This is a genomic window from Ensifer soli, assembly GCF_041928815.1.
Classification (GTDB): domain Bacteria; phylum Pseudomonadota; class Alphaproteobacteria; order Rhizobiales; family Rhizobiaceae; genus JBHFEI01.
In genome coordinates this window covers 1-57,416 of record NZ_JBHFEI010000005.1, presented here as the reverse complement: position 1 = coordinate 57,416, position 57,416 = coordinate 1, and the positions used below count along the sequence as shown (strand labels likewise).

The 57,416-nt window shown below is 66.9% G+C and carries 48 protein-coding genes (1 of these 48 running past the window's edge); 35 read left to right on the top strand and 13 right to left on the bottom strand.

The annotated features are described in order from the left end of the window. The 7 genes from ACEVQ6_RS09140 to ACEVQ6_RS09110 all read left to right on the top strand — a co-directional run. Positions 1-1,267, top strand: the end of a protein-coding gene (locus tag ACEVQ6_RS09140) for a 2-oxoglutarate dehydrogenase E1 component (protein WP_374888640.1). It extends 1,727 nt beyond the left edge of the window; the window shows 1,267 of its 2,994 coding nt (coding positions 1,728-2,994); the start codon falls outside the window, past its left edge; it ends in the stop codon at positions 1,265-1,267. Between the two features lie 48 nt (positions 1,268-1,315). Then, on the top strand, positions 1,316-2,542 hold the full coding sequence (gene odhB / locus ACEVQ6_RS09135) for a 2-oxoglutarate dehydrogenase complex dihydrolipoyllysine-residue succinyltransferase (RefSeq protein ID WP_374888639.1): 1,227 nt from the start codon (positions 1,316-1,318) through the stop codon (positions 2,540-2,542). 14 nt (positions 2,543-2,556) lie between these two features. Next, positions 2,557-2,967: an MAPEG family protein gene (locus ACEVQ6_RS09130; protein ID WP_374888638.1), complete on the top strand. Its 411-nt coding sequence runs from the start codon at positions 2,557-2,559 to the stop codon at positions 2,965-2,967. Positions 2,968-3,224: 257 nt separating this feature from the next. Beyond that, the gene (locus tag ACEVQ6_RS09125; RefSeq protein ID WP_374888637.1) at positions 3,225-3,863 is read left to right on the top strand and encodes a LysE family translocator; all 639 of its coding nucleotides are present in this window, start codon (positions 3,225-3,227) and stop codon (positions 3,861-3,863) included. Further along, complete coding sequence (locus tag ACEVQ6_RS09120) at positions 3,863-4,357, top strand: hypothetical protein (RefSeq protein WP_374888636.1); 495 nt, start codon at positions 3,863-3,865, stop codon at positions 4,355-4,357. The genes ACEVQ6_RS09125 and ACEVQ6_RS09120 overlap by 1 nt, the downstream gene beginning before the upstream one ends. 93 nt (positions 4,358-4,450) lie before the next feature. Continuing rightward, the gene (gene lpdA / locus ACEVQ6_RS09115) at positions 4,451-5,857 is read left to right on the top strand and encodes a dihydrolipoyl dehydrogenase (RefSeq protein WP_374888635.1); all 1,407 of its coding nucleotides are present in this window, start codon (positions 4,451-4,453) and stop codon (positions 5,855-5,857) included. A gap of 204 nt (positions 5,858-6,061) precedes the next feature. After that, positions 6,062-6,565, top strand: a complete 504-nt coding sequence (locus ACEVQ6_RS09110; RefSeq protein WP_374888634.1) for a cytochrome b — start codon at positions 6,062-6,064, stop codon at positions 6,563-6,565. A gap of 16 nt (positions 6,566-6,581) precedes the next feature. Here the strand turns inward: ACEVQ6_RS09110 and ACEVQ6_RS09105 are convergent, their stop codons facing one another. Beyond that, positions 6,582-7,667 carry a TraB/GumN family protein gene (locus ACEVQ6_RS09105; protein WP_374888633.1) on the bottom strand — a complete coding sequence of 362 codons (1,086 nt, stop codon included), beginning with the start codon at positions 7,665-7,667 and terminating at the stop codon, positions 6,582-6,584. 124 nt (positions 7,668-7,791) lie between these two features. After that, positions 7,792-8,727 (bottom strand): tyrosine recombinase XerC, encoded by a 936-nt coding sequence (locus tag ACEVQ6_RS09100; RefSeq protein WP_374888632.1) that lies wholly within the window; start codon positions 8,725-8,727, stop codon positions 7,792-7,794. A gap of 123 nt (positions 8,728-8,850) precedes the next feature. Here ACEVQ6_RS09100 and ACEVQ6_RS09095 point away from each other — a divergent pair, with 123 nt between their 5' ends. The 10 genes from ACEVQ6_RS09095 (at position 8,851) to ACEVQ6_RS09050 (ending at position 20,534) form a co-directional block, all read left to right on the top strand. Continuing rightward, positions 8,851-9,747 carry a GNAT family N-acetyltransferase gene (locus ACEVQ6_RS09095; RefSeq protein WP_374888631.1) on the top strand — a complete coding sequence of 299 codons (897 nt, stop codon included), beginning with the start codon at positions 8,851-8,853 and terminating at the stop codon, positions 9,745-9,747. A 29-nt stretch (positions 9,748-9,776) separates the two neighbouring features. After that, the gene (locus tag ACEVQ6_RS09090; protein WP_374888630.1) at positions 9,777-10,913 is read left to right on the top strand and encodes an AAA family ATPase; all 1,137 of its coding nucleotides are present in this window, start codon (positions 9,777-9,779) and stop codon (positions 10,911-10,913) included. A gap of 99 nt (positions 10,914-11,012) precedes the next feature. Further along, positions 11,013-13,232, top strand: a complete 2,220-nt coding sequence (locus tag ACEVQ6_RS09085) for a primosomal protein N' (protein WP_374888629.1) — start codon at positions 11,013-11,015, stop codon at positions 13,230-13,232. Positions 13,233-13,315: 83 nt separating this feature from the next. Next, a complete protein-coding gene (locus ACEVQ6_RS09080) occupies positions 13,316-13,702 on the top strand; it encodes an AGROH133_08824 family phage infection protein (protein ID WP_374888628.1) in 387 nt (128 codons plus the stop codon). Between the two features lie 252 nt (positions 13,703-13,954). Next, positions 13,955-14,521: a F0F1 ATP synthase subunit delta gene (locus ACEVQ6_RS09075; protein ID WP_374888627.1), complete on the top strand. Its 567-nt coding sequence runs from the start codon at positions 13,955-13,957 to the stop codon at positions 14,519-14,521. Next, positions 14,521-16,050, top strand: a complete 1,530-nt coding sequence (gene atpA, locus ACEVQ6_RS09070; protein ID WP_374888626.1) for a F0F1 ATP synthase subunit alpha — start codon at positions 14,521-14,523, stop codon at positions 16,048-16,050. Before ACEVQ6_RS09075 ends, atpA begins: the two co-directional genes overlap by 1 nt. Positions 16,051-16,078: 28 nt before the next feature. Then, entirely contained in the window at positions 16,079-16,960 is an 882-nt protein-coding gene (locus ACEVQ6_RS09065) for a F0F1 ATP synthase subunit gamma (RefSeq protein WP_374888625.1), read from the top strand. A 23-nt stretch (positions 16,961-16,983) separates the two neighbouring features. Further along, positions 16,984-18,420 carry a F0F1 ATP synthase subunit beta gene (gene atpD / locus ACEVQ6_RS09060; protein WP_374888624.1) on the top strand — a complete coding sequence of 479 codons (1,437 nt, stop codon included), beginning with the start codon at positions 16,984-16,986 and terminating at the stop codon, positions 18,418-18,420. A 136-nt stretch (positions 18,421-18,556) separates the two neighbouring features. Further along, positions 18,557-18,964: a F0F1 ATP synthase subunit epsilon gene (locus tag ACEVQ6_RS09055; RefSeq protein WP_374888623.1), complete on the top strand. Its 408-nt coding sequence runs from the start codon at positions 18,557-18,559 to the stop codon at positions 18,962-18,964. A gap of 142 nt (positions 18,965-19,106) precedes the next feature. Continuing rightward, the gene (locus ACEVQ6_RS09050; protein ID WP_374888622.1) at positions 19,107-20,534 is read left to right on the top strand and encodes a mannose-1-phosphate guanylyltransferase/mannose-6-phosphate isomerase; all 1,428 of its coding nucleotides are present in this window, start codon (positions 19,107-19,109) and stop codon (positions 20,532-20,534) included. Between the two features lie 24 nt (positions 20,535-20,558). Here ACEVQ6_RS09050 and ACEVQ6_RS09045 read toward each other — a convergent pair whose 3' ends face one another. Further along, positions 20,559-21,662 carry a saccharopine dehydrogenase family protein gene (locus ACEVQ6_RS09045; protein WP_374888621.1) on the bottom strand — a complete coding sequence of 368 codons (1,104 nt, stop codon included), beginning with the start codon at positions 21,660-21,662 and terminating at the stop codon, positions 20,559-20,561. Positions 21,663-21,801: 139 nt separating this feature from the next. Here ACEVQ6_RS09045 and ACEVQ6_RS09040 point away from each other — a divergent pair, with 139 nt between their 5' ends. Further along, complete coding sequence (locus tag ACEVQ6_RS09040) at positions 21,802-22,233, top strand: Lrp/AsnC family transcriptional regulator (protein WP_374888620.1); 432 nt, start codon at positions 21,802-21,804, stop codon at positions 22,231-22,233. Here ACEVQ6_RS09040 and ACEVQ6_RS09035 read toward each other — a convergent pair. From ACEVQ6_RS09035 to ACEVQ6_RS09010, 6 genes are all read right to left on the bottom strand, one after another. After that, positions 22,223-22,939, bottom strand: a complete 717-nt coding sequence (locus tag ACEVQ6_RS09035) for a sugar transferase (RefSeq protein WP_374888619.1) — start codon at positions 22,937-22,939, stop codon at positions 22,223-22,225. The genes ACEVQ6_RS09040 and ACEVQ6_RS09035 overlap by 11 nt on opposite strands. A gap of 167 nt (positions 22,940-23,106) precedes the next feature. Beyond that, positions 23,107-24,063, bottom strand: a complete 957-nt coding sequence (locus ACEVQ6_RS09030; RefSeq protein WP_374888618.1) for a DUF6030 family protein — start codon at positions 24,061-24,063, stop codon at positions 23,107-23,109. Positions 24,064-24,625: 562 nt separating this feature from the next. Beyond that, complete coding sequence (locus tag ACEVQ6_RS09025; RefSeq protein ID WP_374888617.1) at positions 24,626-24,835, bottom strand: hypothetical protein; 210 nt, start codon at positions 24,833-24,835, stop codon at positions 24,626-24,628. Between the two features lie 302 nt (positions 24,836-25,137). Then, positions 25,138-26,295 (bottom strand): polysaccharide biosynthesis/export family protein, encoded by a 1,158-nt coding sequence (locus tag ACEVQ6_RS09020; protein WP_374888616.1) that lies wholly within the window; start codon positions 26,293-26,295, stop codon positions 25,138-25,140. A 313-nt stretch (positions 26,296-26,608) separates the two neighbouring features. After that, positions 26,609-27,652 (bottom strand): polysaccharide pyruvyl transferase family protein, encoded by a 1,044-nt coding sequence (locus ACEVQ6_RS09015; RefSeq protein WP_374888615.1) that lies wholly within the window; start codon positions 27,650-27,652, stop codon positions 26,609-26,611. Positions 27,653-27,743: 91 nt separating this feature from the next. Then, complete coding sequence (locus ACEVQ6_RS09010; RefSeq protein WP_374888614.1) at positions 27,744-28,823, bottom strand: polysaccharide pyruvyl transferase family protein; 1,080 nt, start codon at positions 28,821-28,823, stop codon at positions 27,744-27,746. Positions 28,824-29,141: 318 nt separating this feature from the next. On the opposite strand from ACEVQ6_RS09010, the gene ACEVQ6_RS09005 reads away from it, so the two are divergent. From ACEVQ6_RS09005 to ACEVQ6_RS08995, 3 genes are all read left to right on the top strand, one after another. Further along, positions 29,142-30,284 (top strand): glycosyltransferase family 4 protein, encoded by a 1,143-nt coding sequence (locus tag ACEVQ6_RS09005; protein ID WP_374888897.1) that lies wholly within the window; start codon positions 29,142-29,144, stop codon positions 30,282-30,284. 46 nt (positions 30,285-30,330) lie between these two features. Next, positions 30,331-31,056 carry a hypothetical protein gene (locus ACEVQ6_RS09000; RefSeq protein ID WP_374888613.1) on the top strand — a complete coding sequence of 242 codons (726 nt, stop codon included), beginning with the start codon at positions 30,331-30,333 and terminating at the stop codon, positions 31,054-31,056. Between the two features lie 103 nt (positions 31,057-31,159). Further along, positions 31,160-31,831 (top strand): hypothetical protein, encoded by a 672-nt coding sequence (locus ACEVQ6_RS08995; protein WP_374888612.1) that lies wholly within the window; start codon positions 31,160-31,162, stop codon positions 31,829-31,831. A 131-nt stretch (positions 31,832-31,962) separates the two neighbouring features. Here the strand turns inward: ACEVQ6_RS08995 and ACEVQ6_RS08990 are convergent, their stop codons facing one another. Further along, complete coding sequence (locus tag ACEVQ6_RS08990; protein WP_374888611.1) at positions 31,963-33,312, bottom strand: glycosyltransferase family 4 protein; 1,350 nt, start codon at positions 33,310-33,312, stop codon at positions 31,963-31,965. On the opposite strand from ACEVQ6_RS08990, the gene ACEVQ6_RS08985 reads away from it, so the two are divergent. The 9 genes from ACEVQ6_RS08985 (at position 33,311) to ACEVQ6_RS08945 (ending at position 45,522) form a co-directional block, all read left to right on the top strand. Next, entirely contained in the window at positions 33,311-33,523 is a 213-nt protein-coding gene (locus ACEVQ6_RS08985; protein WP_374888610.1) for a hypothetical protein, read from the top strand. The two genes, ACEVQ6_RS08990 and ACEVQ6_RS08985, sit on opposite strands and share 2 nt — an antisense overlap. A 141-nt stretch (positions 33,524-33,664) precedes the next feature. After that, positions 33,665-34,228 carry a dTDP-4-dehydrorhamnose 3,5-epimerase gene (rfbC, locus tag ACEVQ6_RS08980; RefSeq protein ID WP_374888609.1) on the top strand — a complete coding sequence of 188 codons (564 nt, stop codon included), beginning with the start codon at positions 33,665-33,667 and terminating at the stop codon, positions 34,226-34,228. Positions 34,229-34,344: 116 nt separating this feature from the next. Next, a complete protein-coding gene (gene rfbB, locus ACEVQ6_RS08975; protein WP_374888608.1) occupies positions 34,345-35,418 on the top strand; it encodes a dTDP-glucose 4,6-dehydratase in 1,074 nt (357 codons plus the stop codon). An 11-nt stretch (positions 35,419-35,429) separates the two neighbouring features. After that, entirely contained in the window at positions 35,430-36,323 is an 894-nt protein-coding gene (rfbD, locus tag ACEVQ6_RS08970; RefSeq protein ID WP_374888896.1) for a dTDP-4-dehydrorhamnose reductase, read from the top strand. Between the two features lie 44 nt (positions 36,324-36,367). After that, on the top strand, positions 36,368-37,240 hold the full coding sequence (gene rfbA / locus ACEVQ6_RS08965; RefSeq protein ID WP_374888607.1) for a glucose-1-phosphate thymidylyltransferase RfbA: 873 nt from the start codon (positions 36,368-36,370) through the stop codon (positions 37,238-37,240). 62 nt (positions 37,241-37,302) lie between these two features. After that, entirely contained in the window at positions 37,303-38,385 is a 1,083-nt protein-coding gene (locus ACEVQ6_RS08960) for a tetratricopeptide repeat protein (RefSeq protein WP_374888606.1), read from the top strand. Between the two features lie 73 nt (positions 38,386-38,458). After that, positions 38,459-41,782, top strand: a complete 3,324-nt coding sequence (locus ACEVQ6_RS08955) for a rhamnosyltransferase WsaF family glycosyltransferase (RefSeq protein ID WP_374888605.1) — start codon at positions 38,459-38,461, stop codon at positions 41,780-41,782. A gap of 103 nt (positions 41,783-41,885) precedes the next feature. After that, the gene (locus tag ACEVQ6_RS08950; RefSeq protein ID WP_374888604.1) at positions 41,886-42,728 is read left to right on the top strand and encodes a hypothetical protein; all 843 of its coding nucleotides are present in this window, start codon (positions 41,886-41,888) and stop codon (positions 42,726-42,728) included. A 145-nt stretch (positions 42,729-42,873) separates the two neighbouring features. Then, positions 42,874-45,522: a glycosyltransferase gene (locus ACEVQ6_RS08945; protein ID WP_374888603.1), complete on the top strand. Its 2,649-nt coding sequence runs from the start codon at positions 42,874-42,876 to the stop codon at positions 45,520-45,522. Between the two features lie 26 nt (positions 45,523-45,548). Here ACEVQ6_RS08945 and ACEVQ6_RS08940 read toward each other — a convergent pair whose 3' ends face one another. The 3 genes from ACEVQ6_RS08940 to ACEVQ6_RS08930 all read right to left on the bottom strand — a co-directional run bounded on the left by ACEVQ6_RS08940 (position 45,549) and on the right by ACEVQ6_RS08930 (position 48,859). Beyond that, complete coding sequence (locus ACEVQ6_RS08940) at positions 45,549-46,340, bottom strand: ABC transporter permease (protein ID WP_374888602.1); 792 nt, start codon at positions 46,338-46,340, stop codon at positions 45,549-45,551. A 114-nt stretch (positions 46,341-46,454) separates the two neighbouring features. Further along, complete coding sequence (locus ACEVQ6_RS08935; protein WP_374888601.1) at positions 46,455-47,819, bottom strand: hypothetical protein; 1,365 nt, start codon at positions 47,817-47,819, stop codon at positions 46,455-46,457. A gap of 131 nt (positions 47,820-47,950) precedes the next feature. Continuing rightward, positions 47,951-48,859 (bottom strand): LysR substrate-binding domain-containing protein, encoded by a 909-nt coding sequence (locus tag ACEVQ6_RS08930; protein ID WP_374888600.1) that lies wholly within the window; start codon positions 48,857-48,859, stop codon positions 47,951-47,953. 110 nt (positions 48,860-48,969) lie between these two features. On the opposite strand from ACEVQ6_RS08930, the gene ACEVQ6_RS08925 reads away from it, so the two are divergent. From ACEVQ6_RS08925 to ACEVQ6_RS08905, 5 genes are all read left to right on the top strand, one after another. After that, on the top strand, positions 48,970-50,115 hold the full coding sequence (locus ACEVQ6_RS08925) for an iron-containing alcohol dehydrogenase (RefSeq protein ID WP_374888599.1): 1,146 nt from the start codon (positions 48,970-48,972) through the stop codon (positions 50,113-50,115). A 2-nt stretch (positions 50,116-50,117) separates the two neighbouring features. Next, positions 50,118-51,617 carry an aldehyde dehydrogenase gene (locus tag ACEVQ6_RS08920; protein ID WP_374888598.1) on the top strand — a complete coding sequence of 500 codons (1,500 nt, stop codon included), beginning with the start codon at positions 50,118-50,120 and terminating at the stop codon, positions 51,615-51,617. Positions 51,618-51,629: 12 nt separating this feature from the next. Next, the gene (locus ACEVQ6_RS08915) at positions 51,630-52,751 is read left to right on the top strand and encodes a mandelate racemase/muconate lactonizing enzyme family protein (protein ID WP_374888597.1); all 1,122 of its coding nucleotides are present in this window, start codon (positions 51,630-51,632) and stop codon (positions 52,749-52,751) included. Positions 52,752-53,145: 394 nt separating this feature from the next. Beyond that, positions 53,146-55,752 carry a bifunctional lysylphosphatidylglycerol flippase/synthetase MprF gene (gene mprF / locus ACEVQ6_RS08910; RefSeq protein WP_374888596.1) on the top strand — a complete coding sequence of 869 codons (2,607 nt, stop codon included), beginning with the start codon at positions 53,146-53,148 and terminating at the stop codon, positions 55,750-55,752. Next, entirely contained in the window at positions 55,749-57,119 is a 1,371-nt protein-coding gene (locus ACEVQ6_RS08905; RefSeq protein WP_374888595.1) for a virulence factor family protein, read from the top strand. The genes mprF and ACEVQ6_RS08905 overlap by 4 nt, the downstream gene beginning before the upstream one ends. The last annotated feature ends 297 nt before the right edge of the window (positions 57,120-57,416 follow it).

Sequence of the window (57,416 nt, the reverse complement as noted above, 5' to 3'; positions counted from 1 at the left end):
CTGGCTGGACGGCGCCTGGTCGGGCCTGCGCGTCGCCGACAATCAGGACGAACAGCGTCGCGGCAAGACCTCGATGCCGATGAAGTCGCTGAAGGAGATCGGCCGCAAGATCGCGACGATCCCCGACGGGTTCAAGGCGCACCGCACCATCCAGCGCTTCATGGAAAACCGCATGCAGATGGTCGAGACCGGCGAGGGCATCGACTGGGCGATGGCCGAGGCGCTCGCCTTCGGTTCGCTCTGCGTCGAGGGCCACAAGATCCGGCTTTCCGGCCAGGACTGCGAGCGCGGCACCTTCTCGCAGCGCCATTCCGTCCTCTACGACCAGGAGACCGAGGAGCGCTACATCCCGCTCGCCAACCTCTCGCCGACCCAGGCGCGCTACGAGGTCATCAACTCGATGCTCTCGGAGGAGGCCGTGCTCGGCTTCGAATACGGCTATTCGCTCGCACGGCCGAACGCGCTGACGCTCTGGGAAGCCCAGTTCGGCGATTTCGCCAATGGCGCGCAGGTCGTCTTCGACCAGTTCATCTCGTCGGGCGAGCGCAAGTGGCTGCGCATGTCCGGTCTCGTCTGCCTGCTGCCGCACGGCTATGAGGGGCAGGGGCCGGAGCATTCCTCCGCCCGCCTCGAACGCTTCCTGCAGCTCTGCGCGGAAGACAACATGCAGGTGGCGAACGTCACCACGCCGGCGAACTATTTCCATATCCTGCGCCGGCAGGTGAAGCGCGACTTCCGCAAGCCGCTGATCCTGATGACGCCGAAGTCGCTGTTGCGCCACAAGCGCGCCGTCTCGTCGCTGTCGGAAATGGCCGGCGAAAGCTCGTTCCACCGCCTGCTGTGGGACGATGCGGAAATGGTCAAGGACGGGCCGATCAAGCTGCAGAAGGATGCGAAGATCCGCCGCGTCGTGCTCTGCTCCGGCAAGGTCTATTACGACCTGCTCGAGGAGCGCGAGAAGCGCGGCATCGACGACATCTACCTGCTGCGCGTCGAGCAGCTCTATCCGTTCCCGGCCAAGGCGCTGATCAACGAGCTGTCGCGCTTCCGCCATGCCGAGATGGTCTGGTGCCAGGAGGAGCCGAAGAACATGGGCGCCTGGTCTTTCATCGACCCCTATCTCGAATGGGTGCTCGCCCATATCGACGCCAAGTACCAGCGGGTCCGCTACACCGGCCGTCCGGCCTCCGCCTCGACGGCGACCGGCCTGATGTCGAAGCATATCGCCCAGCTCAACGCCTTCCTCGAGGATGCCCTCGGCGGCTGATCCGCCGCAGGCATCGCGCTCGCCCCAGATCAACGGACCTGAAACGACATGACCACAGACATCCGCGTTCCCACCCTCGGCGAATCCGTCAGCGAAGCCACCATCGGCAAGTGGTTCAAGAAGGCCGGCGACACGGTCAAGGCCGATGAGCCGATCGTCGAGCTCGAGACCGACAAGGTGACGATCGAAGTTCCCTCGCCCGCCTCGGGCGTGCTCTCCGAGATCGTCGCCAATGCCGGCGATACGGTCGGCCTCGGCGCTCTGCTCGGCCAGATCGCCGAGGGCGGCGCCGGTGCGGCGGCCGCTCCGGCCGAAGCGCCGGCAAAGGCTGCGGAGCCGGCTCCGGCCGCCGCTCCCGCTCCCGCCGCCTCCTCCATGCCGCCGGCGCCGGCCGCCGCCAAGCTGATGGCGGAGAACAACGTCGCCGCCGGCGACGTCGACGGCTCCGGCAAGCGTGGCCAGGTGCTGAAGGGCGACGTGCTCGCCGCCGTCACCCGCAGTGCCGCCGCGCCGGCGCAGGCCGTCGCCGAGCCCGCCAAGGTCCAGGCGCGCGCGCCCTCGACCACGGAGGATTCGGGTCGCGAGGAGCGGGTGAAGATGACCCGCCTGCGCCAGACGATCGCCAAGCGCCTGAAGGACGCGCAGAACACCGCCGCGATGCTCACGACCTACAACGAGGTCGACATGTCGGCGGTGATGGACCTGCGCGGCCGCTACAAGGATATCTTCGAGAAGAAGCACGGCGTGAAGCTCGGCTTCATGGGCTTCTTCACCAAGGCCGTTACCCATGCGCTGAAGGAACTGCCGGCGGTCAACGCCGAGATCGACGGCACCGACATCATCTACAAGAACTATTGTCACATCGGCGTCGCCGTCGGCACCGACAAGGGCCTCGTCGTGCCGATCGTGCGCGATGCCGACCAGATGTCGATCGCCGCGATCGAGAAGGAGATCGGCCGCCTCGGCAAGGCCGCGCGCGACGGCCAGCTCTCGATGGCCGACATGCAGGGCGGCACCTTCACCATCTCGAACGGCGGCGTCTACGGCTCGCTGATGTCCTCGCCGATCCTCAACGCGCCGCAGTCCGGCATTCTCGGCATGCACAAGATCCAGGAGCGCCCGGTCGTCGTCGGCGGCCAGATCGTCATCCGTCCGATGATGTACCTCGCGCTCTCCTACGACCACCGCATCGTCGACGGCAAGGAAGCGGTCACCTTCCTCGTCCGGGTCAAGGAGAGCCTCGAGGATCCGGAACGCCTCGTTCTCGACCTCTAAGCGGAGCGCATCACATGGACGCCGCCATTCGCGTATCGCCCTTCCTGCCGCTCGTCGGCTGGAGCGTCGTGCTCCTGATGGCGCATGTCATGCTGCAGGGCATGCTGGCGACGCGCGAGCTGGGCTCGGCCTGGAACGCCGGCCCGCGCGACGGGGACAAGGCGCCGAGCGGCGCGCTCGCAGGGCGCGCGGCCCGCGCCTCGGCGAATTTCCGCGAGACCTATCCGGCCTTTGTCGGGCTGGCGCTCGCGCTCGCCATTGCCGGCGAGCCCGGCGGATGGGCGCTTGCCGGAGCCTGGCTCTGGTTTGCCGCGCGGATCGTCTACGTGCCGCTCTATCTCGCCGGCATTCCCTATATCCGTTCGCTGGTCTGGCTCGCCTCGCTGGCGGGGCTGTTGGCGATGTTTCTGGCGCTTCTGTTCTAGAGGACGTTCGGTGGACGCCAGCTCACCGAAGGTCTCTGTCCTTTTGTGTCTGCCGCATCGTCCGACGCCGAAGCGATCCCGCTTCGGCTGGACATGCTCCAGAGCGTTCGCGGCCGGTAAGGCCAGACTAAAAAGGGGACATGCCCGGTGATCGCGTCTTCGCCGGACATGTCCCGGAGCCTGCCGGCGGATGCCGGTTTCGCCCGAGAGTGTTCGCCGTTCGCCCGGCGCATCCCGCGGGCCGGGGAGGGATCTCGATGCATGCCTATCTGATCGAACTCGCATCGCTGATGGCGATCTTCTCCTTCGCCATCGTCGCGCCGGGTGCCGATTTCGCCATGGTGCTGCGCCAATCGATCGTCAACGGCCGGCGCGCGGCGATCGTGACGTCGATCGGCGTCGGCTCGGCGCTGATGCTGCACGTCACCTACACGATCCTCGGCCTCGGGCTGATCATCTCGCAGTCGATCTACCTCTTCAACATCGTCAAGTGGTGCGGCGTCGCCTATCTCGTCTATCTCGGCATCGCCTCGATCAGGGCCGGCAGGGCGGACCTGTCGGTGGACGACGCGCCCGACGGCGTCCACACCGGGCAATCGGCGGCGAAAGCCTTCGGGCTCGGTTTTGCCGCCAATGCGCTGAACCCGAAGGCCGTGTTCTTCTTCCTGTCGATCTTTTCCACCGTGGTCTCGGCCGGGACGCCGATCGCGGTCAAGTTCGGCTATGGCCTGGTGATGGCGCTGTCGCTGATCCTCTGGTTCGTCGGCGTCAGCCTGTTCATGACCACGCCGCGGATGCGCGCCGTCTTCTCCCGCGCCAGCCGCTGGATCAACCGCGTAAGCGGGATGGTGTTCATCCTGCTCGGCCTCAAGCTCGCGGCGCAGAGGGCCGGCTGATGCGGATCGTGCTTGCCGTCGCGTTGGCGTGTTTTGCCGGACCGGCTGTCGCCGCCGGTCCCGGCGGCTGCCCGCAGGCGCGCGCGCTCTATGCCGATGCGGCCGGCCGCTACGGAATCGCCTTCCGGCCGGTCGGGTCGGCGTCAGCCGTCACCAGCCATCTCTTCCGCCTCGGTGATTCCGCCGGCACGGTGGTGCTGGATGGCCATGTCATCGCGGGCGGGATGCCGGAGCGCCCCGAGGGCGCCCTGCTTTTCGATTGTCCCGAAGGCGATGCGACCGGGGCGGAGCTCGACGCGTGCCGCGTCTGGGAGGGCGTGGTCTATGCCGTCGGCAGCGACGGCGCGGTCGGTTTTCTCGGAACGGGCGAAGCGGCGGCGCAGGTGCTGCTGCCGGATCTCTCCCGCGCGCTGATGGCGTCGCATGTTTTTGCGCCGGGCAGGGCGACGGCCGAGCCCGGCGACGTGTTCATATTGAAGGGCTGTGCCGCGTGAACCGCGCGGCGGCCTTTCGTTTTTGCCGCATTGTCCGACGCCGAAGCTACCCGCTCCGGCTCGACATGCTCTCGGTCAAGGGAAGGACAGGAAATGGCATATGATGTGATCGTCATCGGCAGCGGCCCCGGCGGCTATGTCTGCGCCTTGAAGGCGGCGCAACTCGGGCTGAAGACGGCGGTGGTCGAGAAGCGCGCGACGCTCGGCGGCACCTGCCTCAACATCGGCTGCATTCCCTCGAAGGCACTGCTGCATGCTTCCGAACAGTTCGCCCATGTGGCGCACGGGCTCTCCGGCCTCGGCATCGAGGTTCAGCCTCCGACGCTGAACCTGCCGGCCATGCTCGCCCACAAGGACGCGGTGGTGAAGTCGAATGTCGACGGCGTCGCCTATCTGTTCAAGAAGAACAAGATCGACATCTTCACCGGCACCGGCAAGGTTCTCGGCGAGGGCCGCGTCTCCGTCACCGATGATAAGGGCGCAGAGCAGGTCGTCGAGGCGAAGAGCATCGTCGTCGCCACCGGCTCCGACGTTGCCGGCATTCCGGGTGTTCCCGTTGAGATCGACGAGAAGGTGATCGTCTCGTCCACCGGCGGTATCGCGCTGGAGAAGGTGCCGGGCACGCTGATCGTCGTCGGCGGCGGCGTCATCGGGCTGGAACTCGGCTCGGTCTGGTCGCGCCTCGGCGCCAACGTCACCGTCGTCGAATATCTCGATGCGATCCTCGGCGGCATGGACGGCGAGGTGTCGAAACAGTTCCAGCGCATCCTCGGCAAGCAGGGTTTCGATTTCCGCCTCGGCGCCAAGGTAACGGCGGTCGAGAAGACGGAAAGCGGCGCGAAGGTGACCTACGAGCCGGTCAAGGGCGGCGATGCCGTGACGATCGAGGCCGACACGGTGCTGATCGCCACCGGCCGCCGGCCCTACACCGACGGCGCGGGGCTCAAGGAGGCGGGCGTCGCGCTGGACGCACGCGGGCGGGTCGAAATCGATGGCCATTTCCGTACCAGCATCCCGGGCGTCTATGCGATCGGCGACGTCGTGCGCGGGCCGATGCTCGCCCACAAGGCCGAGGACGAGGGCGTGGCGCTGGCCGAGATCCTCGCCGGCCAGGCCGGCCATGTGAATTACGATGTCATTCCGGGCGTCGTCTATACCCAGCCCGAGGTCGCCTCGGTCGGAAAGACCGAGGAGGAGCTGAAGGCGGCGGGCGTCGCCTACAAGGTCGGCAAGTTTCCCTTCTCGGCCAATGGCCGTGCCCGCGCCATGCTGGCGACCGACGGCTTCGTCAAAATCCTTGCCGACAGGGACACGGACCGGGTGCTCGGCGGCCATATCGTCGGCTTCGGCGCCGGCGAGATGATCCACGAGATCGCCGTCCTGATGGAGTTCGGCGGCGCGTCCGAGGATCTCGGCCGCACCTGCCACGCCCATCCGACCATGTCGGAAGCGGTCAAGGAGGCCGCACTCGCGACCTTCTTCAAGCCGATCCATATGTGACGAGGATGTTTTAGAGCCTCTCCGGCGGACACTGGTTCACCGGAGACACTCTGTCTCTCCGTTTTCACGCATTGTCCGCGCGTCACATCCGAGCCGGACCTGACCGGAAATGCTCTGGCAATAGGGAAATCTGCGGCTTGTCCTTCAGGCCGCAGCACCGCATGATCCGCCATGCCCCATCCCGAACCACCGGAGGCATGACCGATGACGACGCTTTCCGCCACCGCCTATTCGATCCCGCAGCGCGCGCTTCACTGGGCGATGGCGCTGCTCATCCTGTTCAACCTGATCTTCTCCGACGGCATCGAGGTCTGGGACCGCATGACCGATCGTGGCGAGCCGCTGACGCCGGACCAGGCCTCGGCCGCCAACCTGCATGCCTATGTGGGGATCGCCGTTCTGGTCCTTGCCCTCGTCCGTCTCTGTCTGCGGCTGGTGCAGGGCGTGCCGCCGGCGCCGGCGGAAGAGCCGCCGGTTCTTCGCCTCGCCTCGACGGTGGCGCACTGGACCTTCTACGCCCTGTTCGTGCTGATGCCGCTCGCCGGGATCGGCAAGTACTACTTCGACAACGACACCGCCGGTTTCCTGCATGCCGGGCCGCTGAAGTCGCTGATGTGGGTGCTGATCGTCGTGCATGTCGCCGCAGCGCTCGTGCACCATTTCTACTGGAAGACCGACGTGCTCCGGCGAATGACCAGCGGCCGGTAGCGACGGGGCTGGCTCCTCAGTCGACCGCCGTCACCGTGTAGCCGTCGGCGCGTAGCAGCTCGATCACGCCTTCCCTGCCGGGCAGGTGCAGCGCGCCGATGGCGATGAACGCATTTCCGGCGTCGAGGATCGGCGCCGCGCGCGTCGCCATCGTGTGGTTGCGTTCGGTGATGATCTTCTGCTCGAAGGCCGTCGAGGCCGCCGCCGTGTCGCCTGTCTTCTCCTGTGACACGGCTTTCATCATCGGCATGATCATGCCGGTCTCGCCGGACAGATAGAGGAGCGAGGTCGTCTCCATCACGTCGGCGATCGTGTCGCCGAGCGCCAGCGTCTCGATCAAGGCGCTGAGGTGAAATTCCGGCGCCAGCGCGTTCATCGCCTCCAGCTGCTCGGCGAGCGTTTCGAGACCCTTCAGCTGCTTGCCCTGTTTCAGTGCATCCTCGGCGAGCCGCTTGTCGAGGAAAGAGGCGCCGGCCGCCTTGCGGCTCGTCTCGCAGGCCGGCATCGCGACGAAGCTCGCAATGATCCACGGCTTCATCTTGGCAACGAGCGCCAGCGGGATGCCGCGCTGCTTCAGACCCGCTTCCAATGCATCCTTTTCCCCGGGCTTGAGGAAATCCTCGATCGTGCGGCCATCGGTGAACATTGTCAGGTCGGGGCGCGTCAGCATCGCCGCCGCCGCCTTCCTGTCGTCGACGATCTCGTCGGATTCGACGACGACCGTGCCGGCCGCGTCAAAGGCGGCCGGCGCGCCCTTTGGCATGGCGAGCACGCGCGGATCCGTCACATGCATGGTGCCGAGCAGGTAGGAGGGCGCAACGCCGGGTTTCTCGATCTTCCAGAACACGCCCTTGCCGTTCGGGATCGCCGCGGCTTCCCTGCGCATCGATTCGATCGTCTGCGGTGCCGTCCTGGCGAATTCCGCCATCAGGTCGCGGCCGCCGCAGGCGGGCGTCTCCGCATGGGCGGGACGGGTGAGCACGAGCGTGACGAAGAGCAGCGTCAAGGCGGCGACATGCAGCCCGGCGAGCAGCCAGAGAAGGCCTTCCGCCGCCCGCTCGCCGACCTGCCGCGCCAGCTCGGCTCCGGTTTTCACCATCATCTCGTTGCTCCCCGCTGCGTCTTCTTCCGACCCGAGGGTCTGTCAGGTTGATTGTATCCCTGACACACTCTAGCGCCGCCGCCTCTCGGCTTGGTTAAGTGCCATGGTTAACGCGCATCGCCGATCAGGCGCGCGGATGGGCGCGGTCATAGATGTCGAGGAGGCGGGCTGAATCGACGCCGGTATAGATCTGCGTCGTCGACAGGCTCGCATGGCCGAGCAGTTCCTGGATCGTGCGCAGGTCGCCGCCGCCGGCCAGAAGATGGGTGGCGAAGGAATGGCGCAAGGCATGCGGCGTCGCCGTCTCCGGCAGGCCGAGCGCGCCGCGCAGCCGCTGCATCGCCCGCTGGACGATCGCCGGCTGCAGCGGACCGCCGCGCGCGCCGCGAAAAAGGGGGGTCTCCGGATCGGGGCGGAACGGCGCGAGCCGGCGATACGCTTCGACGGCGGCGATCACCGGGGCGATCAGCGGAACGAGGCGTGTCTTGCCGCCCTTGCCGGTGACGTGGAGCGCGGTCGGGTCCCCGGAAAAATCCTTCGGCGTCAGGCCGAGCGCCTCGGAGATCCGCAGGCCGCAGCCATAGAGCAGCGTCAGCACGGCGGCGTCGCGGGCGCGGATCCAGGGTTCCTCGGCAAGCTGGGCGTCCGCGGTGACGACGCCGAGCGCCTCGCGGTCGGTCAGGGGCTTCGGCAGCGATTTCGGCTGGCGCGGCGCGCGCACGGCCGCAGCGCCGGTCGCGTTCGCCAGCCCCTTGCGCTCCAGGTGCCGGAGGAAGGAGCGCAGACCCGCCAGGCCGCGCCCGAGCGTGCGGGCGCCGGCACCGTCCTTCCTTCGGCTGGCGAGGAAGCCGCGCAGGTCGGCCGGTCGCAGCGTCGCGATATCGGCAAGCGTCGCCGGCGCGCCGAGATGGCCGGTGAGGAAGGCGAGGAACTGCCGCGTGTCGCGCTCATAGGCATCGAGCGTCAGGGCGGCGAGCCGCCGCTCGCCGGCGAGGCTGTCCAGCCACTGGCGGCGCCGCTCCATCAGTTCCGCATCGCCGATGATCAGGATATCGTTCACGCGTGTTCTCCAGAGTGACGGGGAACTATGACGCGGCAGGGCTTTTCGCCCGGTTAAGACGCCTGTCATTGTCCGATCATGTTCGCCTGCGACTGTCCCGGCCAAACAGGCGGATGCATTTCCATGACTCGACATTTCACCGCGACCGGATGGTCCCATCGCCTCGCGCGGGTCAGCCAGGGCCGCCCCGGACACATCGTCGACACGCTGATCGCCGAGCGCGGCAGGAAGATCGTCCACCACCCGCTCTGGCCGCTGCTGCGCCCGTTCCTCCATGCGATGCTCCACTACGACCGCGCGGTCGAATTCGCCGACGCCGTCGCCAACATGCCGGGCTTCCAGGCCTTCGAGCATGTAAGCCGCATCCTCTCGCTCGACATCCGCGTCGATCGCCCGGAGCACATTCCGGAGCGCGGCGGCTTCCTTCTCGTCGCCAACCATCCGACCGGCATCGCCGACGGCATCGCGCTCTTCGATCTCCTGAAGACGCGCCGCCCGGACATGATGTTCTTCGCCAACCGCGACGCGGTCCGGGTCAATCCGCGCCTCGTCGAGATGGTGATCCCGGTCGAATGGCGCGAGGAGCACAAGACCAAGCTGAAGGCCCGCGAGACGCTTGCGGTGACCAACCGGGCGATCGGCGAGGGCAAGGCGACGGTGCTCTTTCCCTCCGGCCGCATCGCCTATTGGGCGGACGGTCGGCTGAACGAGCGGCCGTGGAAGGGCTCCGCCGTCGGCTTCGCCCGCAAATACGGCCTGCCGGTGCTGCCGGTGCACATGCGCGCGCGCAATTCCGGGCTTTTCTACTGGCTTGCCCGCTGGAACACGGAACTGCGCGACATGACGGTGTTCCACGAACTTCTCAACAAGACGGGTGACCGCTTCGACATCACGATCGGGCGGATGATCGCGCCCGAGGCGCTCGACGGCGACGTCGCCCAAGTGACGCGGGCGCTGGAGCATCACACCGTGGCGGCGCTCGCGACGAACGCCGATGCCGCCTTCTCCCGCGGTTCCTGACCGGCGCGGAATGCTGTAGGAAGGAGCGGATGAGGCTCCGCTCCCTGTACGCCGCCAATTACCGTTCGCTCCGCGCGATCCGCATGGATCTTGGCGGCATCACCCTCTTCGTCGGCGAGAACGGCGTCGGCAAGTCCAATCTCTACCGGGCGCTCCAGCTCGTCCAGGCGGCGGCCGGCGGCATGCTCGCGCGCGAGATCGCGGCGGAGGGCGGCATGGCGTCGGTGCTGTGGACCGGCCCGCGCCGCGACGACGGAAAGCCTGTGCGCATCCGGCTCGAGGTCGAGTTGCTCGACGAGGAACAGGCGGTCGCCTATCGCTACCGGGTCGAGGCGGGGCTGCGCCCGCCGCTCGGCGCCGGTTTCGCCTTCGAGCCGCAGATCAAGGCGGAGACCTTCTCCATCGTCTCCGGTGCCAGGCCCGTGGTGATGATGAAGCGGGCCGGACCGGCGATCGAGGCGCGCGACGAGCGCGGCCGCATGGCGCTCTATCCCGGGCAGGCGATGCTCTCGGAGACGGCGATGGCGCTGCTCGGCGATGCCGGCCGCTTTCCGGAGATCGGCGCCTTTCGCCGGCTGGTCGGCGGCTGGCGCTTCTATCACGGCTTCCGCAGCGATCCGGCCTCGCCGCTCCGGCGTCCCTGCCTCGCGGTGACGGCGCCGCTTCTCGATGCGGATGGCGGCAATCTCGCCGCCGTCTTCGCCACGCTGGTGCACATCCGCGAGGATACGGTCGAGCTCGACCGGGCGATCGCCGCGGCGCTCGGCGGCGCGCGGCTCCATGTGCCCGATCCCGACGAGCAGGCCCGCTTCGGCCTGGTCCTGCCGGAGTTTCCCCGGCGGATCTTCGATCCGCGCGAGCTTTCCGACGGCCAGATCCGCTTTCTCGGCCTCGCCGGCGCACTGCTCTCCTATCGCCAGCCGCCGCTGATCGCGCTCAACGAGCCGGAGGCGAGCCTGCATCCGGACATGCTCGAGCCGCTCGCCGACATGATCGCGACCGCCGGCCGGTCGAGCCAGATCTGGATCGTCACCCATTCGGAGCGGCTGGCGGCGGCGGTCGCGCGCCGCACCGGCCTGCGCCCGCGCCGGGTGATCCGCGAGGACGGGGCGACCTCGATCGAGGGCCTCCGGCTGACCGGAGCGCTCGACGGCGAGGAGGAGTGATCCTGCCTCTGGAGCGGTGCGGCAAGCCTCCCCATATGGGTCCTGCCGAACGCTCGGCGGGGTTCCCTTTTTGACCGATGCGGGGCATGGTCGCGGCCGATGGGCATGGATTCGATCGATCTTTTCGGCGCGGAGGCCGCAGCACGGGCGGCATCCGCCGTGGTGCCCGTCCTGGTGCCGCTGCCGGTCGCCGGTCCCTACAGCTATGTCGTGCCCGAGGGCATGCATGTCGAGCCCGGCTCGGTGGTGCAGGTCCCGGTCGGCCCGCGCCAGGTGATCGGTGTCGTCTGGGACCAAGACGGGGAAAGCGCCGTCGATCCGAAGAAGCTCCGGCCGGTCACGCTCGCCTTCGACTGCCCGCCGCTCACGGCGGAGATGCGGCGTTTCGTCGACTGGGTGGCGAGCTACACCCTGTCTCCGCCCGGCCTCGTCGCCCGCATGGCGGTGCGCGCGCCGGCCGCGCTCGATCCGGAGCCGATGGTCGAGGCGCTGCGGTTCCTCGGCGGCGCGCCGGCGCGAATGACGCCCGCCCGCGCCCGCGTCCTCGATCTGGCGGGAGAGGCGGATGTCGCCTGGACGCGCAGCGGGCTCGCCCATGCGGCCGGCGTGTCGTCGAGCGTCGTCGACGGGCTTTCGGCGCAGGGGCTGTTCGAGCGGGTCTTCCTGCCGCCGCCGCCGGTGGTGGCGCCGCCCGACCCCGCCTATGCGGCGCCGCGCCTCGCGCCGCTGCAGCAGGAGGCCGCCGACGCCCTCGTCTCCGCCGTCCGGGAGGACGGTTTCTCCGCGTCGCTGATCGACGGCGTCACAGGCTCGGGCAAGACGGAGGTCTATTTCGAGGCGATCGCCGAGACGCTGCGGCGGGGCCGGCAGGTGCTGATCCTGCTGCCGGAGATCGCCCTGACCGCGAGCTTCCTCGAGCGCTTCCACGACCGGTTCGGCGCCAGGCCCGGCGAGTGGCACTCGGACCTTCCTCCGCGCATGCGGGAGAAGGTCTGGCGCGGCGTGGTAACGGGCGAGGTGCGGGTGGTCGCCGGCGCCCGCTCCGCCCTCTTCCTCCCCTTCGACCGGCTCGGCCTGATCGTCGTCGACGAGGAGCACGATCCCGCCTACAAGCAGGAGGACCGCGTCTTCTACAATGCGCGCGACATGGCGGTGGTGCGTGGGCGCATCGCCAAAATCCCGGTCGTGCTCGTCTCCGCGACGCCGTCGGTCGAAAGCCGGGTGAACGGCGAGCAGGGGCGCTACCGGCCGATCCACCTGCCGACGCGCTTCGCCGATGCGGCGCTGCCCGAACTCGGCCTCGTCGACATGCGCCGCCACCCGCCGGCGCGCGGCGGCTTTCTCTCGCCCGTCCTGATCCGGCAGATCGGCGCCGCGGTCGGGCGCGGCGAGCAGGCGCTGCTCTTCCTCAACCGGCGCGGCTATGCGCCGCTGACGCTCTGCCGCGTCTGCGGCCACCGTTTCCAGTGCCCCGACTGTTCGAGCTGGCTGGTCGAACACCGCTTTCGCGGCCAGATCCAGTGCCATCATTGCGGCCATGCGGAAAAGACGCCGGACCATTGCCCGGAATGCGGCACCTTCGATCACCTCGCTGCCTGCGGTCCCGGTGTCGAAAGGATCGCCGAGGAGGTGGAGAGCCATTTTCCCGACGCCCGCACCATCGTGCTGTCCTCCGACCTGATGGGGGTGAAGCGACTGCGGCTGGAACTGGAGGCGATCGCGAAGGGCGAGGCGGACATCGTCATCGGCACGCAGCTCGTGGCCAAGGGCCACAACTTTCCCAACATGACGCTGGTCGGCATCGTCGATGCCGATCTCGGCCTTGCGAGCGGCGATCCGCGCGCCGCCGAGCGCACCTTCCAGCTCCTGAGCCAGGTCACCGGCCGGGCGGGCCGCACCGGGCTCAAGAGTCTCGGCCTGTTGCAGACCTACCAGCCGCAGCATCCGGTGATGCAGGCGATCGTCTCCGGCGACCGGGAGACCTTCTACGAGCGCGAGATCGCCGAGCGGGAACGGGCGCTGCTGCCGCCCTTCGGCCGCCTCGCCTCGGTGATCGTCTCCGCCGACAGCCGTGGCGAGGCGGAAGGGCACGGGCGCGGCCTCAGGCAGGCGGCGCCGGCGGTCGCGGGGATCTCCGTGCTCGGACCGGCGGAGGCGCCGCTCGCGCTGATCCGCGGCCGGCACCGCTTCCGCCTGCTGGTGCACGGCCGGCGCGGCAGCGACATGCAGGGATTTCTCCGTACGATGATTGGCAAGGGGCCGAAGCCGCGCGGCTCGGTGCAGGTGCAGGTCGACATCGACCCGCAGAGCTTTTTATGAGCCGGGCCGCGGATAAGATACAAACACGAAGCGCAATGGGCTAAGACGCCGGGGCGCGGCCCGCAGCCCGCAGGGAGACGCCGATGGATTTCTATATTCCGACCGATCAGGGAGAATTCCTCGCCTTTTCGGCTGCGCTCGCCACCGCGCTTTTCGGCCTCGGGATGATGCTGTTTCCCGGCACGACGCTGCGCCTGCTCGGCCTCGACCTTCGCGGCGAAACAAGGCGCGGGCTCGCCGAGGCGCGCTCGCTCGTCGGCGGCACCCATGCCGGGTTTGCGCTCGCCGCCGTCTTCCTCGCCCAGCCGATGGTCTATCTGGCACTCGGCGCCGCGCTCGCCCTCGGCGTCTTCTCGCGCATCCTGTCCATGATGTCCGACCGCTCCGCCGGCCTTGCAACCGGAGCGATTCTCCTCGTGCAGACGGTGCTCGCCGCGCTGCCGCTCGCCTATGTCTTCGGGCTGATCTAGCCCCGCTGCAGGCCGGCAAAAAACGCAGCAGATTCCCAATTCAAGGCAAAATTCTGTCAAACAGGCGCCATCTGCGGCATTCGCCCGCCTTCGCGTGTTGCGAGTCCCAACATCCTATGCTAGACGAACCGCGACTTCGTCAGGAACGGGGTGGCCAAGCCCTGTGTCCGTGTTTAATACAGCAACAAATTCAAAATCTTAGGTTGCCAGATCCCCGCAAGCTGACATTTTGAATAAAGATGAGAGAAGCGTGTGCCCGTGGCAGACACATCCCAGCTTATTTCCGGTGTTGCAGAGCGCTATGCCTCTTCGCTTTTCGATCTCGCCCGCGATGCAGGCACGGTGGACGCGGTCTCGGCCGAGCTCACGCAGTTCCAGAGCCTCATCGATGGCAGCGCCGATCTGAAGCGGCTGATCGTCAGCCCGATCTTCTCGGCCGATGACCAGTTCAAGGCGATTTCCGCGATCGTCGAAAAGGCCGGCATTGGCGGCCTCACCGGAAATTTCCTGAAGGTCGTCGCGCGCAATCGCCGCCTCTTCGCCGTCCCCGGTATCATCTCGGCCTTCAAGGCCATCGCGGCGCGTCATCGCGGCGAAATCTCCGCCGACGTCACGTCGGCCCATGCGCTGACGGAGGCGCAGGAAACCGAATTGAAGGCGGCGCTGAAAGGCGTCACCGGAAAGGACGTGGCGATCAACGTCGTCATCGATCCGTCGATCCTCGGAGGGTTGATCGTCAAGGTCGGCTCGCGCCAGATCGACACGTCTCTTCGCACGAAACTCTCGAGCCTTAAGCTTGCACTGAAAGAGGTTGGCTGATGGATATCCGCGCAGCGGAAATTTCCGCGATTCTCAAAGATCAAATCAAGAACTTCGGCCAGGAGGCGGAAGTCTCTGAGGTCGGCCAGGTTCTGTCCGTAGGCGACGGTATCGCCCGCGTCTACGGTCTGGACAATGTTCAGGCCGGTGAGATGGTCGAGTTTCCCGGCGGCATCCGCGGCATGGCGCTCAACCTCGAAGCCGACAATGTCGGCGTCGTCATCTTCGGTTCCGACCGCGACATTAAGGAAGGCGACACCGTCAAGCGCACTGGCGCCATCGTCGACGTTCCGGTCGGTCCGGAACTGCTCGGCCGCGTCGTCGACGCGCTCGGCAACCCGATCGACGGCAAGGGCCCGATCAACGCCACTCGCCGCGCCCGCGTCGATGTGAAGGCGCCGGGCATCATCCCGCGCAAGTCGGTGCACGAGCCGATGTCGACCGGCCTCAAGGCCATCGACGCCCTGATCCCGGTCGGCCGTGGCCAGCGCGAGCTCGTCATCGGCGACCGCCAGACCGGCAAGACCGCGATCATCCTCGACACGATCCTTAACCAGAAGGCCATCCACGACAACGGCCCGGACAACGACAAGCTCTATTGCGTCTACGTCGCCATCGGCCAGAAGCGTTCGACCGTTGCCCAGTTCGTCAAGGTGCTGGAAGAGCGCGGCGCGCTGCAGTATTCGATCATCGTTGCCGCGACGGCCTCCGACCCGGCGCCGATGCAGTATCTCGCGCCGTTCGCCGGCTGCGCCATGGGCGAATATTTCCGCGACAACGGCCAGCACGCTCTGATCGGCTATGACGACCTCTCCAAGCAGGCCGTCTCCTACCGCCAGATGTCGCTGCTGCTGCGCCGCCCGCCGGGCCGCGAAGCCTATCCGGGCGACGTCTTCTACCTGCATTCTCGCCTGCTCGAGCGCGCCGCCAAGCTCTCCGACGCCAATGGCGCCGGCTCGCTGACCGCGCTTCCTGTCATCGAGACGCAGGGCAACGACGTGTCGGCCTTCATCCCGACCAACGTGATCTCGATCACCGACGGCCAGATCTTCCTCGAGACCGACCTGTTCTACCAGGGCATCCGCCCGGCGGTGAATGTCGGCCTCTCGGTGTCGCGCGTCGGTTCGTCGGCCCAGATCAAGGCGATGAAGCAGGTCGCCGGCTCGATCAAGGGCGAGCTCGCCCAGTATCGCGAAATGGCCGCCTTCGCCCAGTTCGGCTCCGACCTCGACGCCGCGACGCAGCGCCTGCTCAACCGCGGCGCCCGCCTGACGGAACTCCTGAAGCAGCCGCAGTTCTCGCCGCTGAAGACGGAAGAGCAGGTGGCGGTGATCTTCGCCGGCGTCAACGGCTATCTCGACAAGCTGCCGGTCGCCCAGGTCGGCAAGTTCGAGCAGGGCCTGCTCGCCTACCTCCGTTCGGAAGGCAAGGAGATCCTCGAGACGATCCGCAAGGAAAAGGCGCTGAGCGACGACACGCGCTCCAAGCTCAAGTCCGCGCTCGACAGCTTCTCCAAGAGCTTCGCGTAATCGGGGCCCGATTTAGGACGGATAACGGATGCCTTCTCTTAAGGACCTGAAAAACAGGATCGCCTCGGTCAAGGCGACGCAGAAGATCACCAAGGCGATGAAGATGGTCGCCGCGGCGAAGCTTCGGCGTGCGCAGGAAGCCGCCGAAGCGGCCCGGCCCTATTCCCAGCGGATGAGCGCCGTTCTCGCCAACATCGCCCAGGCCGTCGGCGCCGACGACAGCGCGCCGCGCCTGATGACCGGCACCGGCAAGGACAACGTGCATCTGCTCGTCGTCTGCACCGCCGAGCGCGGCCTCTGCGGCGGTTTCAACAGCCAGATCGCGCGTTTCGCGCGCGATCACATCCGCCGGCTGCTTGCCGCCGGCAAGACCGTGAAGATCGTCTGCGTCGGCAAGAAGGGTTTTGATATCCTGCGCCGCGAATATGCCTCGTTGATCATCGAGCGCATCGACCTGCGTGACGTGAAGAAGATCGGCTTCGTCAATGCCGACCAGATCGCGCGCAACGTGATTGCCCGTTTCGACAAGGGCGAGTTCGACGTCTGCACGCTGTTCTATTCCGAGTTCAAGTCGGTGATCTCGCAGGTGCCGACGGCACTGCAGCTGATCCCCGCCTCGGCGCCCGCCGATGCGACGGCCGCCGGCAGCGCCGGCGCCATCTACGAATACGAGCCCGACGCGGGCGCCATCCTCAGCGACCTCATTCCGCGCAACATCTCCGTCCAGGTCTTCCGGGCCCTGCTCGAGAACGTCGCGGGTGAGATGGGCGCCAAGATGAGCGCCATGGACAATGCGACGCGCAACGCCGGTGATATGATCAACAAGCTGACGCTCAACTACAACCGCCAGCGTCAGGCGCAGATCACCAAGGAACTGATTGAAATTATCTCGGGCGCGGAAGCGCTCTAGGATTAGGGAAAGAGGATAGAAACATGGCTCTTGAAGCTGCCGCCTCTGTGGGCAAGGTCACTCAGGTCATCGGCGCTGTCGTGGACGTGACCTTCGAGGAAGGTCACCTGCCGCTGATCCTGAACGCGCTTGAGACCGACAACAACGGCAACCGCCTCGTACTCGAAGTCGCCCAGCATCTCGGCGAGAACGCCGTCCGCACCATCGCGATGGATTCGACCGAGGGTCTGGTGCGCGGCCAGGCCGTCACCGATACGGGTGCGCCGATCTCCGTTCCGGTCGGCGACCACACGCTCGGCCGCATCATGAACGTCATCGGCGAGCCGGTCGATGAAGCCGGTCCGCTCGATCGTACCCATCTGCGCGCGATCCACCAGGACGCGCCTGCCTATGTCGAGCAGTCCACCGAAGGCCAGATCCTCGTCACCGGCATCAAGGTCGTCGACCTGCTGGCACCTTATGCAAAGGGCGGCAAGATCGGCCTGTTCGGCGGCGCCGGCGTCGGCAAGACCGTTCTGATCATGGAACTGATCAACAACGTCGCCAAGGCCCATGGTGGTTACTCGGTGTTCGCTGGCGTCGGCGAGCGCACCCGCGAAGGCAACGACCTCTATCACGAAATGATCGAGTCGGGCGTCAACAAGCATGGCGGCGGCGAAGGCTCGAAGGCCGCACTCGTCTATGGCCAGATGAACGAGCCGCCGGGCGCGCGCGCCCGCGTCGCGCTGACCGGCCTGACGATCGCCGAGGATTTCCGCGACAAGGGCCAGGACGTTCTGTTCTTCGTCGACAACATCTTCCGCTTCACCCAGGCAGGTTCGGAAGTGTCGGCTCTGCTCGGCCGTATTCCGTCGGCCGTGGGTTATCAGCCGACGCTTGCGACCGACATGGGCCAGATGCAGGAACGCATCACCACGACGACCAAGGGCTCGATCACCTCGGTTCAGGCGATCTACGTTCCCGCCGACGACCTGACCGACCCGGCGCCGGCAACCTCGTTCGCCCATCTGGATGCCACGACCGTTCTGTCGCGTTCGATCGCGGAAAAGGGCATCTACCCGGCCGTCGACCCGCTCGACTCGACCTCGCGCATGCTCGACCCGATGATCGTCGGCGAAGAGCATTACGAAGTGTCGCGCAAGGTGCAGGGCACGCTGCAGCGCTATAAGTCGCTCCAGGACATCATCGCCATCCTGGGCATGGACGAACTGTCCGAAGAGGACAAGCTCGCCGTCGCCCGCGCCCGCAAGATCGAGCGCTTCCTGTCGCAGCCCTTCTTTGTCGCCGAAGTCTTCACCGGTTCGCCGGGCAAGCTCGTCGCGCTCGAGGACACGATCAAGGGCTTCAAGGGTCTCGTCAACGGCGACTACGACCACCTGCCGGAAGCCGCGTTCTACATGGTCGGTTCGATCGACGAAGCGATCGAGAAGGCGAAGCGTCTGGCCGCCGAAGCGGCCTGATTGACACATCCGCGATGCCGGTTCGCCCGGCATCGCCGCCCGCCGCGGCGACGCCATGCCCGAAGCGGTGTTTTGCCGTCGACGTCATCCTGTCCGCCTGACATGTGTGCGGACATTTGAGGTAAAGTGAAGTCCCATGGCCGACAGTTTCAACTTTGAACTCGTTTCTCCCGAGCGGCTCCTGATTTCGGAGAAGGTTTCCGAAGTCGTCCTGCCGGCGACGGAAGGCGAAATGACGGTCATGGCCCATCACTCGCCGGTGATGACGACGATCCGTCCGGGCGTCGTCACGGTGAAGACCGCTGCGGGGGCAACCGAGCGTTACGTGGTCTTCGGCGGTTTCGCCGACATCGTGCCGGCCGGCTGCACGCTGCTCGCCGAATCCGCCCTGCACGTCAAGGATGTGGACCGCGCCTCGATCGAGGCGCGCATCGAGGCGGCGAAAGCCGACCTGACCAACGCGTCGGGCGACGAGCACCGCACCGGTCTCGAACAGTTCCTGTCCGACCTGACGACATTGCGGCAGACGGTCTTCGCCGGCTAATCCGAAACCCCGCTCCGGCGGGGTTTTTTGTTCGTGACGGCGCTTGCCCCATCGGCTGTTCTGGTCCGATGCTGCAAGGCGCCGATCGCGACCGGGTCGGCGTGCAGGCACCGTGCATGACATTTCAGATGAGGCGGAAGAGATGGGCAGTACGATCGTTCCGGTGATCATGGCGGGCGGCAAGGGCACGCGGCTCTGGCCGCTGTCGCGCGCGGCGGCGCCGAAGCAGTTCCTGGAATTCCTCGGCGAGGGCTCGCTGTTTCAGAGCACGCTGGCGCGGGTGGCGGATCGGGCCGCCTATCAGCCGCCGGTTATCGTCACCAACAGCGAGTTCCGCTTCCTCGTCGCAGAACAGGCGCGGGCGGCAGGCGTCGCGCTTGGCAGCATCCTCCTGGAACCGGTTGCGCGCAACACTGCACCGGCGCTGGCGGCGGCCGCCGCCTTCGTGCTGAAAACGCATGGGCCCGATGCGATCCTGCAGGTGCTCGCCTCGGATCACGAGATCGATGCGGGTCCGGTCTATCGCGCCTGCATCGCCTCGGCGCGGCAGGCCGCCGAGGCCGGGCGCCTCGTCACCTTCGGCATCCAGCCGACCGAGCCGGCGACCGGCTACGGCTATATCGAGGTCGGCGACGAGATCATGCCGGGCGCCAATATCGTCCGCCGCTTCGTCGAGAAGCCGCCGCGCGACAAGGCGGAGGAGATGCTCGCGACCGGCCGCTATGTCTGGAATTCCGGCATGTTCATGCTGCCGGTCGATCTCTTCCTCGGCGAGCTCGCCGCCTTCGAGCCGAACGTGTTCGAGGCTGCATCGCTCGCCGTCGAACGCGCGGCGAACGATCTCGACTTCGTCCGGCTCGACGCGGCAGCCTTCTCCGCCGCGCCGGACATTTCCGTCGACTATGCGGTGTTCGAGCGCACGGCCCATGCGGCGGTGGTGCCGTCGGCCTTTGCCTGGTCGGACCTCGGATCCTGGGACTCCGTCTGGAAGACCGGCACGAGGGACGCGGAGGGCAATGTGGCAAGCCCCGGCACGACACTTTCGGCGACCCGCAATTCGCTCGTCATCTCCCGCGATCTCCATGTCGCCGTTCAGGGGCTGGACGAGATCGCGGTGATTGCCAGCGAGGATGCCGTCTATGTCGGCCGCCTCGCCGACAGCCAGAATGTCGGCGCCATCGTCAAGCGGCTGGCGGCCGATGCCGCCACGCGGCCGCTGACGGAGGTGCATCCGACCTCCTATCGTCCCTGGGGCTCGGTGGCGTCGATCTCGGAGGGCGAGCGTTTCGCGGTCAAGCGGCTGATGCTGATGCCGGGCAAGAAGATCTCGCTGCAACGCCACCATCATCGTGCCGAGCACTGGGTCGTCGTGCGCGGCACGGCCGAGGTCAGCGTCGGCGAGGAAACACGCCTCTTGCAGGAGAACGAGTCGGTCTATATCCCGCAGGGCGTCGTGCACCGGCTCGGCAATCCGGGCAAGATCGCGCTGGAGATCATCGAGGTGCAGACCGGCTCCTATCTCGCCGACGACGACATCGTCCGCATCGCCGACGAGTTCGGCCGCGCCTGACGCCGATCAGGCCGGCGGAGCGGTTCAGCCGGCGAGCCGTTCGCCTGCCGGGCTCGCGCCATAGGCGCTGCCGAAGCGGTTGGCGAGGAACGCATCGAGCGGGATGTCCTCCTGCCGGACGAAGCCCGTCTGCGGCAGGGCGCCGGTCACCAGCATGTCGAGCACGGCGCAGATGCTCGCGGCCGTGGTGATCTGGATGGCGCTGGTCATGCGTCCCGAAACGGCGCCGCTGTAGACCTTGTTGGCATAGGTTTCCTGCACGAGCCGGCCATCGCGCCAGCCCGACACGGTGACGAAGATGATCACTACGTCCTGCACCGTCTGCGGCAGGGCGTTTTCGAGGATGTCCTTCAGCACCTCGCGACGGTGGCGCAGCCCGAGATCGTTGAGCAGCGCTTTCATGATCGCCGCATGGCCCGGATAGCGGATCGTGCGATAGTTGAGCGTGCGGACGCGGTCCTTCAGTGTTTCGCACAGCGTACCGAGGCCGCCCGAGGTGTTGAACGCCTCATAGGTCACGCCGTCGAGCGAGAATTCCTCCCGCTCCTCCAGCGCCGGGACCTCGACCAGCTGGCCGTTGACGATTGCCTCGCAGGGTTCGATATATTCGTTGATGACGCCGTCCGTGCTCCAGGTGAGATTGTAGTTGAGCGCGTTCGAGGGATATTGCGGCAGGGCGCCGACGCGCATGCGGACGCTGTCGAGCCGATCAAAACCGCGTGCAAGCGACTGCGCGACGATCGAGATGAAGCCGGGCGCCAGTCCGCATTGCGGGATGAAGGCGGAGGACGCGCCCTTCGCCAGCGCCTTGACATGGCGCGTCGAGGCGACGTCCTCGGTCAGGTCGAGATAATGCAGGTCGCCGCGCGCGGCCGCGTCGGCGATCCGCGTCGTCAGGTGGAAGGGGGCCGCGCTCAGCACCGCCGTCTTGGCCCTGAGGAGCTCGTCCAGCGCCGCGGCGTCGGCGATGTCGATCCGGCGCGGTGCGATGGCGGGGTGCCGCTCCACCTGCGACAGGCTCTCCTCCGACATATCGGCGATGGTGACGTCATAGCTGCCGGAATGGGCGAGCATCCGCGCAATGGTGCCGCCGATCTTGCCGGCGCCGATGATGGCGATCGATGTCATGATGGGTCTCCGCGTCGTGGGCCGGGGCTCCGGCTGCTGCCTTTCGCGGCAGTATCGTCGGTCGTGGCGTTGAAATGCAGCGGCAATCTGGTCAATATGACGATAAAATCTCCTCCTTCCGCCGATCGGGCAGGGCGAAATGACCATCACCGACAAGGATCGCGCTCTTCTGGACCTTCTTGGCGAGAATGCGCGCATGCCGACCGCGACGCTTGCACGGCGGCTCGGCCTGTCGCGCACGACGGTTCAGGCCCGGCTCGAACGGCTGGAACGGGACGGCGTCATCGCCGGTTACGGGGTGCGGCTTTCGGACACCGCGGAGGCGGCGCTGGTCAAGGCGCATGTGCTGATCACGCTCGCGCCCCGCGCGCTCGGCGAGGTTACGGCCGCGCTGAAGGCGATCGCCGCGATCCGTTCGCTGCATTCGGTCAGCGGCAGCTTCGACCTGATCGCGGTCGTGCATGCGGGCTCGGTCGGGGAGCTGGACATGCTGATCGACCGGATCGGCACGCTTGCGGGCGTGGAGCGAACCCTGTCGTCGATCATCCTGTCGACACGCTTCAGTCGCTGACCCGTGCCCGGCGCGCCTTTCCCAGACGCCGCAAGGCGCCGGCCGCGCTCCTCCTAAGGATGCGCAGGTCGGTGACGAGGCTGAAATGGCGCACATAATCGAGGTCGCGCCGGACCAGCGCGGCGTCGTCCGCGCCGGCCATGGCGCCGGCAGGACCGGCAAGGCCCGGACGCAGCCAATGCCGTTCCGCATAGTCCGGAACAGCATGCAGGCAGGGTCGGCCGCCGATCGCAAGGTCCGGCGCATGGGGCAGGGGGCCGACAAGGGCCATGTCGCCTCTCAGCACGTTCCAGAGCCGGGGGAGCGCGGCGAGGCCCGAGGCGCGGAGCAACGGCCCGATCCGCGTCGGTTCCTCGTCGCCGTGGCGGGCGCGTCCCCTGCCGTCCCAGCGGCCTGTGCGGAAGGCCAGGAGGTTGAAGGGGATGTCGTCGCGGCCGAGATGGAGATCGCGGACGAAAACGGGTCCCGGACTGTCGAGGCGGATGACTACGGCGATCAGCGGAAGGAGCGGCACCAGAAGAGCGAGCCCGACCGTCGCCGCCGCGATATCGATGGCGCGCTTCACGGCGAGCTGGACCGGGCGGGCGGCACGCGGATCGCGCCCCGCCGGAGGGACAAGGCGCGGCGGTCGCACGGCGGAGAGGGCAGGCCTGCGTGACGGAGGGGCGGGCTCGAAAGCAAGCGGCATCGTCGGTTTTCCCGGCATGGGCGAATCTCCCGTCCTATCCCGTCTTGCCTTCCCCGACAGGATGGAACATGTCCTGCAGCATCTGTATTGTTTTGGTGCAATACTGTCTGAAATCGAAATATTGTCGAATGTTGCATCGATCTTTAAGAGTATATACAGAATATTTCCGACGCTTGCAAGTTCGGCTACCGGCGTTCCGGGTCGCGGTCGTCGCCTCCGGCGCCGGCATCGCGGGATGCGATCGACGACGCCTCTCGGTCCTCCAACGGTCGGGTCGCCGGTCCGAGGCGCCCGCCCTTCACCACTTTCGATACGTCCCTAGGCGGCGCCTGCCGGACATGGCCGGGCGTCGGCGGCGCGTCGAAGGCGACGGGCAGCCAGCGGTCCGGATCGAAGAAGTCGGAGCGCTTCGCTGTCTGGCGGTCGCGGCTGAGATGGAAGTTGTAGCGCTCGGCCGGGCCGAATTCCCGCTTGAACTGGGCGCGGCTGCCGAACTGGCGGATATCGAAGGGCTCCAGCGCGCGGATGCGACGTTCCATCGTTCCGTCGTCCTGCCATCCGAGGATGCCGAGCATGGTGGCGGCGACCGTCGCCGCCTCGTCGGTCAGCCGCGTCCGGTCGGCCGGATCCTCGATGTTGAGCTTGAAGCGGAAGGACGCGGCACGGTTCTCGCCGTCGCCGCGCAGTGCGACGAAGATCGACGACGGCGCCTTGTCCTCCTCGAGCGGTTGTCCCTGCTCCCGAAGGGCATAGCATTCCCAGGATGTGTGATCGAAGGGGCTGGTCGACCAACTCATCGCGCCAAGGCCGAGGCCTGACAGCGACCGGCACAGTGCTTCCGGGTCCTTCCGGATCATGCGGGTGAAGGCCTGGGCCGGCGCGTTCATGTCGGCGAGGAGGGAGGCAGGCAGCAGCACCTGTTGCGGCTCGCGATGCCGTTGCGGTTCCGGCAGGGCGGAAACGGGCGCCTCGGCGGGGATCGGTCGCGTCTCCGGCAGCGGATAGCCGAGGCGAGCGGCAACGACCCGCAGGTTCTTCAGGTCGTTGGCCAGCAGAAACGTGGCCGCGATGCCGGCGAAGACGGCCGCCGTCACCGCCAGGAAAAAGCCGACCCCCGCTCTGCTCCCCGTCTTGCGATTCATCTCCGTCGGCATCCGCCCTGCGCCCGCACCCTCGTTCCGCGCAGGCTCGCGCCGGGCGATCCGTCTTGCCGGGCGCGCGGCCTTCGCATCGCCGCCCGACATCTCATGCTTTTCTTCCCGCACCCGGCAACGGCACGCAAGGCTGTCACGCCGGTTTCATGGCGGCCGCCGCGGCATTTGCCGCTGCGACGCCCCGGGCGCTATCGCCGCCGCCGGCGGACAGGCAGAATAAGGCAGTCAATCAAGGAAAGAGCGTGGCGGAACGGGAGGAATCCGGCTGCAGTCGCGGCGGCATCAAGCATCTCCAGCCGAAGCGGAATCGCTTTTGCGTCGGACGATGCGACAGGAGCAGGAGGAGAGCGTATTTCCAGCCGACGCGGGATGGCCTCCGGCGTCAAGCACTGCAGCCGGAACGAGAGGCTGCAGCACGTTCGGTGAGCCGGTGATCAGAAAAAATGTTCCGGCGACCGACAGTCGCGGCGATACGCCCGTCCGCCTGCGTCAGGCGCGCAAGCCCTCTCCCAGATCCGTCCGTGTCCTCGCGGAGAAGCGCGCTCAGATGTCAGGCAGAGACGCGCGTAGATCTCGAGGCGCGAAACACGACCGCCGCGACGACGACCAGCACGACGGGCCATGCGACACAGGCCATGAGCCCGGCAATCCGGGAGCGGTCCCAGCCGGCGCCGCTGATCTCGCCCTCTTCATGCGTCCGCAGAAGAAAGAAGATGGTCACCATCGCATAGGCCAGCAACAGGATCGTCGACGCTGTCACAGCCCTGCATCCTTCCTGATGGTTCGATGTGTTGTCACGGTCGATCTCGCAGAGCTGTCATGCCGGGCGTGAAGGACGGACAATCCTTCCCTGAAACTGCAATTCATTAAACATTGAATCGTTAACGCGACGTCGCGACTGTGCGGTATGTCTTTAACATTTCGTTAAGGATCATGCATGAAACGCTGAAACTTGGCAATCCTGATTCAGGTCGTCAGGGTTGCAACGGGTAGAATTTCCGGGCGCCTGACGGCAGCCCCCGGCGGTCGGGGCATCCCGCGGTCCTTCGGCGGGGATCGCCGTCAGCGGCTCAGCGTATTGTTGATCGAGGCCGCCTGGGCGACCGGCGCCGCCGTCGAGGAGACGAGGGTTGCGAACTTGCGCACCTCGGCCAGCGACGAATTGGCGATGTAGATCAGGTCGCTGTTGTAGATCTCGAAGCTCTTCAGCAGGAAGAAGCCGTTCGGATCCTTGAGGTCGATCTGGTAGATGACGTTGGCGAGGCCGTCATTGGACTGGATCGGCTTGCCGGGGAAGAGCCTGCGCACGAGGTCGACCGGCTCGGAGCGATAGATGAACACGCCCTTGGCGTTGGCGCGTTCGTCGTTGAGGCCGCCGACCTTGGCGAGCGCCTGGTTGAGGTAGAGCCGCGATTCGTCGAACTGGACCGATTCGTTCGAGGTTGAGGCGCCGAACACCGTGAAGCTGCGCGGCTGGCGAATCAGCGCGATGACGTCGTCCGGCTGCACGTAGATGTTCTCGCGCGGATCGGAGACGAGGCGCTCCATCGGGATCGTCTCGGTGCGGTTGCCGCGCGAGATCTGCACGGCGAGTTCATGCGCATCCTTGCGCGGCCCGCCGGCGATCGCGATGATGTCGAGAAGCTTCTCGCCGCGCGCCGACAGCGGAATCCGGCCGCTATTGGCCACCTCGCCGGTGACGGTGACGGTGTTCGACAGGTTCTTGATGACGCTGATCAGCACCTGCGGCTCGACCGCCATGCCCTGCAGCGCCTTCTCCACCTGCGCCTTGACCTCGCCCGGCGTCTTGCCGACGACGGTGATCGTTCCGGCATAGGGGACGGTGATCGTGCCGTTCTCCGAGACCGGCTGTTCCGGCACCATCGCGCCGCCGCCGCGGCCGCCGACGGCGGAGGCGAACAGGCCCTCGCTCGAGGCCTCCCAGATCGAGACGACGATCGTGTCGCCGATGCCGATCCGCGACGAGCTTTTCTTGCGGGCATTGCCGAAGGCGGAGAAAAGCTGAACCTGGCCGCGCCCCGACATCATGTTGATGAGCGGCGCGGTGACCTCGATCAGCGTATAGGGCGCATAGGCCTCCTTGGAGACTTCGAGAATCTTGCCGACGCTCGGGCCGGAGCTCGGCAGGGCGTTGCAGGAGGTCAGGGCCAGACAGGTCAGCACGAGGCACGACCCACGCAGATATGTTCTGTATCGCATCAAACGTCCTACTGCCCATCCTGCGCGCGGCGTGGAACTCGCCCGGCCCCGCGCCACGGTTCGGGGTGGGATATAACAAAATCGCGAGCCCGACAATCGGTGATCCGCCGCGCCCTTGCCGATGCGTCCGCGCGACGCAGGAGCGCGGACCGCAGCCCTGCCGTCACGTGCCATCCGGATATGCAACCCGAAGATGCGCGTATGCAGCGGAGCCGGCGGGAGCATAGGCCCGGGCTGGTTGACGAAAACTTACCGTCCGGCGGCGATGCGCCCCTTGAAGGGGCAACGTGAGCAAACATCCGCAATTTATTGATCAATAGGGATTGTTTTCCAGAAGCTCCGGCTTCCGGCGCCACACTTTCTGCGAGAAACGTACCGCCCGCTTCAGCGGGAATGCGTCGAACAGCGCCTTTCCGTCATAGTCGAGCGGCGTCCAGTTCTGGTCGATGAAGGAGATGGCGTCGTCCCAGTCGGTCGGCTGGTGCAACGGCTGGCAGTAGGTGAGCACCGCCTCGCGGTCGGCACCGCCGTAGAAATCGATCATGCGGTGGTCGATCGGCCGGTCGCCGTCATTGGCGAAATAGCCGGATTGTCCGGCATATGTGGCGAACCAGGCACAGGGGATGCCGTAGGTCTCGGCGATGACCAGGCCGTGCAGGCTGGTCGACAGGATGCGGCGACAGGAAACGATCTCGGCGATCTTCGCCTCCATCGCCGCCATGCTCGCGGGCGCATAGGTGTTGATGATGCGGATCGATGCGGCAAGCTCCGCCGGCAGTCCGTAGCGCACCAGCGACGCCTTGACCCGTCCCGCCGCCGTCGCCTCGTCGAGTTCGGAGATGTGGACGATGACGCCGAGCTCCCGATCCTTCCCGAGGTCGTGAAAAGGAAAGAGGCGCGGCAGGAACCAGACCGGGTCGCCATAGATCTCGGGCACGTCGAGGCCGAGCCCGCGCAGGTACTGGCCGGTCTGGCGGCCGCGCACCGCATGGATGCGCAGCTCCGTGTCCGCCGGCACGCGGTAGCCCGTCAGGGCCCCGTGCCAGTCGCGCTTGAGATCGAAGCCCGTCCCCCAAAAATGCACGATGCCGTTGTGCTGGGCATGGCCGATCGTGCCGACCGCCGCGAGCCGCTCGGCCTTCTGGCCGAAGGAGGCGCGCTCCACCGGCAGGCCGGCGATGGCGGAGACCATCACCGCGCTCAAGGCGTCGCCGAGATTGACGTCCGGATGCTGCGCGGTGGTCCAGACCCAGGACAGCCGGATGGAAGGCGCGGAACCGTCCTCCTCCGCCTTCACGCAGCCGAGCGCGGGCGTCTTGTGAACGCGGAAGAATTCTCTCGCCCTGGCAAATACCACACTGGTCTCCTTGGGGGCCTGTCGTTCGGAAATGCACGGTGTCCGCGCAAAGGGCGGTGCCAATGCCCGCCCTGCCGCGCCGGCCGCGCCGCTAGCGGGTCAGCTTGCGCCACAGTCTCGGCAGGATGCCGTCGCTGGTGATCTGCGCCTCGACGACCGTCTTCTTGCGCGTCGGGAGCGCGCCGATGACGGCATGGTCGAAAGCGCTGCCGGTCTCACCCTTGGACAGCGGCGCGAGCGGCAGCGGGAAGCTGTCGATCAGCCGTTCCTCGTCCAGCACCTTCGGCCGCCAGGTCGCATCGATGGCGCGGATCAGCGCGTCCCAGTCGGTCTCCTCGCGGCGCGGCTGGTACCAGACGTCGAGCACCGTCTCGCCGAGGCCGCCATAGAGATCGACGAAGCGCAGGTCGAGACCTTCTTCGGCTTCGAGTTCGATCCGGCCGAGACCGGCCTGGCGCGAGCGCGGCGAGAAATAGAGGCAGGGAATACCGTAGCTTTCCGCAAACACCATGCCGTGCAGGCTGGTCGAGACGATGCGCTTGCAGGCGAGGATCTCGTCGAGCCGCTCGCGCAGCGCGGCAATCGTCACCGGCGTCACCGTATTGATCAGCTTGACCGATCCGGCGAGGTCGGCCGGAATGCGGTGACGCTTCGAATCGTCCTTCGGATGGGCGTCGTAGGCCCGGTCGTCGAGTTCGGAGAGGTGGAGGATGACGCCGAGATCGTGCGTCTTTTCCTTCGGCGCGTCATGGAAGCGCGGCAGCAGCCAGAGCGGATCGCCATAGACGGCCGGGTTGGTGGCGTCGGGCGCGAGGATGCGGCGGCTGAACGGGCCCCGGGTCGCATAGGCGGTGATCCGGGTGTCGGCCGGCCGGGTGTAGAGAACCTTCTCCTCGGTGTGCTGGTTCGGGTTCTTGTGCGGCGAGGTGCCGGTGCCCCAGAAGGAGACGTCGCCGCCGGCGAACATCTGGCCGATCGTCCCGACCGCCGCCATGCGCACGCTGTCCGATTTCGCGTTGACGTGCCGGACGGGCAGGCCGCTCAGCATCGACACGATCACCGGTGACAGCGCGTCGCCGAGATTGAGATAGTTCGCGCTGCCATTCGTCGTGACCCAGGACAGGGGAATGGTGCCCGTCGACGACACGATGTCAATCAGCTCTTTGGACAAAGGGCGTTGATCCTTGCGGTTTACCCGGTCTCTCACGTCTTGTCGCCGCCGGAGACCGGTTGTCCGGCGGCGCAGGCCGTTCCGCGCCCCTGCGCGGTCCGACCGAAGATTGCCGGCACGCCCTATAGCGCCGGATTGCGCGAATGTCGAACGGTTTAGGCTTCGGGGAGGGCGAGGCCCTCCCGCGCGGAAAGCCCTTGACGCGCCCGGGCAACGGACGCAGAGGGAAACGGAGGCCGGCGCGGAGGCGTTTTCGCTGCCGCGCGACGGCGAGCAGGCGCATGTCAGCGCGAGAATCGAGGGCGACGCGTGTACCGCATGGTGATGGCGCCGGTGCCGATTGCGACCGGACGGGTGATCTTCGACATATCGCGCCTCTATCGCTGCCGCCACAATGCGTTCGCGACGGGCGTCGACCGTATCGACCTTGCCATCGCCCTCGATCTCGTCGCGCGGTTCGGCGATGCCTGCGATTTCGTCCATGCCGGCCTGCATGGCTGGTGCATGCTGCCGCGCGCGGCCTCGGTCGCCCTTCTCCGCCGGATGGATGCGGCCTGGACCACCGGCACGGCGCGGCCGGCCGCGCGGCGGCGGTCGGGGCTTGTCGCCTTTCTCGGGCACGCGGCGCGCGCGCGCCTCGGCAAACGCCCCGATGCGGCCGCGCTGTCCGACACGACCTATGTCGTCGCCTCCCATTCCGGGCTGGGGCGCCTGCGCGGCGGCCTGCGCAGCCTCGACCCTTCCGGCCGGATGCGGCGGCTCGTCTATATCCACGACCTGATCCCGATCGAGTATCCGGAGTATCAGCGGCCGCAGACGCAGGCGCAGTTCACCGCCTATCTCGACGAGGTGACGGAAAGGCCGCTCGTCGTCGTCGCCAATTCCCACGACACGGCCCGTCGCTTCGCCGCCTTCGCCGCGCGCAAGGCGATCGCGCTCGACGGCATCGAGGTCATCATTCCCGATCTCGTCGCCGGAGCGGTCGCCGCGGCACCGCCAAGGGCCGAGGTCCGAGCCCTTGCCGAGGGCGGACGGCCCTATTTCATCACGATCGGCACGATCGAGCCGCGGAAAAATCATCTTCTCCTGCTGAATATCTGGCGGGAACTGGCGCGGGCCGGCGAGCCGCCCTATCTCGTCATCGTCGGCAAGCGCGGATGGGAAAACGAGAACGTCGTCGACATGCTCGACCGCTGCGAGGCCTTGCGCGGATGCGTCCGGGAAATGCCGGGACTGGCGGACCACGAGGTTCAGGTGCTGCTGAAGGGCGCGCGCGCGCTTCTCTTTCCCTCCTTCACCGAGGGGCTCGGCATCCCGGTGCTGGAGGCGCGCGCGCTCGGCGTCGACTGCATCCTTTCCGACATTCCGGTGTTCCGCGAGATCGCCGGAGACGGGACCGTCCTTGTCGATCCGCTCGACGGGCCGGGATGGATCCGGGCGATCCGGGCGGCACTGACTTGACGTGAGGCGCGGCGCTCAAGGCGCCGGACAGAAGCGAGGCAAGGCGATGGGCATCGAATTCGTCAATGTCGGCAAGACGCTGCGCGAGAAGAAGCGCAAGACGAAGGTCTTCGAGGAGGCAAGCGCGTTGTTCGACGCAGGCCGGGTCAGCGGCGTGCTCGGCGCATCGAGCAGCGGCAAGTCGACCCTCGTCAACCTCGCGATCAGCAAGCTCCTGCCGGATGCCGGCCGGGTGCGCCGTTCGGCGCTGATCTCCTTTCCGGTCGCCGGCGGCGGCGTCTTCAACGGCTCGCTCAGCGCGCGTGAGAACATCGCCTTCCTCTGCCGCGTCTTCGGGCATGATCCGGTGCCGATCCTGCGCTTCATCCGCGACTTCGCCGAGGTCAGCAAGGAGGTGACGGAAAAGCCCTTCGGCGCCCTGACGCGCGAGCAGCGCACGCGGCTGATGTTTACCACCTCTTACGCCATCCCCTTCGACCTCTACATCGCCGACAGCGCGGTCGTCGGCGGAACCGGGGCCTTCCGCGAACAGTGCGAGGAACTGGTGCGCGAGCGGATGAAGCAGTCGGGCTTCCTCATCGTCACCAGCACGCCGCGGCTTCTTTCAAACTTCTGCAATGCCTTCTTTGTCATCGAGAACCACCGGATCGTCGAGGTGGAGAGCGCGGAGGCCGCCAAGGCGCGCCTCGGCGATGCGAAGCTGACGGACGGGGAAGGTGCCGTCGACGAACTGGTCGAGACCGGCGAGAACGACTATATCCCGCTGCTTTGAGCGGGCGCGACCGTTCCGGCGCGACGGCGGACGCGAATAATCATGGATATGGCGTGCCCGATCGACTAAGGGTGGGCCGATACAGGAACGCAAGTGACCCAGCATGAACGATGCCTCCTCCTCCCTTGACGACCTTCTGGTGTCGGCCCGCAGCTACGCCGAGGCGTCACCGGAGTCGCCTGCCGCGCGTCTCGTCAACGATCTGGCCCTGACGGTGTCGCGCATGCTGGAGCGGGAGGCACAGTTGCGGCGCGAGGCGTTTCTGGACGGGATCCGCGGGGCGGCCAAGGTGATCAAGAACCGGCAGCTCGCGCCGGACTCGATCCTGTCGGAGCTGATCAGCAAGGACAGCGACAACCAGGACCGCTTCGCCGAGGAGATTTCCCGTGTGGCCGTGTCCGAGCCGGTCACGCTAAAGGAACTGCGGGCGCTGAGGCGCAAGCTGACGACGGCCGAGGTCGGAAACGACGAGATCGACGAGGACGTGCGCCGGCTCTACTACCTGATCCTCAACCAGGGCGATCCGTCGTCGAAGGACGTGATGCCGCCCGGCTCCCCGTCGCGTTCGATCGATCTCGCCGCTTTCGTCGTCGAGCGGCTGCTGGCGGAGGGCTGGTGGACGCTGGGCAACAGCGGCCAGCGGGCGGACGACAAGCCGATGGCGAATGTCGGCCTTTACTCCGACCATGATTCGAAGCCGCAGACCGCGGCGACCCCGGCGCTCGCGCTTCTGACCGCCCTGACCTTCACGCTGATCCAGGCGAGCAAGGACTGAACGGCCGAGATCCGGTCCAGCCGAAGCGGGGCCGCCCCGGCGCCGCGCAAGGCGGCAGCAACAACGCGCACATCCGGTGATCCCGTGACGAGCGGAAAGGGTCTCCCCGCCCGCCCGCTCGGTCCGGCCCGTCAGGCGAGCTTGGTATAAAGTTCCGTCAGGCGCTGGTCGTAGACGGCGGGGGAGAAGAGCTTTGCCCGCTCGCGGCCGGCCGCCTGCAGATGGGCGAGCAGATCGTCATCGGAGCCGAGCGTGCGCAGGCCGGCCGCGATCGAGGCGACACTGTAGGGATCGACGATCAGCGCGCTGTCGCCGGCGACCTCCGGATTGGCGCCCTGGTCGCCGGTCAGCACTGCGGTGCCGAGCTGCATGGCTTCGAGGATCGGCAGACCGAAGCCCTCGTAGAGCGACGGGAAGACCACGGCGCGGGCGCAGCGGATCAGCGAGGCGAGCATGGACAGCGGCAGATAGTCGAGCTTGATGATCGACGCGGCCCCGCCGCCGCCGCGCGACCGGCGGCTCGACGAGACCCCCGGCTTTCCGACCGGCGGACGCTCGCGGCCGGCCGTGTCCGTCATCTTCATGTTGAGCAGGCGCAGCTCGTCGTCGTTCTTCCAGACCAGCTGGCCAACGATGACGAGCGGGATCTTCGACCCGCTGGCGAGATAGGCCTCGATGATGCGGCCGACATTCTTCTTCGGCTCGATCGCGCCGAAGAAAAGGAAATAGTTCCGGTTCTCCAGCGCGAAGATCGATTCCACCTCGTTGATCACGGTCTCGTCGGAGCGTTCGAGGATCGATTTCGGCAGGTTGACGGCCTGATAGGTGTTGGTGACGCGGCTCTCGTCGATCCCCATCAGTTCGACGATGTCGCGCTTGGAAATTTCCGAGACGGTGACGATATGGTCGGCCTTGTCGCAGATGTTGCGGACGATGCGGTAGAACTCGCGCTTGTTGTCGAGCGTGGCGAACGGCAGACGCAGCGGCACGAGGTCGTGGATCGTGTAGATGTTGGCCGCGCCCTTCAATTTGATCGGCATCGGATAGGTCCAGTGCGCGATCGATGCCGGCTCCTCATAGGTGACGGGCAGCGGCTGCCGGTAGACGCGGAAATGCCAGCGGCAGAAGGAATACGCGTCCCGGAGGTTGAACATCCGGTCGTAGGTCGGCAGGCGGTTGCGGAAGGTCGTCGAGATGACCTTGCCGGTGATCGGCACCTGCTTCGCCGTCATTCCCCACGGCGATGTGGCGAGGCGGCGGACCACCTGCGACGTGGTCACGGGCTTGCCGCCCGGATCGAAGAAGGTGACCTCGGAGAGAAGCGCGTTCTTGCCGGTTGCCGCCTTGACCCCGTAGAGAAGGTCGACCTTGTGGCCGAGGCCGGTCGCCTGTTCGCTGAGGTTGCGGGCATAGGTGGCGATGCCGGTTCCCTTCTCGAGCGCGAGATTGTAACCGTCGATCATGATCCGGGGCTTCGACATGGAGGGAAAGCATCCTTCAGCGTTCGGCGGCGCTCCTGGCCGGCGCCGGGCCAAGCTGCGCCTGGCGATCTGCCAGCCTATTTGCCATGTCGCGGCAAAAGACAAGATGCCGGGGCCAAAAAAGCCCGGCTGCCAGCCGCGCGGCAACGCCGCTGCGCGCCGGCATGCCTTGCCCGCCGAAGTGCCCAAAAAAAGTCCTGTGCATGGCTGATGAATTTGGCTTCTGTGCGCGCGACGGGCGCCTCCGGCGGCGCTCCCGCGGGCCCGTGCGACGACTTTTGATTGAACGGGCGGCCCATGCCGTGTAACAGGTGCGGGGATTGGCAAGTTTGAGAGACAGGCAGGGGAACTTATGAACTTCGAGCGTTTGGCGATTCCCGAGGTGCTCCTGATCACGCCGAAGCGGTTCGGCGACGACCGGGGCTACTTCATGGAGACCTTCCGGCAGAGCCTGTTCGCCGAGCATGCCGGCGATCTCGCCTTCGTCCAGGACAACCAGTCGCTTTCGGCCGACCGCGGCACGGTGCGCGGCCTGCATTTCCAGCTGGAGCCAAAGGCGCAGGGCAAGCTGGTGCGTTGCATCGGCGGCGCGATCCTCGATGTCGCGGTCGACATCCGCGTCGGATCCCCGACCTATGGCCAGCACGTCGCGGCCGAGCTTTCCGAGGCGAACGGCTGCCAGCTCTGGGTGCCGCCAGGCTTCGCCCACGGCTTCTGCACGCTCGTCGACAACACGCTGGTGAGCTACAAGGTGACGGATTACTACAGTCCCGAGCACGATCGCGGCCTGCTGTGGAGCGACCCCGCCATCGGCATCGACTGGCCCGTTTCCGAGGACAAGGCAACCCTGTCGGACAAGGATCGCCGCCAGCCCCGCCTCTCCGACCTGCCGGAAAGCTTTACCTACAAGGCATGACACGCGGCCCTGCGGCCGGCCGGAGCCCTGGCCTGCCGTCGGTGCGAAACGAAGACAGGCCGTCGCCGGTGCCATGCGCCGTGCATGGCCGCAGATGGAAAGATGGAAAGAACATCATGCGCGTTCTCGTCACGGGTGGGGCCGGCTTCATCGGCTCGGCGGTCGTCAGGCATCTGGTCGCGGTCAAGGGATATGACGTCCTCACCGTCGACAAGCTCACCTATGCCGGGACGCTGACCTCGCTCTCGACCGTCGACAACCAGCCGAACCATCGCTTCCTCAAGGCCGACATCTGCGACCGGGCGGCGATCGCGGACGCCTTCTCCTCCTTCCGTCCCGACAGGGTCATGCATCTCGCCGCCGAGAGCCATGTCGACCGCTCGATCACCGGCGCCCGCGACTTCGTCGAGACGAACGTCATCGGCACCTTCACCATGCTGGAGGCGGCCCGCGCCCACTGGCAGTCGCTCGACGGAGAGGCAAAGGACGCTTTCCGCTTCCTCCACGTCTCGACCGACGAGGTCTACGGATCGCTCGGCGACGACGGCCTCTTCACCGAAGAGACGCCCTATGATCCGAGCTCGCCCTATTCCGCCTCGAAGGCCTCCTCCGACCATCTGGCAAAGGCCTGGGCCCGGACCTACGGCATGCCCGTCGTCGTGTCCAACTGCTCGAACAATTACGGCCCCTATCATTTTCCGGAAAAGCTCATTCCGCTGATCATCCTCAATGCGCTGGCAGGCAAGCCGCTTCCCGTCTACGGCAGCGGCGCCAACATCCGCGACTGGCTCTATGTCGAGGACCATGCCCGGGCCCTCGACCTGATCGCCGAGCGCGGCCGGATCGGCGAGACCTACAATGTCGGCGGCCGCAACGAGCGTCGCAACATCGACGTGGTCAAGCGCGTCTGCGCGTTGATGGATCGCTTCCGCCCCGAGGCCGGGCCGCACGAGCGGCTGATCACCTATGTGCAGGATCGTCCCGGCCACGACGCCCGCTACGCCATCGACGCGACGAAGCTCGAGGCCGAGCTCGGCTGGAAGGCGCAGGAGAATTTCGACACCGGCATCGAGAAGACGGTGAAGTGGTACCTCGACAACGAGTGGTGGTGGGGACCGCTGCGCCAGGGCTATGACGGCAGCCGCCTCGGCCTCATCGGCCAGGCCGAGGCGAAGAAGGCCCAGGCATGACGGGCGAGCCGATCCGTATCCTGGTCACCGGGCGCGAGGGGCAGGTGGTCACCGCGCTCGTCGAACGCGGCGCGCTCCACCCCGACATCGTCATAGAGCCGCTCGGGCGTCCGGATCTCGATCTCGCCGACACGGCCGCCATCGCTGCCGCGATTGTCGCGGCGAGGCCCGACGTGATCGTTTCCGCCGCCGCCTATACCGCCGTCGACCTGGCGGAGACCGAAACGGCGACGGCCCATGCCGTCAATGCGCTGGCGCCGGGCGAGATCGGCAAGGCGGCGGCGCACCTCGGTGTCCCGGTCGTTCATCTGTCGACCGACTACGTCTTCGACGGCAGCAAGGCCGCGCCCTACGAGGAGACCGATCCGGTCGCGCCGCTCGGCGTCTATGGCGCCACCAAGCGCGAGGGCGAGGTGGCGCTCGCGGCGGCGACCGCGGACCACGCCATCCTGCGCACGGCCTGGGTCTACAGCCCCTTCGGCAAGAACTTCCTGAAGACGATGCTGCGCGTCGCCATGACGCGCGACCACTTGACCGTCGTCGATGATCAGGTCGGCAACCCGACCTCCGCCCTCGACATCGCCGATGCCGTCATCACGGTCGCCCGCAATCTCGCGACGCGTTCCGATCCGGACCTTCGCGGTGTCTTCCACATGACGGGATCGGGGGAGGCGAGCTGGGCCGATTTCGCCGTCGAGATCTTCGACGTCTCGCGCGCCGCCCACGGGCCGTCAGCCGAGGTGAAGCGGATCCCGACGCGCGATTATCCGACGCCGGCGAAGCGCCCGGCCAATTCGCGCCTCGATTGCAGCCGGCTCGCCCGGATTCACGGCGTCACGCTGCCGGACTGGAAGATCTCCACCGCGGCGGTCGTCCGCCGTGCGCTCGACGCCGCCCAGTCCTGAACTCTCCGTCTCCGGCTCATTCCTCTGACTGAAGGAACAATTCCATGAAGGGCATCATCCTTGCGGGCGGCAGCGGCACCCGGCTTCACCCCATGACCCTCGTCACCTCGAAGCAGCTGATGCCGGTCTACGACAAGCCGATGATCTACTATCCGCTGTCGACGCTGATGCTCGCCGGCATTCGCGATATCCTGATCATCTCCACCCCGCATGACCTGCCGAGCTTCGAGCGCCTTCTCGGCGACGGCAGCCGCTGGGGCATCAGTCTGAGCTATGCCGCGCAGCCCTCGCCGGACGGTCTTGCCCAGGCCTATATCATCGGCGCCGATTTCGTCGGCTCCGATCCCTCCTGCCTGATCCTCGGCGACAACATCTTCTACGGCCACGGCATCACCGACCTCTTCACGAGCGCGATCGGACGCGGGACCGGCGCCACCGTCTTCGCCTACCACGTCAACGATCCCGAGCGTTACGGTGTCGTGGAGTTCGATCCGTCGATGAAGGCGCTTTCCATCGAGGAGAAGCCGTCGGCGCCCCGGTCGAACTGGGCGGTGACCGGCCTCTATTTCTATGATTCCGACGTCGTCGACATCGCCGCCAATCTCAAGCCGTCCGCGCGCGGCGAACTGGAGATCACCGATGTCAACAAGGTCTATCTCGAGCGCGGCACGCTGAGCGTCGAGCTCATGGGCCGCGGCTATGCCTGGCTCGACACCGGCACGCCCGACAGCCTGCTCGACGCCGGCGAGTTCGTCGCCACGCTCGAGCGCCGCCAGGGTTTCAAGATCGCCTGCCCCGAGGAAATCGCCTTCCATCAGGGCTTCATCGATGCCGGCCAGCTCGAAGCGCTCGGAAAGGCGCTCGGGAAGAGCACCTACGGCAAATACCTGATCAACAATGTCCTCAAGGGGAAGTAGGAAGAGCTGCTGGTGACGCGCCCTCTGCTTGAGCCTGGCGCGAGCGGAACGGAGCAGTCGGGATGGTCATGACGATTTTGAAGAAAGTGCGCCGCACGCTGCTCGGCGTCGTCGCGCCGCCGCCGCCCGCGGTGGAAACGCAGGATGACGTCTTTGCCCGCAGCGTCCGCCTCGGCGATCAGGCGAATGCGCAGCGCAAGTGGGAGGCGGCGGCGGAGCACTACCGCACGGCGCTGTCGATCCGTCCGGCCTCGCCGGCGATCCAGGTCCAGTTCGGCCATGCGCAGAAGGAAATGGGGCTCCTGCCGCAGGCGGAGGCCGCCTATCGCCAGGCGATCGCCGCGGACCGCAACAATGCCGACGGCTACCTGCATCTCGGCCATGTGCTGAAGCTGCAGGGACGACGGAGCGACGCGATCGCCGCCTACAAGACGGCGACGCGCCTCGGGATCGACAGCAATCCCGGGCGGGACGCGCGCCGCGAACTGGAAGCGCTCGGCGAGACGCCGCCCACGGCGCTTCGCATCGACATCCCGCCGCTGCTGCTCGAGCCCGAGCATGCACGCCTCGTCCACGCGATCCACGCGAAGACATGGACCGTGGCGCTCGAGGGCGTTCGCGGCATCGCCAACCGCGACGAAAGTCCGGGCCTGCGTCTTCTCGAGGCGCAGTTGCTGCACGTGCTCGGCGAGATGGACGAGGCGGAGGCGAGCTACAACGCCTCCGTCGGGCCGAGCATCAACCGCGATGCCTTCGCCGCGCTCAAGGCCTTTTATCGCGATTGCGGCCGCGAGGAGGAAGCGTCCGGCGTGGTGCTGCGCGAACTCGCCTACCGGCTCGATGCCGGAGAGCCGTTCGACAATCTGGCGCCGCTGCTGTCCGAACTCGCCGCTCTCGGTCGGCTCGACGACGCCTTTTCGCTGGCGCCGCGTGTCTTTCCCTCGGCCGCCCGCTCCGCCGACGCCGCCGGCCGGACGGCCGCCGACGTCAAGCGCGACCGCGGCGCCGGCATCTTTCCGCCCGCCATGGCGGCGGCGGTCGCCGCACGGCTGGGGGAGGCATCCGCCGCCTTCGACGTCTCCGGCGAGGCGGCGCAGGCGACGCTGATGCGGCAGGAAGCCGAGGCCCTCGCGGCGCGGCCGTAAGTGCGGCGGGCGGCGATCACCGACGTTCGCCATCCCGCGCCGGCCTGTTCAAAGACGACGAGAAAGAGTGCGCATGATGACCACCAGCCTGTTCGATGCCGACTTCTATCTGAAGATGTATCCGGACGTCCGGTCGGCGAATGTCAGCCCGAAGTTCCACTTCGACCATTTCGGCTGGAAGGAGGACCGCAATCCCTCCCTCTATTTCGACACCTACTACTACAAGACCGCCAATCCCGATCTCGAATCGCTCGGCCGCAATCCGCTGGAGCATTTCCTCGAGGCCGGACGCGCGGAAGGACGACTGGCGCATCCGGAAGGCTCGGTCATCCTGCCCGACGTGCCGATCTCGCACCGCCCGACCATGTCGGTGGCGATCCACGTCCACGTCTTCTACCTGTCGCTGTTTCCCGAGATCCTCTCCTGCCTCGCCGACCTGACGATCGACTACGCCCTCTATGTGACGGTCTGCAAGAAGGCGGACGTCAGCGCGGCGGAGGACTATATCCGCGAGCGCCTGCCGGCCGGCCTCACGTCTCAGGTGCGCCTCGTCGAGAATTCCGGGCGCGACCTCGGGCCCTTCTTTCACGGCCTGAGGGATGTCATCAACGATTACGACGTCTGGTGCCATCTGCACACGAAATACAGCCCGCACATCCATTTCGGCAGCCGCTGGCGCACCTACCTGCTCGACCAGCTCATCGGCTCTGACAGCCGCGTGCGCGCGATCCTCATGCTGCTCGAAAGCCAGACGAAACACGGCGTCGTCTATCCCGACAATTATTTCCTTATCAAGAAATTCGTCAATCTCGGCGAGAACGACCAGGAGGTGGCCCGCCTCTTCGCCCGCATCGGCTATGAGCGTCCGCAACCGCAGGCCTTCGCCGATTTTGCCGCCGGATCGATGTGCTGGTTCAAGACCAAGGCGCTCGCGCCGCTGATCGATGCGGATTTCACGCTCGAGGAGTTCGGCGTCGAGGCCTCCCAGGTCGACGCGACGCTTGCCCATGCGATCGAGCGGGCGATCTGCATCGTGCCGAAATCCGTCGGCTTCGACGTCACCCGCTTCTATGCGCCGCCGCTGCGGCTGTCGATGCTCGAGAGCCCGGCGAGCTGCGCCATCGAGGACAAGGAGCCGGTCGGCGAACGGTGGAAGCAGAACACGCCGGCGATCTCGATCGCGCCGCCGCTCGAGCTGTCGCCGCGCAGCAACCATGTCAACAGCGATCACCTGCATGTCCACTGGGTCATGCCGGACTTCAACGAGGGACTCGGCGGCCACACCACCATCTTCCGCTTCATCAAGCATCTGGACGCCCAAGGCTACTACCAGACGATCTGGATCCAGAGCCCGTCGGTCAACCTGTTTCCGGCGATCGCGCTGGCGAAGATCAAGATCTGGTACCAGGACCTCTCCGATTTCGTCGTCGTCAAGTTCCTGCCCGACGATGTCGAGGCGATCAGCGGCGACGCGGTGATCGCGACCGATTGCTGGACCGCCTATCCGGTCAGCCGCATGACGCGCTTCAAGCACCGTTTCTATTTCATCCAGGACTGGGAGACGGAGTTCCATCCGGCCGGGGAACTGAAGTTCATGGCCGAGGCGACCTACACGTTCGGCTTCACCGCGCTGACGGCGGGCCGCTGGCTCGCGGAGAAATCGCGCCAGGCCGGGATGGAGACCATCGCCTGGTCGCTCGGCGCCGACCGCAAGGTCTATACGCCGCCGGAAGCGCCGCCGGCACGCGTCGCCTATCGGCCGGAGCCGCATCCCGAGACGATCCGCTTCGCCGCCAAGACCCGGGCGACGCCCGCGATCGAGGATCTGAAGCCCGGACCGGACGGGAGCGTGCTGCCGCGGCTCGCCTTCTATGCCCGGGCCTATACGCCGCGCCGGGCCGTTCGCCTCGGTCTCGAGGCGATGACCGTGCTCGCGAGGCGCGGCTACCGCTTCCATGTCGATTTCTTCGGCGAGGACATCGACTTCGGCGAGAAGCCCTACACCTACACGGCACATGGCGTGCTGAAGCCGAAGCAGCTTGCCGAACTCTACCGCAAGGCCGATCTCGGCATCGTCTTCTCCTGCACCAACTATTCGCTCGTGCCGCTCGAGATGATGGCCTGCGACCTGCCGGTGCTGGAGGTGGATACGGAAAGCACCCGCAAGGCCTATCCGGACGGCGCGGTCGCCTTTGCCCGGCCCTCCGTGCACGACATGGCCGACCGGATGGCGGCCCTCCTCGACGATCCCGCCGAACGCGATGCGATCGTCGCCGAGGCGAGGGCCTTCCTCGTCGAGGCCGACTGGCAGCGCTCGGGCGAGATCGTCGAGCGGGCGATCCGCGAGAAGGTGCTCGCCGCCGCCCGGCTCGATGTCGCGCCGCTGATCCGTACGCTGGAAGCGGAGGCGGCGGCCCGCGTCGGCGCGCCCGCGCTTCATCGCAAGCCGAAGACCTCGGTGTTCATCCCGACCTACAATGCCGGCCCGGAATTCGCGACGGTGCTCGCCGCCCTGCGCGAGCAGCGGTTCGACGACGGTTACGAGCTCGTCATCATCGATTCGGGCTCCACCGACGAGACAGAGGCGCTGATCCTCGAGGCGGCCCGGCACCAGCGCATCAACCATTCCACCATCGCAAGCGCCGATTTCGGCCATGGCCGGACGCGCAACGCCGGCATCGACCAGGCGGAAGGGGAGGTGGTCGCCATCCTGACGCAGGATGCCTGCCCCGCCTCGTCCGGCTGGCTGGCGGCGCTGGTCTCGGGCTTCGATGCCGGCACGCGTGTCGCCGGCGTCTTCGGTCGCCACCTCGCCTATCCGCTGCACGATGTGTTCGAGGGGCCGCCTCTCGCGGAGATGTTCGCCCGGTTCCGCCGGCTCGGAACACTTTATTCGTGGGAACGGGAAATGCCGGGCATCGTCCAGCGCGGCTCGCCGTCCTGGCAGTATCACCTGCAGTTCTACTCGGACAACAATTCCTGCATCCGCAAGTCCGTCTGGCGCGAGATCCCCTATCCCGACGTCCCCTGGGGCGAGGACATGATCTGGGCATGGAAAGTGATCAAGCTCGGCTTCGAGAAGGCCTATGCGGACGATGCGGCGGTCTATCATTCGCATGACTACGATCCGCGGAAACTGACGGAGGTCGGCCGCGAGGAGGGACGCATGTTCCTCGAGCATTTCGGCATGCTGATCGTGCCCGACGCCGACGAGCGCGACGAGGACAAAGTGGTGTGGAGCCTCGCCGCCCGGCAGCTTGCCGCCGACGAGGCGTTGCTGAAGGCGCATGGTGCCGCCACGCCCGAGCTGCTGATGCGTCGGGCGATGCAGCACGTCGCGCTGATCAAGGGCCGGCTGCGGGGCGCACGCGAGCAGCGGGAGCGCCTCAACGCCTGAGCCACGCGATCGTGTCCACCCGGCGCCGCCGAATCTCCCCGCACCCCCTTGACCCGATGCGTCGCCGATCCTAGGCATGGGCGCAGCATCGGGGGTGTCGGGAATGACCTACGCACAGGCAAGCCTGCTCGGCGTGACCTATCTGGAACATGGCGAGCCCATCGCCTCCTACGACATCGCGGCGTTGCGGGCCCATGCCCAGGCCCTGAACGGCCACGCGCCGACGATCGGCTGCGTCACCTTTCCGGCACTCGACGATTTCGACAATGTCCTGATCATCTTCGCTGGCAACATGGAGCGCTTCTTCATGTTGAGCGTCGCCCGCTTCGCCCGCTGCAAGGTGGTCTATTTCCAGGATTCGGCGAGCTTCTGGTACCAGGGCTCGGTGCTCTTGCCGAAGCTCACCGATCTCGGCCCCTTCCTGGCGGCACAGACCGAGGGGCTGCGCCCGGTGATCTTCGGCCAGTCCTCCGGCGGCTATGCGGCCCTTCTCGCCTCCACCCATTTCGAAGGAGCGCAGGCCGTCGCCTGCTCGCCGCAGACCTTCTGCGACAAATATTTCAAGGCGCGCATCCATTTCTCGCCGAAGCTCAATCCGCAGATCGCCCCGGACGATCTCATCGACCTCAAGGACTATCTGCCCGGCCGGACGAGCCGCAACGAGCTGACGATCATCACGGCCGCCTGCGAGCTGAACAACCCGTATGGCAGCCATTTCTGGGTCGACCACGCCCATGCCTTCCGCATGGTCGATGTGGAGAACCTCAGGATCTTCATGGTCGCGGGTTCCAATCATTCGCTCGTCTTTCGCCGCTCGATGGGATTTGCCCGCCTGCTGGAGGGCCTTCTCGGCGCAGCTTCAGCACCGGCCGAGGCGCGCCTCGGCATCATCGGCAGCTTCGCCGCCGGCATCGACGAGGCGAATACCGAGAAGGACTGGATCTGAGGCCGACGACGCGGAGCGTCCGGTCGGCCGCCGCCCGCGGACCTTGCCTGCCATGAACCTGCCATGGTCGACGGGATGATGCCGGATCGACGCTCCGGCGCCGGTTCCGGCACGATCGGGGCTCACCATAACGAGGGTATGCGCCATGTCGACGGTCGACGAACTTCTCGAAGCCGCCGAGACGGCACGCCGGGCCGGCGACTGGCCCGGTGCCGCGGAGGCCTACGGGCGCGTGCTGCTCGAAGATGCGGAGCCGGCGCATCTCTGGGTCCAGTATGGGCATGTGCTGAAGGAGGCGCGGCTCCTCGAGGACGCCGCCCATGCCTATCGCCGCGCCATTGCCCGCGACGGCACCGACCCGGACCCCTGGCTGCATCTGGCGCATCTCCTCAAGCGGATGAACCGCTTCGAGGAGGCGCGCGCGGCCTTCCGCCGACTGGGAGCGCTGCCGGATGGGCCGCCTGTCGACCACGAGATCGCCGGCCTGACGGTCGCGCTCGCGAGCGGAAGCGTTGCCCGCAACGAGGATACGGAACGCCCGTCGGGCGATGCCATCGATCGGGCGCTCGCGGTCTTTTCTGCACTGGCGCCCGTCGAAGAGGCCCGGGACCGGCGGACAGAGGCCGAGAACGCGCGCCTTGCCGCAGAGGTCCCGGCAGAGGCGCGGGGCTGGTTCGGCGCGGATGTGCCGGTTCCGGCGCAGCTCGATCCGCAGCGCCATCTGGTGATCCGCGATGGCGCTTTCCTCGCGACGACGGCGGATCCGCAGTTCGCGCTTGTCGTCGAGGGGACGCGCCTCGCCCCCGGCTGGTATGATGTCGAGGTGGCGATCAGCGAGACGCCGGGCCGCCCCTATCCGGTGCTTTATGTCGAGACGGAGCGGGACTGGTCGCGCTTCGACACCTTTCGGCTGGCCGAGCGGGCCGAAGGCGTCTATGGCGCGACGGTCCATCTGACGGCGCCCTCGGGCCGGCTTCGGCTCGATCCGATGGACATCGAGGGGCGGTTCGAGGCGGGCGAGGTCCGGGTGACGCTGCTCTCCCGCGCCGGCCTGCTGAAACGGCTTTTCCAGGCGGACCGCGCCGGCCTCGCGCGGTGCCTCGGACGGCTGTCCCGTGAGCCCCATCTCGACCGGCTGCTTGCGCGCCATGTCGCGGTCGCCGCGCCCGACCGCTATCGGCGCTGGCTCGAAGACCGGGACGGGAACCGTCCTGCTGCGGCGGCGCCGGAGACGAAGATACCGCTGCGCATCGTCATCGACGCGCGCCGCGAGGGCGATCCGAGCGAACTTGCGGCGGCAATCCTTTCGGTGCGGCGCCAGCTCTACGGGGATTTCGTTCTTGACATCATCCTCGACGGGGCGCCGGCATCGCAGCGGCGGCGCATCGACGCGCGCACCTTGCGCGATCCCCGCCTGCGGGTCTTGCCGGCGCCGGACCTGACCGGCGAACCCTATGACGACGAGCCGGCGGGAGGTCCCGCCTATTACCTGACCATGTCGCCCTTCCACCGCCTCGCCGACGGCGCGCTGGCGCGCTGGGTGTCCCATCTCGAGCGGCATCCCGGCCAGACGCTGGTCTATGCCGACAGTGACCTGATCGACCGCAGTGGCCGGCGCCACGCGCCCCGGTTCCGGCCCGAGTGGAACGAGGACTACTTCCTCACGGGCAACTACCTCGGAGACATGGTGATGGTCCGGGCGCCGGCGCTGCGCGCGGCCGTCCGGGGGGCCGGCTTCGAGGCGGATCATCCCTATCCGGCCCTCGTCCGCCTCTGCGAGACCCTTGCTTCCGACGCGGTCGGCCATATCGCCGAAATTCTCTATCATGAACGCGACGACCGGCCGCGCCCGGCGGCAACCGTTGTCGAGGCCGACCGGCGCGCTCTGGAGGAGAGCCTGGCACGGCGCGGCGTGACGGCGGCGGTCATAACGGCCCCCGGAGGCTACCGCCATATCCGATGGCCGTTGCCCGTGCCGGCGCCGCATGTGACGATCATCATCCCGACACGCGACCATGTCGACCTGCTGCGCGCCTGCGTCTCGTCGATCCTCGAAAAGACCGACTATCCGTCCTTCGACATCCTGATTGTCGACAATGGCAGCGTGGACGCGGACACCCGCGCCTATCTCGCCGACCTTCCCGAGCGCGTCGCCGTCCTTCCCGTGCCCGGGCCGTTCAATTTTTCCCGCCTGAACAACCGGGCGGTGGCCGAGGCCCGCGGATCTCTGGTCGCGCTGGTCAACAACGATGTCATGGCCATGGACGCGGAGTGGCTGACCGAGATGGCTGCGCAGGCATCCCGTCCCGGCATCGGCGCCGTCGGCGCCAAGCTCCTCTATGGCAGCGGCCATGTCCAGCATGCGGGCATCGTTCTCGGCATCGGCTCCGTCGCCGGTCACGGGCACAAATATGCCGAAGGCGACGCGGTCGGCTATATGGGGCGGCTTGCCTGTGCGCAGGCCGTGTCCGCCGTGACCGGCGCGTGTCTGGTCGTCGACAAGGGCAAGTATCTTGCCGTCGGCGGCATGGACGAGGAGGCGCTGCAGGTCGCCTTCAACGACGTCGACCTCTGCCTCAAGCTGGAACAGCGCGGCTGGCGGTCGCTCTTTACGCCCCATGCCCGGCTCCGGCATCTGGAGAGCGTGTCACGCGGTCTCGACACCTCTCCGGAAAAGGCGGCGCGGTTTCTGGAGGAGGCCGCCGTCATGCAGGCGCGCTGGGGCGAGCGGCTGCGCGACGATCCCTACTACTCCCCCCATCTGACGCGCGCGCGTGAGGATTTCACGCTGTAGCCTGTGGCCATGTGCTTTGGAGGATCTCAGCGGGCGCGGCGGTTGCGCAGCGCCCGTTCCATCATCAGGCCGAGGATCAGCAGGCAGGCTGTCCAGAGAAGGATGTAGGGGATCGACAGCATGTAGGTCGGGTACATCGGATAGAAGGACGTCCGGAACAGGGCGACCAGATGCATGATCGGATTGTACCACATATAGGTCTTGAGCGGCTCCGGCACGTATTCCGGAATGAGATATACCCCCGCCAGGATCATCTGCAGACGCGCGAAGGCGCTCCAAATGATCTTCCAGAGGGGAAAGAGATAGATGATAAAAGAATTGACCAGGCCGATCCCGAAGGAAAAGAGAACGATGATGGCGAGAAACTCGATGAGCCGGTAAAGGTCGAACGGATAGGCATAGGCCGAAAGGTCGAACAGGTGGATCATCCAGAAGAACGCCATGAAAAGGCTGACAAATGTGATGAATTCCACGGCCAGCCGGGCAATCGCGTAGTCGAGCGGCTGGATATAGGGCACGAAGGTGACGGATTTGGCCGCCTCGATGCCGCTCGCCGTCTTCACGCTCAGGCTGCGGAAGAACATCACCGGAAGAACACCGGTGGCGATGAACACCAGCAGGCTGTCACCGAGCGGCAGGCTCCGGCCTCTGATGACAAAGAGGATCCACATGAACAGGATCATGCCCAGCGCCTCGAGCAGGTCGAAGACCAGCATGAGGCCGCTCTTGCTTTTGCGCATGCGCAGTTCGCGGATCATCAAGGCACTGATGATCCGCGATTGACGCGAAAGGCCGGTCGTCAGAACCGCAGTGGTCATGTCGTCTTTCTCGTGCGGATTATGCTCTTCGGGCTGCCGCCGGAGCAGATCTGCTCCGGCATCCGGGAAAAGGGCATGCCTTGCCCTGCAATCCGGGCAACGGTCGGTCGTCCCTTAGGCGTGGTCGCGCACGCTGTAATAGATCAGCGTCAGGACGATCCAGGCACCGAGCGTGCAGAGGAAGAACACGAACGTATCGACGAAGATGCGCGGATAGGCGGCGAGCTGCGCGATGTTGGGATGGATGAAGGTGGCGAGATAGAGCTGGTTGCTGTTCGCCTTCATCCGCGCCGTCTCATAGTTCTGCAGCGAGGACTGGTAGAGCTTCGTCGCGATGTCGATATCGGTCTTGCTGGCTTCGAACTGCGAGATGCGGGTCGCGTCGTTCGCCGACATCGTGCCGCTGCCGTCGTCACCGCCGCCCACCTGCGCCTGGAGGTTCGCCACCTGCTGTTCGGCCGCGGCGATCTGCTTCTTGAGGTAGGCGATCTTCGGCGAGGAGGCGTCGAGATAGCTCGAAAGCGTTACGAATTCCGACTGGAGATCGGACAGATTGCTGCGAAGGCGGGCCGCGAGCTGCAGCTTGCCTTCCGCCTCCTTCGTCGCGTCGACCGACTGCTGGCCGGCGCGCAGCGCGACATCGCGGTCGCGCGCGTCCTTCAGCCGCTGTTCCGCCAGGTCGAGCTCGCTCTGTGCGAAGGCCATCTGCGTCTTGCGCGCCTTCTCGGAAAGGTCGTTGACGAGCTTCTCGCAGAGCAGTTGCAGCTCCTGCGTGATCTTCAGCGCGTCCTCGGGGGTGAAGGCCGATACGGCAATGGTGCTGATGCCCGTCGCCATGTCGAAATGGGTGGTGATGCGGTTTTTCCAGTAGGAAACCAGCTGCTCGACGGATGCATCCGGATCGAGGCGGGACAGATAGTCGATCCCCTCGTTCGAATAGATCTCGCGCAGGCCGACCGTCTTCTCCAGCGCATCGACCGTCTCGCGGCTCGCGGAATACTCCGCCACGATATAGCTGTTGGAGATGATCAGCGCCGACTCGAGCGCCACCGAGGCCTGGAACTGGGTCGCGTCGCTCGGCCGCACGGAGAAGCGGAACTCTGAGACATATTGCGGCGTGGCGACGAAGGCGAAGTAGAGGCCGGCCGCCACCGTCGGCAGGAGCACGATAGCTAGCAGCGACATCACCGTTCCGGAGATGCCGTTTCTCACCCGTTGCGACAGCCCGTGCAGCCGCTTCGAGCGGTAGACGACCGTCTTCTTGGTCTCGCGCGGCAATGGCGCCTTCGGCTTCTTTTCGGGCTCGACCGGTTCGTGCTGCGGCAGGTTCGGGATCGCGGCGGGAGCGGCCTTGGCGGCCTGCGGCTTCGCCGTCATGATCCGCTTTTCGGGACGCAGGCGGTCCAGGCGCAGCACGAGGCCGCTTTCATCCTGCGGGCGTTCGCTTCCGCCGGGCTGAACCTTCTGGCTGGGTTCCAATGCCGTCTCCTTGGCTTTGTCCACGTTCCCACCATGATCCGTGAGAGATCCTTATAGCACCGGTTGGGCCCAATAGAAACCCACCCGGATCGGCCGCACAAACAGCAGAATTGCGGCGTTTGCATGTCTCGTCAGACGATGGCCGGCGCTGCTTCCCGCAGGCTCCCATGCAGCATGAGCGTCTCGTCCGAGGACCGCCGCTCGCGGGGAAGGCCGAGATGGTAGCCATAGCCGGTCACCAGCCGCGCCGTTCCGAGAACGGTCAGGCGCCCGGTGCCGATCAGCCCGTCCAGAAGGCCGAGGCTGCCGAGCGCCACGCCATCGCCGCGCACCGCGGCCTCGATCGCCATCGGATAGGTCGAGAAGCTCAGCCGCCCGCCATGCAGCGTCGGGACGGGCGGCTGCAGCCGGGCGAACCATTGCCGGAAGGAAATCCAGTGCGCGTTGAACCGTTCGTAGTCGAGAAGATCGAGGGCTGCGACCCGGACAGGGTCGAGCGTCGCGGCGTCAAGGCCGCGCTCGGCCAGATAGCCGGGGGCGGCGACGGGTGCCAGAACCTCCGGCAGAAGCGGCGTCAGCGTCCAGCGGGGATGCTCTCCCGTCGAATAGAGGATGGTCAGGTCGTTGTTGTCGGAGGCGAGATCGCCGGTCGCGTCCGAGGTGACGAGGCGCAGCGAGAGGCCGGGATGGCGCTCGGCAAACGCGCGGAGCCTGGGCCCGAGCCAGAGATGGGAGACGGAGCCGCTGGCGGCGATGGTGATCGTCCGGCGGGCAGGGGTGCGGAAGGGTTCGAGGCTTTCATCGAGATAGTCGAGCGCCGCACGGACCCGCTGCGACAGGCGCTCGCCCTTCGGCGTCAGTTCCAGGTGCTTGCCCCTGCGCAGGAAGAGCGGCGCGCCGAGCTGTTCCTCAAGCCCGCGCACACGCTGGCTGACGGCGGCCTGACTCACATGCAGCTCGCGGGCGGCGCCGGAAAAATTCATGTGCCGGCAGGCGGCGTCGAACACACGGAAGGCGTCCAGGGAAATGCGGTCGAGCATGGGCCGATCATAAGACAGACTTATCATGAAAGCAAAGATTTCGACGTCTTTGAAAATTTCAGATTGTGATGCAGCCTGTCTTTCTGATCATTCTCCGTCGGAGCCAGCGCGTGACCTTCACCACCTCCTTCGTTCCGGAAATCCGCTTCGGTTCGGGCCTTCACGCGACCGTCGGCGTGGCTGCGGCCGGTCTTGGCGGGGTGCGCCGCGCGACGCTGGTCGTCGATGCCTATCTCGCCGGCACCGGACTGGCCGACGAGGTCGCCGGCCAGCTCGAGGCGGCCGGCATCGGCTGCGTCATCTTTGCCGAAGTCGCCGGTGAACCGAAGCTCGCCCATGTCCGCGCGGCCTCCGCCGCGGCCGCAGGTTCGGATCTGGTGATCGGCATCGGCGGCGGCTCGGCCCTCGACATCGCGAAGATCGCGGCCTGCACGGCGGCTTCCGGCGAGGATGCGATGCATTACGCGCTCGCCGCGAACCCGCTGCCGAAGCAGCCGCTGAAGACAATCCTCGTGCCGACGACGGCCGGCACCGGCTCCGAGACGTCCGCCACCGCCATCTTCTCCGGCCCGCAGGGCAAGAAGCTGTGGATCTGGGGAGCGGAGACAAAGGCGGATCTCGTGCTTCTCGATCCGGGCCTGACCGTCTCCCTGCCCGCCCACCTCACCGCCTGGTGCGGCCTCGATGCCTTCATCCACGCCTTCGAGGCCTCGACCAACCGCAATGCCCATCCCGGCGGCCGGTTCTACGGTCACGAGGCGATGCGGCTGATCACCGGCGCGCTGGAGACGGCGGTTCGCGCACCCTCTGACATCGAGGCGCGGGGCCGGATGCTGCTCGGCTCCTGCTATGCCGGCATCGCCATCGACAATTGCGGCACGGCGATCGCCCACACCATCAGCCATGCGCTGGCGGGCCTGGCGCCGATCCATCACGGTCTGGCGACCGCGCTCGGCTTCGAGGCGACGCTTGCCTGGCTGGTCGAGGCGGGAACGGACGATCTCGATGCGGCGGCGAAGGCCTGCGGGCTCGGTTCGGCTCCGGAGCTTCCTGCCTTCGTCGGCGGCCTGATGGACCGGTCGGGCGTCGTCCGCGCCTTGCCGCCGGCATTTTCCGCCGTTTCCGCCGCGATGCTCGCCGCCGAGATGCGGGCTGCGGAAAACCAGCCGATGCGCCGCGCGACCATTCGCGACGTGACCGACGCCGACATCGACCGCTTCGCCGACCAGATCCTCTCCCTGCCGAAAGCCGCCTGACCATGACCGACACCCGGACCCGTGCCGATTGGGAAAACCTGCTCGCGACGCTCACGCCCCAGGGGCGGCATTTCATCGATGGCAGGCTGACGGACGCCATATCGGGCGAAACCTTTTCCCGTCCGAGACCGATGGACGGGAAGCCCGGCACCGCGCTGGCGCGCGGCCGCGCCGCCGACATCGACCGCGCCGTCGCCTCGGCTCGCAAGGCCTTCGACGGCGCCGTCTGGCGCGGCAAGGAGCCGCTTGAGCGAAAGACCATCATGCTGCGCTGGGCGGCGCTGATCCGCGCCCATGGCGAGGAACTGGCGCTGCTCGAGACGCTCGACGTCGGCAAGCCCGTCACCGCCTCGCTCGGCGTCGATGTGCGCCTCTGCGCCGACGGCATCCAGTTCTATGCCGAGATGATCGACAAGCTCTATGACGAGATCGCGCCGACCGGGCCGAAGGCGCGCGCGCTCGTCAGAAAAGTGCCGCTCGGCGTCGTCGGCGCGATCACGCCTTGGAATTATCCGATGATCATCGACGCCTGGAAGCTCGGGCCGGCGATCGCGGCGGGCAACTCGGTCGTGCTGAAGCCGGCCGAGCAGTCGTCGCTGACGGCGATCCGGCTGGCCGAGCTCGGCTTCGAGGCCGGGCTGCCGGCGGGCGTCCTCAACGTCGTCACCGGCCATGGCGAGGAGGCGGGCAAGCCGCTGGCGCTGCACATGGATGTCGACATGATCGCCTTCACCGGCTCGACCGAGGTCGGCAAGCTGATCATGACCTATGCCGCCCAGTCGAACGTCAAGCGGGTGGCGCTGGAGCTCGGCGGCAAGTCGCCGCTGGTCGTCTTCGCCGATGCCGATCTCGACGCGGCGGCCTCAGCCGTCGCCTGGGGCTGCTTCTACAATTCCGGCGAGACCTGCCATGCCTCGACCCGTCTGGTGGTCGAGCGTTCGGTGCAGGAGGCGCTGATCGAAAAGATCCGCGCGGTCACCGCCCGAGAGATCACGCTCGGCCATCCGCTTGATCCCGCCGCCCAGATCGGCGCCTTGATCGAGGAGGGGCATATGGAAAAGGTCCTGTCGATGATCGCGGCCGGGGAGAACGAGGGTGCGAAGCGCGCCTTCGGCGCCGAGCGGGTGATGGCGGAGACCGGCGGCTACTATGTCTCCCCCGGCGTCTTCGTCGACATGACCAACGACATGAGCCTCGCCCGTCAGGAAATCTTCGGGCCCGTTCTGGCCGCGATTCCCTTCGATACGGAGGAGGAGGCGCTTTCGATCGCCAACGACACGATCTACGGTCTCGCCGGCGCGGTGTTTACCCGCGACATGGACCGGGCGCACCGCATGTCCGAGGCGATCCATGCCGGCACGGTCTGGATCAACACCTACGACATGTCGAATTTCGCCACACCCTTCGGCGGCTTCAAGCAGTCCGGCTTCGGCCGCGACCGCTCGGTCCACGCGATCGACAAATATTGCGACTACAAGACCATCTGGCAGCAGTTCGGCTGAGGAGACGCCCGTATGAGCAGGATCGTCTCGATCGCCATCACCCATCACCGCCTGGCCCTCGATCCGCCGTTCAAGGCGAGCTGGGACGGCCGTCCCCGCCGCCAGTTCGACGCCACGATCGTGCGCGTCAGCGACGACGAGGGCCGCGAGGGCATCGGCTCCGGCGACCTGATGAAGGGGTTCGAGGGCCACGAGGACCTCTTCATCGGCGAGGATCCGCGCCATCTGGAACGCCATTACGAGGTGCTGTCCCACATCAATTTCCATTATGGCCGCTGCTGGCCGCTGGACCTCGCGCTCTGGGATCTCGCCGGCAAGGTGACGGGCGAGCCGGTCTGGCGCATGCTCGGCGGGCGCTCGAGCAAGGTGCGGCTCTATGCCTCCTCCGGTGTGTTGCGCGCGCCGGCCGAGATGGCCGAGCAGGCGGAGCGCTATGTCGAGGACGGTTTTCCGGCGCTGAAGGTCCGCTTCACCTCGTCGTCCGGCGGCCGCGAGGGCTGGCGGGCCGACGTGAAGGCGCTCGAGGCGGTGCGCGCCCGCATCGGTGACCGGCTGGAACTGATGGTCGACTGCAACCAGGGCTGGCGCATGCCGTGGGACACGTCGCTGCCCTGGACCTTCAAGGATGCGCTGGCCGTCGCCCGCGAACTCGAACGCCTCGGTGTCTACTGGATGGAGGAGCCGCTGCACCGCTCCGACCGCGAGGGCATGCGCCGGCTGTCGGATGCGACCGGCATCCGCATCGCCGGCGGCGAGATGACGCGCGAACTCTACGAGTTCCGCGACATCATCGAGCGCCGCGCCTTCGACGTCATCCAGCCGGACGTGGCGCTGGTCGGCGGCATCACCGGCTGCCGCCGCCTCGTCTACCAGGCGCGCGAGGCCGGCATCCTGTTCACCCCGCATTCCTGGACGAACGGCATCGGCGTGCTCGCCAACGCGCATCTGACCGCCGGCGCCGGCGATGCCCCCTTCCTCGAATATCCCTATGACAACCCGGAATGGAGCGAGGCGCGGCGCGACTATCCGATGGCCGCGCCCCTGAAACAGCAGTCGGGCTGGCTCGACCTCGGCGACGCGCCGGGCCTCGGCATCGTTCTCGACGAGGAACGGCTGGCGGCGACCCGGCTCTGAAGGCCCCGAAGCACCGGGACCCTGCTAGCCATGCGGCCCGGTGCGATGATCCGGGGTCCGGCCCGTATCGACAGGCCGCATGACGAGCGGATATCCGCATCGCGGCCTTGTTGCCGACGGTTTCCGGCAAATCCCGGATCACGGTCAATCCGGACGATGCCCGGCCCGGTGAATGGGGTCGGTCGTCCCTCGCCGTGGCGAGGCCTCTCTTCCTTCGCCGGACCGGGCGCCGCGCCGCGCGAATCGTCTGGAAAGCGAGAGGGCTCGATCGGCCAATCGTCACGACGCTCCGGCTCGACCCCGGCGCATGCCGTCCTATATTACAATATGTTCACTTTGCTCCGCAGCAAGGCGGGATTATAGGCCCGCGGATGTCCCTGTCCGAAGGTGTCGCATGCCCGAGACTACCCCGTCGCACCCGCACTCCGAGGCCGAGGCCGCCGGTCCGCCCCCTTCCATCCTGCGCCACGGCCGGCTGATCGCGCTCGTCGCGATGCTCGCCATGCTGGCGGTCGTCGGCTATGCCATCGTTCACCTTACCGAAGAGGTCCGCTACGAGGACGTGACGGCGGCGCTGGCGAACACCTCCTGGGTCTCGGTCGGCCTCGCCATCGGCTTCACCGCGCTGAGCTTTGTCGCGCTGACCTTCTACGACACCGGCGCCCTCTCCTACCTGAAGAAGAAGCTGCCCTATGCCGACGTGGCGCTGACGGCGTTTTCCGCCTATGCCGTCGGCAACACCGCCGGCTTCGGCCCGCTGTCCGGCGGCGCCATCCGCTATCGCGCCTACACGCGGCTCGGCCTGAAGCCGGAGGAGATCGGCGCGGTCATCGCCTTCGTCACGCTCGCCTTCGGCCTCGGGCTTTTAAGCGTGGGCGCGCTCAGCATTCTGGCGATCGCCCCGGATGTGGCCTCCCTCACCGGCGTGCCCGCGGGCGTGCTGCGGCTGGTCGCGGCGCTCATCGTCGCGGTCCTCGTCTTCGTCGTCATCGCCACCCGCGACGGCCGCATCCTCCGGATCGGCCGCGTTTCGCTGCGGCTGCCCGATTCGCGCACGGCTTCGCGGCAGTTCCTCGTCACCGTGCTCGATCTCGCGGCCTCCGCCAGCGTGCTCTACGTGCTGCTACCGGATGGCGCGATGAGCTGGCCGGCCTTTCTCGCCGTCTATTCGGTCGCCGTCGGCCTCGGCGTGCTCAGCCATGTTCCGGCCGGCCTCGGCGTGTTCGAGACGGTGATCGTCGCGGCGCTCGGCCAGGCGACCGATGTCGACAGCGTGCTCGGCGCGCTCGTCCTCTACCGCTTCATCTACCACGTCCTGCCGCTGACGCTGGCGGTGCTCTTCGTCGTCGCGACGGAGCTGCGCGGCCTCTGGCGCCGGCCGGTCGCCTCCAGCCTGCGCCGCGTCGCCGGGCAATTGTCGCCGCTGCTGATCGCCACGCTCGCCTTCATCCTCGGCGCCATGCTGGTGTTTTCCAGCGTCACGCCGACGCCGGACGACAACCTCGCCTTCCTTTCCGCCTATGTGCCGCTGCCGGTGATGGAGGGCGCGCATTTCCTCGCGAGCCTTCTCGGCCTCGCCCTGATCGTCGTCTCGCGCGGCCTGGCCCGAAGGCTCGACGGCGCCTGGTGGGCGGGGATCGCGATCGCGCTGGTCGCGCTGCTCTTCTCGCTGCTGAAGGCGGTGGCGCTCATCGAGGCGGGTTTCCTCGCGCTGCTGATCGTCAGCCTCGTCGCGACGCGCCGCCTTTATGTCCGCCCCGCCACGTTCACCAGCGAGCGCCTGACGCTGCCCTGGCTGACGGCGATGGCGGCGCTTCTCGTCTTCGCCGGGGTCGTCCTGCTCTTCGTCTACCGCGACGTCGACTACAGCAACCGGCTCTGGTGGCAGTTCGAGCTGGCGGCCGAGGCACCGCGGGGCCTGCGCGCCGTGCTGGGCCTTGCGATCGGCCTCGGCGCCGTCGCCTTCTGGAGCCTGATGCGCCCCGCCGCCGGCGCGCTCGACGCGGCGACGCCCGCCGATGCGATGGCACGCGCCGTGGCGATCTCGCAAACGCAGGGCTTTTCCGACGCGAACCTGGTGCGCATGGGCGACAAGGAGGTGATGTTCTCGGAAGACGGCCGCGCCTTCCTGATGTATGGCCGGCAGGGCCGCTCCATGATCGCCCTCTTCGACCCGATCGGCCCGAAGGACGTCTGGCCCGAACTGATCTGGAGCTTCATCGAGCGGGCGCGAAGCTGCGGTTGCCGGCCGGTCTTCTATCAGGTGTCGCCGGCCGGCCTCTCCTATTACGCCGATGCGGGCCTGCGCGCGTTCCGCCTGGGCGAACTCGCCATCGTCGATCTCGCGAACCTGACGCTGAAAGGCGGGAAATGGGCGAATCTCCGCCAGACCGCCAGCCGCGCCCAGCGGGACGGGCTCAGCTTCTCGATCATCGACACGGCGGAGGTTCCGGCCGTCGTCGACGCGCTCGCCGCCGTCTCCGACGCCTGGCTCGCCCACCACAATGCGCGCGAGAAGGGCTTCTCCCTCGGCGTGTTCGAGCCGGGCTACATCGCCCAGCAGCCGGTGGCGGTGCTGCGCTTCGAGGACCGCATCGTCGCCTTCGCCACGCTGCTCGTGACCGGGACGAAGGAGGAAGCCTCGATCGACCTGATGCGCTTTTCTCCCGACGCGCCGAAAGGGGCGATGGATTTTCTCTTCGTCAGCCTCATGGAGCACTTGCGCGATGCGGGCTACAGGCATTTCAATCTCGGCATGGCGCCGCTCGCCGGCTTTTCCGAGCGCCGCTCCTCGCCGGTCTGGGACAAGATCGGCCGGACGGTCTTCGAGCACGGCGAGCGCTTCTACAATTTCAAGGGACTGAAGGCCTTCAAGGCCAAGTTCCACCCGCACTGGCAGCCGCGTTACATGGCGGTCGGCGGTGGCTTCAATCCGGTCCTGGCGCTGATGGACGTGACCTTCCTCATCGGCGGCGGCATCAAGGGAGTGCTGAAGAAATGAACCTTGCCTTGCTGCGCCGCGCCGCCGTCGCCTGCCTCGTTCTCGCCGCGCCGGCGATGGCGGACGGAAAGGACACCTTCGACACCGGCATGATCCCCTCGCCGCGCATCCTGCTGCCTGAGGCGGACGAGACGGGCGCCGTGGTGCTGATCTCGGATGCCGGTGGCTGGTCGGAGCGCGAGGACGGGCTTGCCGCCCGCCTGAAGGACGAGGGCGCGGTCGTCATCGGCATCGACCTTCCGGCCTATCTCGCCGCGCTGGCGAAGGACAAGGGCGACTGCATCTACATGGTCTCCGACATCGAGTCGCTGAGCCAGCAGGTGCAGCGCGCCCACGGCAACGAAAGCTACCATCTGCCCATCGTCGCCGGCGTCGGCGCCGGCGGCGCGCTGGCGCTGGCGATCGCGGCGCAGACACCGGCGGCCACCATCGGCCATACGCTTTCCGCCGACCCGGAGGCGGGCATCGCGCTGCCCCTCCAGCTCTGCACGCCGGCCGCGAAGGAGCGCGCGGGCGAGCGCATGGTCTACGGACTGACGGACGGCCCGCTTCCCGATCCGGTCACGGTGCTGCAGTCGGATGCGGCGCCCGAGGACGGCAAGGCCCATGTCGACCGGCTTCTCGCCGCCCATCCCGACATCGAGGTGACGGCGGTCGACGGCGATTCCTGGACGGAGTTTTCCGACGCGCTCTCGGACCTCGTCGCCGCCGGCCATGATGACGACAATCCGCTCGGCCTGCCGCTCACCGTCCTCGACACCAAGCCGACCCGCGACACGATGGCGGTGATCTATTCCGGCGACGGCGGCTGGCGCGATATCGACAAGCAGGTCGGCGACGTGCTGCAGCAGCAGGGCATGCCGGTCGTGGGCATCGATTCGCTGCGCTATTTCTGGTCGGAGCGGGAGCCGCAGGCGGTGGCGCAGGACCTGTCGCGCATCATCACCCTTTATGAGAAGCGCTGGAACGTGAAGCGTGTGCTTCTGATCGGCTATTCCTTCGGCGCTGACGTGCTGCCCCGCACCTTCACCCTGCTGCCGAAGGGCGATCAGGACAAGGTAGCGCAGATGTCCCTGCTCGCGACCTCGCACCAGGTCGACTACAAGATCTCGGTGCTCGGCTGGATCGGGGCGTCCGGTTCCGATGGCGCCGGCGATCCGCTCGATGACGTCGCTAAGATCACCCCGTCGCTCGTCCAGTGCATCTACGGCATCGACGACAAGGACGACGATGCCTGCCCGGCCATGGCCGGGCGCGGCATCGAGGCGATCGAGACGACCGGCGGCCACCATTTCGACGGCGACTATCCGGCGCTCGCCAAGCGCATCCTCGACGGCCTCGACCGGCGGCTCGCCGCATCGAAGTAAAAAAACCCCGCCGCGCTCGATGCGCGACAGGGCTTCCTCGTGCCTCGTCAGCGAGAGCACATTCGGTGAACACAGGTTCACAGAGCGTGCTCTCTTCGTTTGTCCTTGCCGCATTGTCCGACACCGAAGCAATCCCGCTTCGGCTGGACATGCCGTAGGCTTTTGCTTTTACGCATGTCCCGCAAAACGCTGCGCGCTTTTGCGGGACATGCTTTAGGCCCTTACTGTTTTGTCCAAGATTTGACGAGTTCGTCGTAGTTTACGGTGATGGGTTTTTCCTTTTCGTTTTCGATCTTG

What these genes read in the sequence shown, in the direction of transcription:
- ACEVQ6_RS09055 (WP_374888623.1), top strand. Translation starts at nt 18,557, where the DNA reads ATGGCCGACAGTTTCAACTTTGAACTCGTTTCTCCCGAGCGGCTCCTG.
- ACEVQ6_RS09090 (WP_374888630.1), top strand. Translation starts at nt 9,777, where the DNA reads ATGAGGCTCCGCTCCCTGTACGCCGCCAATTACCGTTCGCTCCGCGCG.
- rfbB (WP_374888608.1), top strand. Translation starts at nt 34,345, where the DNA reads ATGCGCGTTCTCGTCACGGGTGGGGCCGGCTTCATCGGCTCGGCGGTC.
- rfbA (WP_374888607.1), top strand. Translation starts at nt 36,368, where the DNA reads ATGAAGGGCATCATCCTTGCGGGCGGCAGCGGCACCCGGCTTCACCCC.
- ACEVQ6_RS08995 (WP_374888612.1), top strand. Translation starts at nt 31,160, where the DNA reads ATGAACGATGCCTCCTCCTCCCTTGACGACCTTCTGGTGTCGGCCCGC.
- ACEVQ6_RS09095 (WP_374888631.1), top strand. Translation starts at nt 8,851, where the DNA reads ATGACTCGACATTTCACCGCGACCGGATGGTCCCATCGCCTCGCGCGG.
- ACEVQ6_RS09000 (WP_374888613.1), top strand. Translation starts at nt 30,331, where the DNA reads ATGGGCATCGAATTCGTCAATGTCGGCAAGACGCTGCGCGAGAAGAAG.
- ACEVQ6_RS09130 (WP_374888638.1), top strand. Translation starts at nt 2,557, where the DNA reads ATGGACGCCGCCATTCGCGTATCGCCCTTCCTGCCGCTCGTCGGCTGG.
- rfbC (WP_374888609.1), top strand. Translation starts at nt 33,665, where the DNA reads ATGAACTTCGAGCGTTTGGCGATTCCCGAGGTGCTCCTGATCACGCCG.
- ACEVQ6_RS08940 (WP_374888602.1), bottom strand. Translation starts at nt 46,340, where the DNA reads ATGACCACTGCGGTTCTGACGACCGGCCTTTCGCGTCAATCGCGGATC.
- ACEVQ6_RS09065 (WP_374888625.1), top strand. Translation starts at nt 16,079, where the DNA reads ATGCCTTCTCTTAAGGACCTGAAAAACAGGATCGCCTCGGTCAAGGCG.
- ACEVQ6_RS09110 (WP_374888634.1), top strand. Translation starts at nt 6,062, where the DNA reads ATGACGACGCTTTCCGCCACCGCCTATTCGATCCCGCAGCGCGCGCTT.
- atpD (WP_374888624.1), top strand. Translation starts at nt 16,984, where the DNA reads ATGGCTCTTGAAGCTGCCGCCTCTGTGGGCAAGGTCACTCAGGTCATC.
- mprF (WP_374888596.1), top strand. Translation starts at nt 53,146, where the DNA reads ATGCCCGAGACTACCCCGTCGCACCCGCACTCCGAGGCCGAGGCCGCC.
- ACEVQ6_RS09080 (WP_374888628.1), top strand. Translation starts at nt 13,316, where the DNA reads ATGGATTTCTATATTCCGACCGATCAGGGAGAATTCCTCGCCTTTTCG.
- ACEVQ6_RS09030 (WP_374888618.1), bottom strand. Translation starts at nt 24,063, where the DNA reads ATGAATCGCAAGACGGGGAGCAGAGCGGGGGTCGGCTTTTTCCTGGCG.
- ACEVQ6_RS09040 (WP_374888620.1), top strand. Translation starts at nt 21,802, where the DNA reads ATGACCATCACCGACAAGGATCGCGCTCTTCTGGACCTTCTTGGCGAG.
- ACEVQ6_RS08985 (WP_374888610.1), top strand. Translation starts at nt 33,311, where the DNA reads ATGGAGGGAAAGCATCCTTCAGCGTTCGGCGGCGCTCCTGGCCGGCGC.
- ACEVQ6_RS08920 (WP_374888598.1), top strand. Translation starts at nt 50,118, where the DNA reads ATGACCGACACCCGGACCCGTGCCGATTGGGAAAACCTGCTCGCGACG.
- ACEVQ6_RS08945 (WP_374888603.1), top strand. Translation starts at nt 42,874, where the DNA reads ATGTCGACGGTCGACGAACTTCTCGAAGCCGCCGAGACGGCACGCCGG.
- ACEVQ6_RS08960 (WP_374888606.1), top strand. Translation starts at nt 37,303, where the DNA reads ATGGTCATGACGATTTTGAAGAAAGTGCGCCGCACGCTGCTCGGCGTC.
- ACEVQ6_RS08930 (WP_374888600.1), bottom strand. Translation starts at nt 48,859, where the DNA reads ATGCTCGACCGCATTTCCCTGGACGCCTTCCGTGTGTTCGACGCCGCC.
- ACEVQ6_RS09105 (WP_374888633.1), bottom strand. Translation starts at nt 7,667, where the DNA reads ATGATGGTGAAAACCGGAGCCGAGCTGGCGCGGCAGGTCGGCGAGCGG.
- ACEVQ6_RS09125 (WP_374888637.1), top strand. Translation starts at nt 3,225, where the DNA reads ATGCATGCCTATCTGATCGAACTCGCATCGCTGATGGCGATCTTCTCC.
- ACEVQ6_RS08950 (WP_374888604.1), top strand. Translation starts at nt 41,886, where the DNA reads ATGACCTACGCACAGGCAAGCCTGCTCGGCGTGACCTATCTGGAACAT.
- ACEVQ6_RS08955 (WP_374888605.1), top strand. Translation starts at nt 38,459, where the DNA reads ATGATGACCACCAGCCTGTTCGATGCCGACTTCTATCTGAAGATGTAT.
- lpdA (WP_374888635.1), top strand. Translation starts at nt 4,451, where the DNA reads ATGGCATATGATGTGATCGTCATCGGCAGCGGCCCCGGCGGCTATGTC.
- ACEVQ6_RS09005 (WP_374888897.1), top strand. Translation starts at nt 29,142, where the DNA reads ATGGTGATGGCGCCGGTGCCGATTGCGACCGGACGGGTGATCTTCGAC.
- ACEVQ6_RS08905 (WP_374888595.1), top strand. Translation starts at nt 55,749, where the DNA reads ATGAACCTTGCCTTGCTGCGCCGCGCCGCCGTCGCCTGCCTCGTTCTC.
- ACEVQ6_RS09120 (WP_374888636.1), top strand. Translation starts at nt 3,863, where the DNA reads ATGCGGATCGTGCTTGCCGTCGCGTTGGCGTGTTTTGCCGGACCGGCT.
- ACEVQ6_RS09050 (WP_374888622.1), top strand. Translation starts at nt 19,107, where the DNA reads ATGGGCAGTACGATCGTTCCGGTGATCATGGCGGGCGGCAAGGGCACG.
- ACEVQ6_RS09020 (WP_374888616.1), bottom strand. Translation starts at nt 26,295, where the DNA reads ATGCGATACAGAACATATCTGCGTGGGTCGTGCCTCGTGCTGACCTGT.
- odhB (WP_374888639.1), top strand. Translation starts at nt 1,316, where the DNA reads ATGACCACAGACATCCGCGTTCCCACCCTCGGCGAATCCGTCAGCGAA.
- ACEVQ6_RS08990 (WP_374888611.1), bottom strand. Translation starts at nt 33,312, where the DNA reads ATGTCGAAGCCCCGGATCATGATCGACGGTTACAATCTCGCGCTCGAG.
- atpA (WP_374888626.1), top strand. Translation starts at nt 14,521, where the DNA reads ATGGATATCCGCGCAGCGGAAATTTCCGCGATTCTCAAAGATCAAATC.
- ACEVQ6_RS08915 (WP_374888597.1), top strand. Translation starts at nt 51,630, where the DNA reads ATGAGCAGGATCGTCTCGATCGCCATCACCCATCACCGCCTGGCCCTC.
- ACEVQ6_RS09085 (WP_374888629.1), top strand. Translation starts at nt 11,013, where the DNA reads ATGGGCATGGATTCGATCGATCTTTTCGGCGCGGAGGCCGCAGCACGG.
- ACEVQ6_RS09045 (WP_374888621.1), bottom strand. Translation starts at nt 21,662, where the DNA reads ATGACATCGATCGCCATCATCGGCGCCGGCAAGATCGGCGGCACCATT.
- ACEVQ6_RS09035 (WP_374888619.1), bottom strand. Translation starts at nt 22,939, where the DNA reads ATGCCGGGAAAACCGACGATGCCGCTTGCTTTCGAGCCCGCCCCTCCG.